This window comes from Xanthobacter oligotrophicus, from assembly GCF_008364685.1.
Classification (GTDB): domain Bacteria; phylum Pseudomonadota; class Alphaproteobacteria; order Rhizobiales; family Xanthobacteraceae; genus Xanthobacter; species Xanthobacter oligotrophicus.
Map to the genome: position 1 here is coordinate 1 of NZ_VTTL01000003.1, position 56117 is coordinate 56117.

Annotated in this window: 55 protein-coding genes (1 of these 55 running past the window's edge); 18 read left to right on the forward strand and 37 right to left on the reverse strand. The window is 68.7% G+C overall.

Annotated features, from left to right (window positions below; all coding sequences use genetic code 11):
• Positions 1–343: 343 nt before the first annotated feature.
• Positions 344–1363, forward strand: a complete 1020-nt coding sequence (locus FZ033_RS05050) for a TRAP transporter substrate-binding protein (RefSeq protein WP_149575077.1) — start codon at positions 344–346, stop codon at positions 1361–1363.
• 33 nt (positions 1364–1396) lie between these two features.
• Here FZ033_RS05050 and FZ033_RS05055 read toward each other — a convergent pair whose 3' ends face one another.
• The 8 genes from FZ033_RS05055 to FZ033_RS05090 all read right to left on the reverse strand — a co-directional run bounded on the left by FZ033_RS05055 (position 1397) and on the right by FZ033_RS05090 (position 7314).
• Positions 1397–2599 (reverse strand): MFS transporter, encoded by a 1203-nt coding sequence (locus FZ033_RS05055; protein WP_232847336.1) that lies wholly within the window; start codon positions 2597–2599, stop codon positions 1397–1399.
• Positions 2596–3318, reverse strand: a complete 723-nt coding sequence (gene arsH / locus FZ033_RS05060; protein WP_149575078.1) for an arsenical resistance protein ArsH — start codon at positions 3316–3318, stop codon at positions 2596–2598. The genes FZ033_RS05055 and arsH overlap by 4 nt, the downstream gene beginning before the upstream one ends.
• An 11-nt stretch (positions 3319–3329) precedes the next feature.
• Positions 3330–4385: an ACR3 family arsenite efflux transporter gene (arsB, locus tag FZ033_RS05065; RefSeq protein ID WP_149575079.1), complete on the reverse strand. Its 1056-nt coding sequence runs from the start codon at positions 4383–4385 to the stop codon at positions 3330–3332.
• A gap of 23 nt (positions 4386–4408) precedes the next feature.
• A complete protein-coding gene (gene arsC, locus FZ033_RS05070; protein ID WP_149575080.1) occupies positions 4409–4834 on the reverse strand; it encodes an arsenate reductase (glutaredoxin) in 426 nt (141 codons plus the stop codon).
• Positions 4835–4842: 8 nt separating this feature from the next.
• On the reverse strand, positions 4843–5412 hold the full coding sequence (locus FZ033_RS05075; protein ID WP_149575081.1) for an arsenate reductase ArsC: 570 nt from the start codon (positions 5410–5412) through the stop codon (positions 4843–4845).
• Positions 5405–5764, reverse strand: coding sequence for an ArsR/SmtB family transcription factor (locus FZ033_RS05080; protein ID WP_149575082.1), 360 nt, complete (start codon positions 5762–5764; stop codon positions 5405–5407). The genes FZ033_RS05075 and FZ033_RS05080 overlap by 8 nt, the downstream gene beginning before the upstream one ends.
• Positions 5765–5935: 171 nt before the next feature.
• Positions 5936–6259: a putative quinol monooxygenase gene (locus FZ033_RS05085; protein ID WP_149575083.1), complete on the reverse strand. Its 324-nt coding sequence runs from the start codon at positions 6257–6259 to the stop codon at positions 5936–5938.
• A gap of 38 nt (positions 6260–6297) precedes the next feature.
• Positions 6298–7314, reverse strand: a complete 1017-nt coding sequence (locus tag FZ033_RS05090; protein WP_269149851.1) for a GlxA family transcriptional regulator — start codon at positions 7312–7314, stop codon at positions 6298–6300.
• A 265-nt stretch (positions 7315–7579) separates the two neighbouring features.
• Between FZ033_RS05090 and FZ033_RS05095 the strand changes: the two genes are divergently transcribed.
• From FZ033_RS05095 to FZ033_RS05120, 6 genes are all read left to right on the forward strand, one after another.
• A complete protein-coding gene (locus FZ033_RS05095) occupies positions 7580–8926 on the forward strand; it encodes an L-serine ammonia-lyase (protein ID WP_149575085.1) in 1347 nt (448 codons plus the stop codon).
• 229 nt (positions 8927–9155) lie between these two features.
• On the forward strand, positions 9156–10430 hold the full coding sequence (glyA, locus tag FZ033_RS05100; RefSeq protein WP_149575086.1) for a serine hydroxymethyltransferase: 1275 nt from the start codon (positions 9156–9158) through the stop codon (positions 10428–10430).
• A gap of 395 nt (positions 10431–10825) precedes the next feature.
• Complete coding sequence (locus tag FZ033_RS05105; protein ID WP_149575087.1) at positions 10826–12079, forward strand: sarcosine oxidase subunit beta family protein; 1254 nt, start codon at positions 10826–10828, stop codon at positions 12077–12079.
• A gap of 96 nt (positions 12080–12175) precedes the next feature.
• A complete protein-coding gene (locus tag FZ033_RS05110) occupies positions 12176–12469 on the forward strand; it encodes a sarcosine oxidase subunit delta (RefSeq protein WP_149575088.1) in 294 nt (97 codons plus the stop codon).
• A gap of 1 nt (position 12470) precedes the next feature.
• The gene (locus tag FZ033_RS05115) at positions 12471–15479 is read left to right on the forward strand and encodes a sarcosine oxidase subunit alpha family protein (protein WP_149575089.1); all 3009 of its coding nucleotides are present in this window, start codon (positions 12471–12473) and stop codon (positions 15477–15479) included.
• The gene (locus FZ033_RS05120; RefSeq protein WP_149575090.1) at positions 15472–16011 is read left to right on the forward strand and encodes a sarcosine oxidase subunit gamma; all 540 of its coding nucleotides are present in this window, start codon (positions 15472–15474) and stop codon (positions 16009–16011) included. The genes FZ033_RS05115 and FZ033_RS05120 overlap by 8 nt, the downstream gene beginning before the upstream one ends.
• Positions 16012–16326: 315 nt before the next feature.
• On the opposite strand, the gene FZ033_RS05125 is transcribed toward FZ033_RS05120, so the two are convergent.
• The 10 genes from FZ033_RS05125 to FZ033_RS05170 all read right to left on the reverse strand — a co-directional run bounded on the left by FZ033_RS05125 (position 16327) and on the right by FZ033_RS05170 (position 25629).
• The gene (locus FZ033_RS05125) at positions 16327–17121 is read right to left on the reverse strand and encodes an ABC transporter permease (protein WP_149575091.1); all 795 of its coding nucleotides are present in this window, start codon (positions 17119–17121) and stop codon (positions 16327–16329) included.
• Positions 17121–17990, reverse strand: a complete 870-nt coding sequence (locus FZ033_RS05130; RefSeq protein WP_188079316.1) for an ABC transporter permease — start codon at positions 17988–17990, stop codon at positions 17121–17123. The genes FZ033_RS05125 and FZ033_RS05130 overlap by 1 nt, the downstream gene beginning before the upstream one ends.
• 81 nt (positions 17991–18071) lie before the next feature.
• Entirely contained in the window at positions 18072–19139 is a 1068-nt protein-coding gene (locus FZ033_RS05135; protein WP_149575093.1) for an ABC transporter substrate-binding protein, read from the reverse strand.
• Between the two features lie 82 nt (positions 19140–19221).
• Complete coding sequence (locus tag FZ033_RS05140; RefSeq protein ID WP_149575094.1) at positions 19222–19749, reverse strand: 4-vinyl reductase; 528 nt, start codon at positions 19747–19749, stop codon at positions 19222–19224.
• Between the two features lie 40 nt (positions 19750–19789).
• On the reverse strand, positions 19790–20803 hold the full coding sequence (locus tag FZ033_RS05145) for a dipeptidase (RefSeq protein WP_331251167.1): 1014 nt from the start codon (positions 20801–20803) through the stop codon (positions 19790–19792).
• Positions 20804–20901: 98 nt separating this feature from the next.
• A complete protein-coding gene (locus tag FZ033_RS05150) occupies positions 20902–21963 on the reverse strand; it encodes an ABC transporter ATP-binding protein (protein ID WP_149575095.1) in 1062 nt (353 codons plus the stop codon).
• A 25-nt stretch (positions 21964–21988) separates the two neighbouring features.
• The gene (locus tag FZ033_RS05155) at positions 21989–22795 is read right to left on the reverse strand and encodes an ABC transporter permease (RefSeq protein WP_149575096.1); all 807 of its coding nucleotides are present in this window, start codon (positions 22793–22795) and stop codon (positions 21989–21991) included.
• 8 nt (positions 22796–22803) lie between these two features.
• Positions 22804–23730: an ABC transporter permease gene (locus FZ033_RS05160; RefSeq protein ID WP_149575097.1), complete on the reverse strand. Its 927-nt coding sequence runs from the start codon at positions 23728–23730 to the stop codon at positions 22804–22806.
• 26 nt (positions 23731–23756) lie between these two features.
• Complete coding sequence (locus FZ033_RS05165) at positions 23757–24824, reverse strand: ABC transporter substrate-binding protein (RefSeq protein WP_149575098.1); 1068 nt, start codon at positions 24822–24824, stop codon at positions 23757–23759.
• A 94-nt stretch (positions 24825–24918) separates the two neighbouring features.
• Positions 24919–25629 carry an isochorismatase family protein gene (locus FZ033_RS05170; protein WP_138401623.1) on the reverse strand — a complete coding sequence of 237 codons (711 nt, stop codon included), beginning with the start codon at positions 25627–25629 and terminating at the stop codon, positions 24919–24921.
• Positions 25630–25757: 128 nt separating this feature from the next.
• On the opposite strand from FZ033_RS05170, the gene FZ033_RS05175 reads away from it, so the two are divergent.
• Positions 25758–26651, forward strand: coding sequence for a LysR family transcriptional regulator (locus FZ033_RS05175; RefSeq protein ID WP_232847337.1), 894 nt, complete (start codon positions 25758–25760; stop codon positions 26649–26651).
• Positions 26652–26695: 44 nt separating this feature from the next.
• Here the strand turns inward: FZ033_RS05175 and FZ033_RS05180 are convergent, their stop codons facing one another.
• Genes FZ033_RS05180 through FZ033_RS05205 form a run of 6 tightly spaced genes read right to left on the reverse strand, consistent with a single transcriptional unit; the run spans position 26696 to position 34028 of the window.
• Complete coding sequence (locus FZ033_RS05180; protein WP_149575100.1) at positions 26696–28459, reverse strand: BatD family protein; 1764 nt, start codon at positions 28457–28459, stop codon at positions 26696–26698.
• A complete protein-coding gene (locus FZ033_RS05185) occupies positions 28456–30531 on the reverse strand; it encodes a VWA domain-containing protein (RefSeq protein ID WP_149575101.1) in 2076 nt (691 codons plus the stop codon). The genes FZ033_RS05180 and FZ033_RS05185 overlap by 4 nt, the downstream gene beginning before the upstream one ends.
• A complete protein-coding gene (locus FZ033_RS05190; protein WP_149575102.1) occupies positions 30531–31562 on the reverse strand; it encodes a vWA domain-containing protein in 1032 nt (343 codons plus the stop codon). The genes FZ033_RS05185 and FZ033_RS05190 overlap by 1 nt, the downstream gene beginning before the upstream one ends.
• Complete coding sequence (locus FZ033_RS05195) at positions 31559–32137, reverse strand: DUF4381 domain-containing protein (RefSeq protein ID WP_149575103.1); 579 nt, start codon at positions 32135–32137, stop codon at positions 31559–31561. The genes FZ033_RS05190 and FZ033_RS05195 overlap by 4 nt, the downstream gene beginning before the upstream one ends.
• A complete protein-coding gene (locus FZ033_RS05200; RefSeq protein ID WP_149575104.1) occupies positions 32134–33093 on the reverse strand; it encodes a DUF58 domain-containing protein in 960 nt (319 codons plus the stop codon). The genes FZ033_RS05195 and FZ033_RS05200 overlap by 4 nt, the downstream gene beginning before the upstream one ends.
• A 14-nt stretch (positions 33094–33107) precedes the next feature.
• A complete protein-coding gene (locus FZ033_RS05205; protein WP_149575411.1) occupies positions 33108–34028 on the reverse strand; it encodes an AAA family ATPase in 921 nt (306 codons plus the stop codon).
• Between the two features lie 411 nt (positions 34029–34439).
• Between FZ033_RS05205 and FZ033_RS05210 the strand changes: the two genes are divergently transcribed.
• From FZ033_RS05210 to FZ033_RS05235, 6 genes are all read left to right on the forward strand, one after another.
• A complete protein-coding gene (locus FZ033_RS05210; protein WP_149575105.1) occupies positions 34440–35087 on the forward strand; it encodes a DUF938 domain-containing protein in 648 nt (215 codons plus the stop codon).
• 127 nt (positions 35088–35214) lie between these two features.
• Positions 35215–36294: a flagellar motor protein MotA gene (locus tag FZ033_RS05215; protein WP_149575106.1), complete on the forward strand. Its 1080-nt coding sequence runs from the start codon at positions 35215–35217 to the stop codon at positions 36292–36294.
• Between the two features lie 38 nt (positions 36295–36332).
• Positions 36333–37355 (forward strand): peptidoglycan -binding protein, encoded by a 1023-nt coding sequence (locus FZ033_RS05220; protein ID WP_149575107.1) that lies wholly within the window; start codon positions 36333–36335, stop codon positions 37353–37355.
• Positions 37356–37378: 23 nt separating this feature from the next.
• A complete protein-coding gene (locus tag FZ033_RS05225; RefSeq protein WP_149575108.1) occupies positions 37379–37606 on the forward strand; it encodes a hypothetical protein in 228 nt (75 codons plus the stop codon).
• Positions 37596–37877 carry a type II toxin-antitoxin system RelE/ParE family toxin gene (locus FZ033_RS05230; RefSeq protein ID WP_149575109.1) on the forward strand — a complete coding sequence of 94 codons (282 nt, stop codon included), beginning with the start codon at positions 37596–37598 and terminating at the stop codon, positions 37875–37877. The genes FZ033_RS05225 and FZ033_RS05230 overlap by 11 nt, the downstream gene beginning before the upstream one ends.
• 5 nt (positions 37878–37882) lie before the next feature.
• On the forward strand, positions 37883–38362 hold the full coding sequence (locus tag FZ033_RS05235) for a GNAT family N-acetyltransferase (RefSeq protein WP_149575110.1): 480 nt from the start codon (positions 37883–37885) through the stop codon (positions 38360–38362).
• A 101-nt stretch (positions 38363–38463) separates the two neighbouring features.
• Here FZ033_RS05235 and FZ033_RS05240 read toward each other — a convergent pair whose 3' ends face one another.
• Positions 38464–40248: an ABC transporter transmembrane domain-containing protein gene (locus tag FZ033_RS05240; RefSeq protein WP_188079317.1), complete on the reverse strand. Its 1785-nt coding sequence runs from the start codon at positions 40246–40248 to the stop codon at positions 38464–38466.
• Positions 40249–40404: 156 nt separating this feature from the next.
• On the opposite strand from FZ033_RS05240, the gene rpmE reads away from it, so the two are divergent.
• On the forward strand, positions 40405–40629 hold the full coding sequence (gene rpmE, locus FZ033_RS05245) for a 50S ribosomal protein L31 (protein ID WP_012112862.1): 225 nt from the start codon (positions 40405–40407) through the stop codon (positions 40627–40629).
• 109 nt (positions 40630–40738) lie between these two features.
• Here the strand turns inward: rpmE and FZ033_RS05250 are convergent, their stop codons facing one another.
• Together FZ033_RS05250 and FZ033_RS05255 are read right to left on the reverse strand one after the other, a co-directional pair.
• Positions 40739–41152: a hypothetical protein gene (locus FZ033_RS05250; protein WP_149575112.1), complete on the reverse strand. Its 414-nt coding sequence runs from the start codon at positions 41150–41152 to the stop codon at positions 40739–40741.
• A 304-nt stretch (positions 41153–41456) separates the two neighbouring features.
• Positions 41457–41645: a DUF1192 domain-containing protein gene (locus FZ033_RS05255; RefSeq protein ID WP_149575113.1), complete on the reverse strand. Its 189-nt coding sequence runs from the start codon at positions 41643–41645 to the stop codon at positions 41457–41459.
• A gap of 244 nt (positions 41646–41889) precedes the next feature.
• Between FZ033_RS05255 and FZ033_RS05260 the strand changes: the two genes are divergently transcribed.
• Positions 41890–42900 (forward strand): NAD(P)H-quinone oxidoreductase, encoded by a 1011-nt coding sequence (locus FZ033_RS05260; protein ID WP_149575114.1) that lies wholly within the window; start codon positions 41890–41892, stop codon positions 42898–42900.
• Between the two features lie 69 nt (positions 42901–42969).
• On the opposite strand, the gene FZ033_RS05265 is transcribed toward FZ033_RS05260, so the two are convergent.
• Entirely contained in the window at positions 42970–43221 is a 252-nt protein-coding gene (locus tag FZ033_RS05265; RefSeq protein WP_149575115.1) for a hypothetical protein, read from the reverse strand.
• Positions 43222–43400: 179 nt separating this feature from the next.
• On the opposite strand from FZ033_RS05265, the gene FZ033_RS05270 reads away from it, so the two are divergent.
• On the forward strand, positions 43401–44840 hold the full coding sequence (locus FZ033_RS05270; RefSeq protein WP_188079318.1) for an MFS transporter: 1440 nt from the start codon (positions 43401–43403) through the stop codon (positions 44838–44840).
• Here FZ033_RS05270 and FZ033_RS05275 read toward each other — a convergent pair.
• The 3 genes from FZ033_RS05275 to FZ033_RS05285 form a co-directional block, all read right to left on the reverse strand.
• Positions 44834–45598 carry an RlmE family RNA methyltransferase gene (locus FZ033_RS05275; RefSeq protein WP_149575116.1) on the reverse strand — a complete coding sequence of 255 codons (765 nt, stop codon included), beginning with the start codon at positions 45596–45598 and terminating at the stop codon, positions 44834–44836. The genes FZ033_RS05270 and FZ033_RS05275 overlap by 7 nt on opposite strands.
• Positions 45595–46902, reverse strand: coding sequence for a Ppx/GppA phosphatase family protein (locus tag FZ033_RS05280; protein WP_149575117.1), 1308 nt, complete (start codon positions 46900–46902; stop codon positions 45595–45597). The genes FZ033_RS05275 and FZ033_RS05280 overlap by 4 nt, the downstream gene beginning before the upstream one ends.
• Positions 46903–47049: 147 nt before the next feature.
• Entirely contained in the window at positions 47050–47799 is a 750-nt protein-coding gene (locus tag FZ033_RS05285) for a transaldolase family protein (RefSeq protein ID WP_149575118.1), read from the reverse strand.
• A gap of 260 nt (positions 47800–48059) precedes the next feature.
• On the opposite strand from FZ033_RS05285, the gene FZ033_RS05290 reads away from it, so the two are divergent.
• Positions 48060–48425, forward strand: coding sequence for a hypothetical protein (locus tag FZ033_RS05290; protein WP_149575119.1), 366 nt, complete (start codon positions 48060–48062; stop codon positions 48423–48425).
• Between the two features lie 7 nt (positions 48426–48432).
• Here FZ033_RS05290 and FZ033_RS05295 read toward each other — a convergent pair whose 3' ends face one another.
• From FZ033_RS05295 to FZ033_RS05320, 6 genes are all read right to left on the reverse strand, one after another.
• Positions 48433–48906 (reverse strand): DUF2023 family protein, encoded by a 474-nt coding sequence (locus FZ033_RS05295; protein ID WP_232847338.1) that lies wholly within the window; start codon positions 48904–48906, stop codon positions 48433–48435.
• Complete coding sequence (gene fldA, locus FZ033_RS05300) at positions 48885–49367, reverse strand: flavodoxin FldA (RefSeq protein ID WP_149575120.1); 483 nt, start codon at positions 49365–49367, stop codon at positions 48885–48887. The genes FZ033_RS05295 and fldA overlap by 22 nt, the downstream gene beginning before the upstream one ends.
• A gap of 394 nt (positions 49368–49761) precedes the next feature.
• Complete coding sequence (gene gltS / locus FZ033_RS05305; protein ID WP_149575121.1) at positions 49762–50970, reverse strand: sodium/glutamate symporter; 1209 nt, start codon at positions 50968–50970, stop codon at positions 49762–49764.
• A gap of 166 nt (positions 50971–51136) precedes the next feature.
• Positions 51137–52600: a GntP family permease gene (locus FZ033_RS05310; protein WP_149575122.1), complete on the reverse strand. Its 1464-nt coding sequence runs from the start codon at positions 52598–52600 to the stop codon at positions 51137–51139.
• 3 nt (positions 52601–52603) lie between these two features.
• Positions 52604–53629: a patatin-like phospholipase family protein gene (locus tag FZ033_RS05315; protein WP_149575123.1), complete on the reverse strand. Its 1026-nt coding sequence runs from the start codon at positions 53627–53629 to the stop codon at positions 52604–52606.
• A gap of 199 nt (positions 53630–53828) precedes the next feature.
• Positions 53829–56117, reverse strand: the 3' portion of a protein-coding gene (locus tag FZ033_RS05320) for an efflux RND transporter permease subunit (RefSeq protein WP_149575124.1). Its footprint extends 807 nt past the window's final position; the window shows 2289 of its 3096 coding nt (coding positions 808–3096); its start codon lies beyond the right edge, outside the window — the gene reads right to left on this strand; it ends in the stop codon at positions 53829–53831.

The following is a 56117-nucleotide window of genomic DNA, read 5'->3' on the forward strand; positions in this document are numbered from 1 at the left end:
CTTTTGCGGGCCCTTTTTCTATTCGGCGGCGCGGCCCGACCCCACCGCACGCCGGGAGCGGTGGCGGGCCTGCCCCCCCCCCCCCCCATCTTATCCCAACGGCCCGTGAGCTTCGCCCACGGGCCGTTGGCCAAGCCCGCGCGGCGCTTGGGCGAACCCACCTTGAGCGAACCCACTTGGCATCGGTCAAGGACCGAGGCCGACGGTATGAGGATTTCGGCCGCGCCAACGGCCGGGATCCTCTTGTTCAAAGGAGAAGAACATCCCGGGTAGATCGCGATGCGGTCTGCCAACGCCCCGTCATGTCTGAACAACCAAAACAAAAGACATCCAAGGAGGAAGCATGTCCCACCTTACTCGTCGTACGATCCTGAAAGGCGCGGCGGCTGGACTTGCCGCCGCAGGCGCCTTCAGCCTCGCCACCCCGTCCCGCGCCGCCGAATTCAGCTTCAAGCTGGGTGCGGACTGGCCCTCGGACCATCCCTCCTCGGTGCAGGCGCGCATCGCCTGCGATCGCGTGCGCACCGAATCCGGCGGGCGGCTCGACATCCAGTTCTTCCCCAACAACCAGCTGGGCGGCGACACCGACATGCTCTCCCAGGTGCGCCAGGGCGCGCTGGAGATGATGCTCATTCCCACCGGCGTGCTCTCCACCCTCTCGCCGGTGGCCGCCATCAACAATGTGGGCATGGCCTTCGACAATTATGATCAGGTCTGGAACGCCATGGACGGCGCGCTCGGCGCCATGGTGCGCAACGAGCTGACCAAGTTCGGCCTCGTCACCATGGACCGGATCTGGGACAACGGCTTCCGCCAGCTCACCACCGGCAGCAAGCAGGTCAACGATTTCAAGGATGTGCAGGGGCTGAAGATCCGGGTGCCGGTCTCCCCCATCTTCATCTCCCTGTGGAAGGCGTTCGGGGCCTCGCCCGCCAGCGCCAACATCAACGAGCTGTATACGGCGCTGCAGACCAAGGTGTTCGACGGCCAGGAGAATGCCATCCCCCACCTGCAATTCTACCGCTTCTACGAGGTCCAGAAATATTGCGCCCTCACCTCGCACATGTGGGAAGGCTTCTGGATGATCTCCGGCCGCAAAGTGTGGGGGCGGCTTCCCGCCGACCTGCAGGACATGGTCCAGCACATCTTCAATGAGGAGGCCATCACCCAGCGCCGGCTGCTGGCGCAGTTCTCCTCCGGCATCAAGGAGAAGCTCATCTCCGAGGGCATGATCTTCAGCTCGCCCGACCGGGCGCCATTCCAGGAAGCCCTGACCCGGGGCGGGTTCTACGCGGAATGGCGCAAGACCTTCGGCGACGAGGCCTGGAGCCTTTTGGAATCCTCCACCCGCAAGCTGGTGTAACCTCAGGCGACCCCGGCGCCCGGGCGGGCCTGTTCAGCGCGACAGCCAGAGCAGGCCCAGCAGCACGCCGGCGCCGAGAGCCAGCATCACCAGCAGGCCGAGCACGGCTCCCGCCCCGGCGAAGGTGAGCACATAGGCCGCCCCGAGCGGCGCCAAAGCCTGGGCCAGCAGCGCCGGCCGCGCTAGCCGTCCCGCCAGCACCGGATAGCGCTCCGCCCCCAAAAGCGCGAGGGGAACCGCCCCCTTGGCGATGGAGAACAGGCCGTTGCCGGCGCCATAGGCGACCAGCGCCGCCGCGATGAGGGGGAAGCCGGCGGCGAGAAGCGCCAGCCCCACCGCCATCAGCCCCACCGCCCACGTCATGGTCCACAGCGGATGGTGGCGGCCGCCGCTCGCCTGTTCGATGGCGCGGGCGGCGACCTGGGATGGCCCAAGTACCGCGCCCGCCGCCACCGCCTCGGCCAGGCTGAAGCCCTTGGCATTCAGCAGGGCCAGAACCTGCACCGACATGGTGGAGGCGATGATGCCCGCGAGGGTGACGATGCCGCCCAGCAGCAGGAAGGTGGTCAGCTCCGCACCGCGCAGGATGACGGGCGGCCGTCCCGCGCCGGCGCCGCGCGGGCCACTGGTGCGGCCTTGGGTCGGGAGCGCGACGGCCAGCAGGGGAACGCACACCGCCGCCTGCACCGCCGCATAGGTGAGGCAGGCGCCGCGCCAGCCGAGATGGGCGGCGAGGAAAGCGGAGATCGGCCAGCACACGGTGCTGGCGAAGCCGCCCCACAGGGTGAGCGAGGTGATCGGGCGACGGGCCGATGCGCCGTAGAGATGGCCCAGCGTGGCGAAGGCCGCGTCATAGAGGCTTGCCGCCATGCCGGCGCCGATGATGCACCAGCCGAGGGCGAACAGCGTGAGGCTCGGCGCCAGCGCGATGACGAGCAGCCCAAGGGACAGCAGGCCGCAGCCGGCCATCAGCACCGGCCGCCCGCCATGGGCCCCGATCAGCGCGCCGACCCGAGGCGATGCGAACCCCGCCACCAACAGCCCGAGGGAGAGGCTGCCCACCACCCATTGCAGCGGCCAGCCGGTGTCCCCGGCGATGGGAGCGGCGAGCACCGCCAGCAGGTAATAGGACGAGCCCCAGGTGAGGATCTGCACCACGCCCAGCGCAACGATGATGCCCCGCGCCGCCCCCGGCGCGGCGGCGACAGATGCCGTGCCGCCGCCCGGCGCCGTCACCGCACGGCCGCGTCGAGGGCGAGGCGGGCGTCCAGCGCCGCGGCGGCTTCCCTGCGCTCGCTGTAGCGGTCGGTGAGATAAGGCGCCACGTCCCGGGTCAGCAGCGTGAACTTCACCAGTTCCTCCATCACGTCCACCACGCGGTCGTAATAGGGGGAGGGGTTCATGCGGCCGGCGGCGTCGAACTCCGCATAGGCTTTCGCCACCGAGGACTGGTTGGGGATGGTCAGCATGCGCATCCAGCGCCCCAGAATGCGCATCTGGTTGACGGCATTGAAGGACTGGGAGCCGCCGCACACCTGCATCAGCGCCAGGGTGCGGCCCTGGGTGGGGCGGATGGCACCGATGGCGAGCGGGATCCAGTCGATCTGCGCCTTCATCACCGCGCTCATGGCGCCGTGCCGCTCCGGGCTGCACCACACCTGCCCCTCGGACCACAGGGCCAGCTCGCGCAATTCCTGCACCTTGGGATGATCCACCGGCGCCCCGTCCGGCAGCGGCAGATCGTGGGGATCGAAGATGCGGGTTTCGGCGCCGAAATGCTGCAGCAGCCGCTCGGCCTCCCGCGTCAGCAGGCGGCTGTAGGAGCGCTCCCGCAGCGAGCCGTAGAGCAGCAGGATGCGCGGCGGATGCCGGGAGGGGGCGGCCGGCAGCAGGGCATCCATAGTCGGGAGGGGGAGGACGCGGGCGTCCAGGTTGGGCAGGGTGTTGTCGCTCATGGTGTCCTGCGTCATGGCGTCTGGCGTGCCGGCTTTGCGGCCTGCCCCCCGCGCTCGTACCAGCCCTTGGAGCGGTTCACGATCCACACCACGGAGAGCATCACCGGCACCTCGATGAGCACGCCCACCACGGTGGCCAGCGCCGCCCCGGACTGGAAGCCGAACAGGGAGATGGCCGCCGCCACCGCCAGCTCGAAGAAGTTGGATGCGCCGATGAGGGCGGACGGCCCCGCCACGCAATGCTCCTCCCCGGCAATGCGGTTGAGGATGTAGGCGAGGCCCGAGTTGAAATAGACCTGGATCAGGATCGGCACCGCCAGCAGTGCGATCACCAGCGGCTGGGCGATGATCTGTTCGCCCTGGAAGCCGAACAGCAGCACCAGCGTGGCGAGCAGCGCCACCAGCGAGACCGGACCGAGCCGCGCGAGCACACTATCGAGGGCTTGCGCCCCGCCCTGCGCCAGCAGCCGCCGGCGCACCAGTTGCGACACGATCACCGGAACCACGATGTAGAGCACCACCGACAGCACCAGCGTGCCCCACGGCACGGTGATGGCCGAGAGCCCCAGCAGCAGCGCCACGATGGGGGCGAAGGCCACCACCATGATGGCATCGTTGAGCGCCACCTGGGACAGGGTGAAATGGGGCTCGCCACGGGTCAGGTTCGACCACACGAACACCATGGCGGTGCAGGGCGCGGCGGCGAGGATGATGAGGCCGGCGATATAGCTGTCGATCTGGTCCGCCGGCAGCAGCGGGCGGAACAGCCAGCCGATGAACAGCCAGCCCAAAAGCGCCATGGAGAACGGCTTCACCGCCCAGTTCACCAGCAGCGTCACGCCGATGCCGCGCCAGTGGCGCCCGACCTCGCCCAGAGCGGCGAAGTCGATCTTCAGCAGCATGGGCACGATCATCAGCCAGATGAGCACCGCCACCGGAATATTGACCTTCGCCACCTCAACGACGGCAATGGCCTGGAACGCGGCCGGCGCCAGATGGCCGAGCGCGATGCCGACGATGATGCACAGGCCGACCCAGACGGTGAGGAACCGTTCAAAAATGGACATGATGGAAATCTCTCTGCCGTGCTTCAGCCGGCGGCGACGGGCTGGCCGGCGGCATCCACCACACGCTCGCCGTCTTCCTTGGCGAAGGCGCCCTGCTGGGGCGGCAGCAGGTCCAGCACCAGCTCGGACGGGCGGCACAGGCGCACGCCCTTGGGCGACACCACCAGCGGCCGGTTGATGAGGATGGGATGGGCCATCATGGCGTCGAGCAGGGCGTCGTCGGTGAGCGCCGGATCGGCAAGGCCAAGCTCGCCATAGGGCGTGCCCTTCTCCCGCAGCGCGCCGCGCACCGTGAGGCCGGCGCGGGCGATAAGCTCAGCCAGCAGCGGGCGCGACGGCGGGGTTTTCAGATATTCGATCACATGCGGCTCGATGCCCGCATTGCGGATCATGGCCAGGGTGTTGCGCGAGGTGCCGCAGGCGGGGTTGTGGTAGATGATCACGTCCATGGCGGGCCTCACGCAACGTTCGGGCGGGGGTGGGTGGTGCCGTCGAGCCGGCCGATCTCCCGCAGTTGCGCGCCCAGCGCGAGCCGGTCGAGCCTGGCGATGGGCAGGGCGGTGAACACCGAGATGCGATTGCGCAGATAACGGAAGGCGGCGACGAAGGCGGCCTCCTTCTGGATGTCGGTGCCCTCCACCGCCGCGGGGTCCTCGATGCCCCAATGGGCGGTCATGGGCTGGCCCGGCCAGAGCGGACAGATTTCGCCGGCGGCGTTGTCGCAGACGGTGAAGACGAAATCCATCACCGGCGCGTCGGGGGCCGCGAACTCCGCCCAATTCTTGGAGCGGAAGCCTTCGGCGGGATAGTCGAGGGCGGCCAGCACCTTGAGAGCATAGGGGTTCACCTCGCCCTTCGGCTGGCTGCCGGCCGAAAAGGCCCTGAAGCGGCCGGCGCCGTCCTTGTTCAGGATGCTCTCGGCGAGGATCGAGCGCGCGGAATTGCCGGTGCACAGGAACAGCACGTTGAAGACGTGCCCCGTGGTGGCGTCGGGCAGACTTGAATCAGGCGTCGTTGCGTCAGACATGGGTGGCCTCGGTCGGTTCGCAGGCGCAGGACAAAGCGGCGACGGCGGGGGCGCACACCTCGGGGTGGCCCTGGCAGCAGTCGCGCATGAGGAAGGCGATCAGGCCCGACAGGGTCGGATAGACCGCGCTGTAGAGGATGGAGCGCCCCTCGCGTCGCGACGCCACCAGCCCCGCCTGCTCCAGGTGGCTCAGGTGAAACGACATGCGCGAGGACGAGGCCCCATCCATGGCCGCGCCGATGGCGCCGGCGGCGAGGCCTTCCGGGCCGGCCTCCACCAGCAACCGCAAGATGCGCAGCCGCGTCTCCTGCGAGAGCGCAGCGAAGGCGGCAAGGGCGTGGGCTTCATCCATTTCAATACCTCAATATATATTGAGATATTGATCAAAGCGGATGGCGTTGGCAAGCGATTTGGTGGGGGAGGTCGTGCCTCAAATTGAAAGGGAGCACCGCTGCCGCTCCCTCTCCCGCACCGAAGCCGGATGTTTCCGGCCTCGGACGGGAATGGACAACGGCGACGCGCCCTATGCGCTGCGCAGGGCGCCGAAGCGCACCGTCGGTTCGGCACGGATCAGGGCCGGGAAGGTGGCGCGGAAGCGGGCGAGGTGGGGCGTCTCCAGATGGGCGTCGAATGCGGCGCGGTCGTCATAGATCTCAAAGAATACCACGGTGGACGACCCCTCCAGCACGGTCACCTCGAACTGCTGGCAACCCGGCTCGTCGACCACCGAATGGGCGGCGTCATCGCGCGCGACGGCGAGGAAATCGGCGAGGCGGGCGGGCTCCACATCGAACTCCGCGATCACCACGAAAGGCGCCGGGGTGGCGTTCAACTCGGTCGTGCTCATGGGGTCTCCTCGTGTTGCACCCGGTGTGGCCGGGGTCTCTAATCGAACACCCGCGTCTCCTCCGCCGGGGCGGAGCGGCGGGCGGGACGGACGGTGGCGCGGCGGAAGGCGGCGGGCGTCTCGCCGAAGCGGGCCTTGAACGCCCGCCCGAAATGGGAGCCGTCGGCAAAGCCCAGATCGGCGGCGATACGGGCGGCGGAAAACGGGGTGTTGGCCAGCATCCAGCGGGCATGGCGCAGGCGCAGCGCCAGGTAGCTCTCCTGCGGGCTTTCCCCCAGGCGCTCGGCAAACAGCCGCTCCAGCTGGCGCGGGCTCACCGCCAGCGCATCGGCCAGCGCCGCGATGGGCAAAGGCTCGGCGAGGTTCTGCTCCATCAGCAGCAGCGCGCGGGAGACGCGTGCATCCTCGATGCCGCCGTCCCCCCGCCCTTCACCCGCACCGCCTTGCCCGCCCAGACTTGGTGCCGGCTGGGCGCTATCGGCCGTGCGCGGGCGGTCGATGAGCAGGATGTTGAGCGCCTTCTGCGCCACCGCCGATCCCAGATGCTGGGTGACCAGCTGCGCCGCAAGGTCCGCCACCCCGGCCCCGCCGGAGCAGGTGATGCGATCGCCATCCACCACGAACAGCTGGTCGGCCACCGGCACGAGGGTGGGGAATTCCTCCAGGAAATCGCGGTAGTGGTACCAGCTGACACAGCATTTGCGCTGCGCCATCAGCCCCAGCCGGCACAGCACGAACGAGCCGGTGCACACCCCCACCAGCGGCACATTCTCCCGCGCCGCGCGCTGGAGCCAGGTGGCCACCATGGGTGGCAGCGGCGGCATGCCGTGCAGCAGGCCGCCCACCACCACGATGTAGTCGAAATCGCCGGGATCGCCGAAATCGGCGGTGGGCTGGATGTCGATGCCGCAGGACGAACGCGCCGGGCGCCGGCCGGGGCTCATCACCTGCCACGAACAGCCGATGGGACGCGAGCGGTCGCCCTCGTCGGCGGCGAGGCGCAGCACGTCCACGAAGCTCGAAAACGCGGTGAGGGTGAAATTGTGCATGAGCACGAAGCCCACCCGCAGCTTAGCGCTCGGGTGCCGGGCACCCGGCGGCGTTCGGGAGGGCAGTGAATGTCGCATCTGTTCCAGACAAGGGTCGCACCACGCCGAGATCAATGCGCTTTCGGCAGGCAGTATCGCAGCATCGGCCCCGTCCGGGGGCAGGTCAAGACCGGGCGAAATCCTCTCCCCCAGGCGGGAAAGAGGAGCGGTCGGCGCGCGCCGAAACGGCGTTGCCCAACACAGCGGCACACCCCCAAGGCAGAGGCAACCGATGATCAGCGTGTTCGACCTCTTCAAGATCGGCATCGGCCCGTCCTCGTCGCACACGGTGGGGCCCATGGTGGCGGCGCGGCGGTTTCGCGATGGGCTGCCGCAGGACACGCGGCGCGTGACGGCGGAGCTGTTCGGCTCGCTGGCCTGGACCGGCAAGGGCCACGGCTCCGACACCGCCATCTGCGTCGGCCTCATGGGCGCCGCGCCCGACACGCTGGACCCGGACGAGGTGCCGGTGCTCACCGCGCGCCTCGCCATCCAGAAATTCATCGAGGTGGACGGCGCCCGCATCGCCTTCGATGCCGAGCGTGACCTGATCTTCGATTTCGCCACCCTGCTGCCGCTCCACTCCAACGGCATGCGCTTTCGTGCGTTTGGAGAGGACGGCGCGATCCTCGAAGAACGCGTGTTCTATTCCATCGGCGGCGGCTTCGTGGTGGAGGAGGGCGAGGCGCGCGAAGCGACGGCGCAGGACGTGCCCCACCCCTTCGCCACGGCGGCGGAGCTGCTCTCCGCCTGCGCCCGCGCGCAGCTCTCCATCGCCGATTTGCAACTGGCCAACGAGTGCGCCCTGCGCCCCTGCGAGGATGTGGAACGGGGCCTTGATGCCATCCTGGACGCCATGTTCGCCTCCATCGACCGGGGGCTCGCCCGCGAGGGCGCCCTGCCCGGCCGGCTCAGGGTGAAACGGCGGGCCAAGGCCATCCACGCCCAGCTTCAGGCCGATCGTCTCGCCAACCAGCGCCCGCCCCACGAGATCATGGACTGGGTCTCGGTGTTCGCCATGGCGGTGAACGAGGAGAATGCCGCCGGCGGGCGCATCGTCACCGCCCCCACCAACGGGGCGGCGGGCATCGTGCCGGCGGTGCTGCGCTATGTGCGCGACATCTGCCCCGATACCAGCCACGCCCAGCTGCGGGACTTCCTTCTGACGGCGGCGGCGGTGGGCGCGCTCATCAAGCGCAACGCCTCCATTTCCGGTGCCGAAGTGGGCTGCCAGGGCGAGGTGGGCTCGGCTGCCTCCATGGCGGCGGCGGGGCTCGCGGCGGTGCTGGGGGCAAGCCCGGCGCAGATCGAGAACGCCGCCGAGATCGCCATGGAACATCACCTCGGCATGACCTGCGACCCCATCGGCGGGCTGGTGCAGATCCCCTGCATCGAGCGCAACGCCTTCGGCGCCAACAAGGCCATCGCCGCCGCCTCGCTGGCGCTTCGGGGCGACGGCATCCACCACGTCTCCCTCGACCAGGTGATCGAGACCATGCGCCAGACCGGCGCCGACATGCAGTCCAAATACAAGGAAACCTCCCAGGGCGGCCTCGCGGTCAACGTGCCGGAATGCTGAGAGGTCACGTGCGAACTCCGGCTTCAAAACCGCCGTCATGGCCGGGCTTGTCCCGGCCATCCACGCCGAGCCGCTGGAGCATTGCTCGACAAGCCGTACCCGGCCGGACCGCGTGGATGCCCGGCACAAGGCCGGGCATGACGGCGGGGATAAGACGGGGCATCCCGACAAGCACCGCCCGCTTCGCCACCCCAAGAACACCCTATCCCTTCCAGAAGGACCAACGCCCATGACCCTTCACGTTCCCCCCAGCCACGCCGCCGACCCCGCCGTGTTCGACGCCATCCGCGCCGAGCTGAAGCGCCAGCAGGACCAGATCGAGCTGATCGCCTCGGAGAACATCGTGTCCGAGGCGGTGCTCGCCGCGCAGGGCTCGGTGCTCACCAACAAGTATGCCGAGGGCCTGCCGGGCAAGCGCTATTACGGCGGCTGCGAGCATGTGGACGTGGTGGAGGAGATCGCCATCGATCGTGCGAAGCAGCTGTTCGGCGCCGGCTTCGCCAATGTGCAGCCGCACTCGGGCGCGCAGGCCAATGCGGCAGTGCTGATGGCCCTGCTCCAGCCCGGCGATACCCTGCTCGGCATGTCGCTGGCGGCCGGCGGCCATCTCACCCATGGCGCGCCGCCGACCCTGTCGGGCAAGTGGTTCAAGGCCATCGGCTATGGCGTCACCCGCGACACCGCCCTCATCGACTATGACGAGGTGGAGCGCCTCGCTCATGAGCATAAGCCCAAGCTCATCATCGCCGGCGGCTCGTCCTATCCGCGCATCATCGATTTCGCCCGCTTCCGCGCCATCGCCGATGCGGTGGGCGCGCATCTCATGGTGGATGCGGCGCATTATGCCGGGCTCATCGTGGCGGGGGCCTATCCCTCCCCCTTCCCCCATGCCCATGTGGTGACCACCACCACCCACAAGACCCTGCGCGGCCCGCGCGGCGGGATGATCCTCACCAATGACGAGGCGCTGGCGAAGAAGCTGAATTCGGCTGTGTTCCCGGGCCTGCAGGGCGGCCCGCTGATGCATGTGATCGCCGCCAAGGCGGTGGCCTTCGGCGAGGCCCTCACCGACGATTTCCGCACCTATGCGCTCAAGGTGGTCTCCAACGCCCGCGCGCTCGCCGGCCGGCTTTCGGCGCGGGGCGCGGCCATCGTCTCGGGAGGCACCGACAGCCACATGGTGCTGGTGGACCTGCGGCCCTTCGGCGTCACCGGCAAGGCGGCCGAAGCGGCGCTGGAGCGGGCCGGCCTCACCTGCAACAAGAACGGCATCCCGTTCGACCCCGAGAAGCCGTTCGTGACCTCTGGCATTCGCCTCGGCACCCCGGCGGGCACCACGCGCGGCTTCGGCATCGCCGAGTTCGAAGAGGTGGGCGACCTGATCGCCGACGTGCTCACCGGCCTTGCCGCCAACGGCGCCGAGGCCAACGGCAAGGCCGAGGTGGCAACGCGCGCCAAGGTGGCCGAGCTGTGCGCCCACTTCCCGCTCTATGCGGGGGTGTGAGGGGATGTGAGGGACCTCGTGTCCCGGCCGACTGAAGCGTGAGCGGAAGGAGAGCCGGAGCACCCCCGCCCCATTGAACCGCCGTCATGCCCGGCCTTGTGCCGGGCATCCACGCGGCACGGCCGGGCGCTCAATGACGAACGGCGCGCAAACGGCTCGGCGTGGATGGCCGGACCCCGCATGTTTGCGGGTTCCGTTCGTAAAAGCGGAAGTCGGCAACAGCCGACTTCCGGGACGAGCCCGGCCATGACGGGTGGTTGAGGTGTTCGCCGTGAGCCTCGGCCCCAGCCGCCATCCTACCCCCCGTCGCATCCATTCCAGAATCCGGTCGCATTTCGACGAGAACGCCGCCCCGGCCAGGCGCATCCTGAATGCAGAACAAGGACGTGAGGCCCATGCGCCGCTTTTCCATTTCCTCGCTGCTTACCGAAGCCCTCAACGGCCACCAGGGCTGGGAGCGCCAGTGGCGCAACCCCACCCCCAAGGCCGCCTATGACGCCATCATCATCGGCGGCGGCGGCCATGGCCTGGGCGCCGCCTATTATCTCGCCAAGGAGCACGGCCTCACCAACATCGCGGTGCTGGAAAAGGGCTGGATCGGCGGCGGCAATGCCGGGCGCAACACCACCATCATCCGCTCCAATTATCTGTATGACGAAAGCGCCGCTTTGTTCGAGCACGCGGTGAAGCTGTGGGAAGGCCTGTCCCAGGAGCTGAACTACAACGTCATGTTCTCCCAGCGCGGCGTGCTGATGCTGGCGCACAATGTGCACGACGTGCAGAGCTTCAAGCGCCACGTCTATTCCAACCGCCTCAACGGCATCGACAACGAGTGGATGACGCCGGAACAGGCCAAGGAATTCTGCCCGCCGCTGAACATCTCGCCCGATATCCGCTATCCGGTGATGGGCGCGGCGCTGCAGCGGCGCGGCGGCACGGCGCGCCATGACGCGGTGGTGTGGGGCTATGCCCGCGGCGCCGATGCGCTGGGCGTGGACATCATCCAGAATTGCGAGGTCACCGCCATCACCCGCGGCCCGGATGGCGCGGTGACGGGCGTGGAAACCTCGCGCGGTACAATAAAGACCAAGAAGATCGGCGTCTCCGTGGCCGGCCACACCTCCATGGTGATGGGCATGGCCGGGGTGCGCATGCCGCTGGAGAGCTTCCCGCTGCAGGCGCTGGTGTCGGAGCCGGTGAAGCCGTGCTTTCCCTGCGTGCTCATGTCCAACGCCGTGCACGCCTACATCTCCCAGTCCGACAAGGGCGAACTGGTGATCGGCGCGGGCACGGACCAATATGTGTCCTACAGCCAGCAGGGCGGCCTGCACATCACCACCCACACGCTGGACGCCATCTGCGAGCTGTTCCCGCAGTTCACCCGCATGAAGATGCTGCGCTCCTGGGGCGGCATCGTGGACGTGACGCCGGACCGCTCGCCCATCGTCGGCAAGACGCCGGTGAAGGGGCTCTATGTGAACTGCGGCTGGGGCACCGGCGGCTTCAAGGCGACGCCGGGCTCGGCCCATGTGTTCGCCCACACCATCGCCCGCGACGAGCCCCACCCCATCAACGCCCCCTTCACCCTCGACCGCTTCCGCACCGGCCGCCTCATCGACGAGGCAGCGGCGGCGGCCGTTGCCCACTAGGGCGCTTGCTGCGCCCTAGTTGTTTGTCCTTGCCGCGTTTTCTTCACGCAAAACCGGTGCCCACTTTCGCTGAAAACGCTCCGGAGGATCTGCACCATGCTCCTCGTCCCCTGCCCCTATTGCGGACTGCGCCCCGAGGTGGAATTCCACTGCGGCGGCGAGGCCCATATCGCCCGCCCGGCCGACCCCAGCGCCCTCGATGACGCCCAGTGGGCCGAATATCTCTTCGTGCGCACCAGCAACAAGGGCGTGCACGCCGAGCGCTGGCTGCATTCCCACGGCTGCGGCCGCTGGTTCAACGCCTTGCGCAACACCGTGAGCGACAGCTTCCTCGCGAGCTACGAGATGGGCCAGCCGCGCCCTGCCCTTCCCGCCGAAGGAGGCAAGTGAGATGGCCCAATCCAATCGCCTCCCCACCGGCGGCCGCGTGGACCGCGCGAAGCCCCTCGCCTTCACCTTCAATGGCAAGACCGTGCAAGGCTTTGCCGGCGACACGGTGGCCTCGGCGCTGCTCGCCAACGGCATTCGGCTGGTGGGCCGCTCGTTCAAGTATCACCGCCCGCGCGGCATCCTCACCCACGGCTCCGACGAGCCCAATGCGCTGCTGAAGGTGGATCGCGGCCCCGGTCGCGCCGACCCCAACAACCGCGCCACGGTGATCGAGGCGGTGGGCGGCCTGAAGCTGTCCTCGCAGAACCACTGGCCCTCGCTGGAGCACGATATCGGCGCGGTGAACGACCGCCTGTCGCCTGTGCTGGTGGCGGGCTTCTACTACAAGACCTTCATGTGGCCGCGCTCGTTCTGGGACAAGCTCTACGAGCCAAAGATCCGCGCCGCCGCCGGCCTCGGCGTGGCCCCCGACGTGGCCGATGCCGACCGCTACGTGCACCGCAACGCCCATTGCGACGTGCTGGTGGTGGGCGCGGGACCGGCCGGTCTTGCCGCCGCTCTCGCCGCCTCCGAGGCGGGCAAGCGCGTGATCCTCGCCGACGAGCAGGCGGAGATGGGCGGCAGCCTTCTGGCGGAGCGCACCGCCACCATCGACGGCGTGTCCGCCGCGCAATGGGTGGCGCAGGCGCTGGCGACGCTGGCGGGCCGCGCCAACGTAACCCTGCTGCCGCGCACCACCGCCTTCGGCTACTACAACCACAACCATGTGGTGCTCACCGAGCGCGTCACCGACCATCTGGAAAAACCCGACCCCAAGCTGCCGCGCGAGCGGCTGTGGCAGGTGCGGCCGGCCGAGGTGGTGATCGCCACCGGCGCCCACGAACGCCCGCTCTCCTTCGCCGACAACGACCGCCCCGGCATCATGCTGGCGGAGAGCGTGCGCACCTACATCAACCGCTACGGCGTGGCGCCGGGCCGGCGCATCGTGTTCGCCACCAACGGCGCCTCGGCCTATGCCGCGGCGGCGGACGCCAAGGCCGCCGGCCTCGACGTGACCATCGTGGATACGCGGCCCCTGAGCGCCATCGGGCCGGAGAAGGCGCTGGCCGCGGGCATCGAGATCCTCGCCGGCCACACCGTGGTGGGCTCCACCGGCGGCAAGGGGCTCACCGGCCTCATCGTGGCGCCGGTGAACGCCGGCAAGGTCGGCGCCCGCCGCACCCTGCCGTGCGATTGCGCCGGCGTCTGCGGCGGCTGGACGCCGTCCGTGCATCTCTATTCCCAGTCGCGCGGCAAGCTGGTGTTCCGCGACGATATCGACGCCTTCGTGCCCGGCACATCGGTGCAGAAGGAGCGGTCCGCCGGCGCCTGCAAGGGCACCTACGACCTCGGCGCCATCCTCGCCGAAGGCTGGGCCGCCGGCAGCACCGCCGCAGGAGCGAGCGGCTCCCGCCTTTTCGCCGCCGCTCCCGCCACCCCCACGGGCTTTGCCCCGGCGCGGGTGCTGCCCACCGACGACGACCCGAAGAAGGTGCGCGCCTTCCTCGACTTCCAGAACGACGTGACGGCCAAGGACATCCGCCTTGCCGTGCGCGAGGGCTTCGAGAGCGTGGAGCATGTGAAGCGCTACACCACCAACGGCATGGCCAGCGACCAGGGCAAGACCTCCAACATGGCGGCGCTGGGCCTGCTGTCTGAGATCCTGGAAAAGCCCATTCCGCAGGTGGGCACCACCACCTTCCGCCCGCCTTACACGCCGGTGACCTTCGGCGCCATCATCGGCTCGGCGCGGGGGCAGTTGTTCGACCCCATCCGCACCGCCCCGCTGCATGAGTGGGCGGCCGAGCATGGCGCCAAGTTCGAGAACGTCTCGCTGTGGCGCCGCGCCTGGTATTTCCCCAAGGCGGGGGAGGACATGCACGCGGCGGTGGCGCGCGAATGCCGGGCAGTGCGCGAGGGCGTCGGCATCTTCGATGCCTCGACGCTCGGCAAGATCGAGGTGAAGGGGCCGGATGCGGCGGAATTCCTCAACCGCATCTATCCCAATGCCTGGCTGAAGCTGGAACCCGGCAAGTGCCGCTATGGGCTGATGCTGAAGGAAGACGGCTTCATCTTCGACGACGGCGTGGTCGCGCGCCTCGCCACCGACCTGTTCCATGTGACCACCACCACCGGCGGCGCGCCGCGCGTGCTTGCCCACATGGAGGATTATCTCCAGACCGAGTGGCCGGACCTCAACGTCTTTGCCACCTCCACCACCGAGGAGTGGGCGGTGATCGCCCTTCAGGGGCCCCGCGCCCGCGACGTGCTTCAGCCCTTCGTCACCGGCATCGACCTCGCTCCGGAGGCCTTCCCCCACATGGCGGTGCGTGTCGGCGAAATCTGCGGCGTGCCGACCCGGCTCATGCGCGTGTCCTTCACCGGCGAGATGGGCTTTGAGATCAACGTGCCGGCGGACAACGCCCGCGCGGTGTGGGAAGCGCTGTTCGATTACGGCCAGCGCTTCGGCATCACCCCCTACGGCACGGAGGCCATGCACGTGCTGCGCGCCGAGCGCGGCTTCATCATCGTCGGCCAGGAGACCGACGGCACGGTGACGCCGGACGACCTCGGCCTCGGCGGCATGGTCTCCAAGCTCAAGCGCGACTTCGTGGGCAAGCGCTCGCTGGCGCGCCCGGACATGGTCCTTGCCGACCGCAAGCAGCTGGTGGGCCTCGCCTCGCTCGACGGCCGCACGGTGCTGGACGAGGGGGCGCAGATCGTCGCAGATCCAGCCCAGGCGCTGCCCATGACCATGCTGGGGCACGTCACCTCGTCCTATCTCAGCCCCAGCCTTGGCCATCCCATCGCGCTGGCGCTGGTTGCCGGCGGCCGGGCGCGCATGGGAGAGACCCTGCACGTCACCACCCCCACCGGCTTCACCGCGGTGAAGGTGACCGCACCGGTGTTCGTCGATCCCGAAGGCAAAAGGGTGAACGGCGTCCAGACGGAAGGAGCGCTCCATGCTTGATACCCCGACCCCGGCCCGCCGCACCCCCGTCCTGCCCGCAGGCACCGGCGGCATCGTCTCCCCCCTGCCCCCAGCCGACCGCTTCGTGCTGCGGCTGAGGGGCTTTTCGGGCACCGCCGGCGGCTTCGACCTCTCCGGCACCCTCAACACCGCGCGCGGCACCCCCGAGCGCTTCGCCGCCCGGCTCGGCCCCGACGAATGGCTGCTGGTGATGCCCGAGGGCGAAGGCGCTGCCGCCCAGGCGGCGCTGGAGGCCGAGCTTGCCGGCCGCTTCTTCTCGCTGGTGGCTGTGGGGCATCGCAACGTGGGCATCGCCGTCACCGGCCCGAACGCGGCGGACGTGCTGAACGCCGGCATCGCGCTGGATCTGTCCGACGCCGCCTTCCCGCAAGGCTCCGCCACCCGCACGCTTCTCGGCAAGGCCGACGTGGTCGTGGTGCGGCTTGGGGATGGCTTCCGGGTGGAATGCTGGCGCTCGTTCGCGCCCTACGTGTTCGGCTTCCTCACCGAGGTGGCGCAGGAATTCGCCTGATCGCGGGGGTCGGGTGAAAGAAAAGCGCGGGACGGAGGCCATCCGTCCCGCGCTTTTTGTTTGGGCTTCACCGCCGTCATGCCTGGGCTCGTCCCGGAAGTCGGCTGTTGCCGACTTCAGCTTCTGAGAACGGAACCCGCAAACATGCGGGTTCCGGGCATCCACGCCGTGCCGCTGGCACTGGATTCCGAAAGGGGTTCCCGGCCGAACCGCGTGGATGCCCGGCACAAGGCCGGGCATGACGGTGATGGAGCGGCAACGGCGAGGGATCTGAGCGTGAAACGGCGGACGCGCAGCGCAGCAGTCTTGCCCCCCTCACGCCACCTGGGTTGTCCCCGCCATGCTCCCGCGCAGGATGAGCAGGCCGCACAGGGCTGCCGTCACCACCAGCGTCAGGCCTGACACCGCCGCGATGGAGGGTTCCAGCTGATACGACAGGCTGGAGAAGATCTGGATGGGCGCGGTGGTCTGCCGGCTCGCCAGGAAGTAGGTGACGATGAATTCGTCGAACGAGGTGATGAAGGCGAACACCGCCCCCGCGATCACCCCCGGCCGGACCAGCGGCAGCACCACCCGCCACAGGGCCACCGGAAGCGAGGCGCCAAGGCTCATGGCGGCCTGCTCCAGCGAGCGATCCATGGCCTGAAGGCTCGCGCCCACGGTGACGATCACATAGGGCACGCACAAGACCAGATGCGCCACCAGGAAGCCCGCGAGCGTATCGTCGAAGCGCAGGGGCAGGAACACCCGGTAGATGGCCATGCCCAGCACCACATGGGGCAGCACCATGGGCGACACCAGGGCGGTGCGCATGGCCTTGCGCAGGCGCATGGGGCCCCGATCGAGCCCGATGGCCGCCGCCGTGCCGAGGATGACCGCAAGCGGCGTCACCAGCACGGCGATGAGCATGCTGGTGGACAGCGCCCGCCGCCAGGTCTCGTCGCCGAAGATGAAGGCGTACCACCGAAGCCCGAAGTGCTTCGGCGGGAACGACAAATAGTCCTCCGCCGTGAACGACTGCACCAGCAGGATGAGCTGGGGCAGGATGAGGAACACCATCACCGTCACGGCAATGGTGCCCACGAGGAGGCCGATCCGGTTTTCGCTCATCACAGCTCCCCGCGCATGCGCTCGATGCGCCGCTCGGCGCGGCTGGATGCCACCATCACGATGGCGATGAAGGCGAGGAGCACGATGGCGAAGGCCGCCGCCCGGCTCCAGTCGAACTGGGTGCGCACCAAATCCGTCATCACCATGGGAAGCGTGGTGACGAAGCTGCCGCCCATGATCACCGGGGTCAGGTACACCCCCATGGTGAGCACGAACACGAGGGTGGATCCCGCAATCACCCCCGGCAGGGAGAGCGGCACCGTCACCTTGCGAAACACGGTGAAGCGCGAGGCGCCAAGGCTCGACGCCGCCTGTTCCACGCTGGGGTCGATGGCGAGCAGCGAGGAGAACACCGGCAGCACCAGGAAGGCGAGGTAGACATGGGTGACGCCCACCACCACGCCGAAGGTGTTGTAGAGCAGCGGCAGCGGCGCATCGATGAGGCCGGCCTGCCGCAGCAGCGTGTTCACCATGCCCTCGCGCCCCAGCACCAGGAGCCACGCCACGTTGCGCACGATGACCGAGGTGAGAAGCGGCGACACCACGATGGTGAGGGCCACCAGCCGCAGCACCGGCCCCGCCCGCCGCATGAACAATGCGAGCGGATAACCGAAGACGAGGCAGGTGAGCGTGACGAAGAACGCCAACCGCACCGTGCGCGCGAAGATGGAGAAGGTGACGCCATCATTGAAGAAGGCGGTATAATTGGCGAGCGACAGCTGCGGCGCGCCGGAGGGATGCACGCTCTCGCCCACCAGCACGCCGAGCGGCATGAAGAAGACGAGGGCGTAAAGTCCCATGGCGGGGGCCAGAAGCCCCCACCATCCGAGCCGGCCGAAACCCTGGCGACCGAGGTTTTTCAATGACATCCGCTTGCCCCGAGGGTCCGCGAGGGAGGATGGAAGAGAGGCATCGCTCGCCATGACGAGGGCTCCGCGACCGGCTTTCGCTCAGCTCTGCTTCCAGGCGTCCCAGCGCCGGCGCCAATCGGGCAGATTGTCCACGATCACCTCGAAATCCTCCGGCACGGCGCGCGCCAGCTCCTCGCGGGTGGAGACCACCACGCGCTTGGCGATCTCCGGCGGATAGACCACCTTCTGGTTGGGCGAGGCATAGAACAGCCCCTGTGCCAGCGCCTGCTGCGGGGCGACCGTGCAGGAGAAATTGATGAAGGCCTTGGCGAGATCCGGGTTCTTCGCGCCGCGCGGAATGCAGAACGGGTCGGCCCGGGTGAAGAAGCCTTCCTTCGGCGAGACGAAATCGATCGGCACGCCCTGATCCTTCAGCGGATACACGCGGCCGTTCCATACCGGCATGATCCACACCTCTCCGGTGCGCAGCAATTGCTCGGCCTGGGCGCCGGTGGTCCACAGCGTCGCAAGATTCGGGCGCAGCTTGGTGAGGGCGGCGAAGGTGGCATCGTCCACCGGCAGGGGCTTGCCCTTGGCGACGAGGTTGGCCATCTGCAGCGCCTGGTCGAACAGCGCCTCGTTCAGCGCCGCCTTGCCCTTGTACTGCGGGTCCCACAGGTCCGCCCAGGCGGTGGGCGCGGTCTTGATCTTGTCGGTGTTGTAGGCGAGGCCGTAGCTCCACAGCACCAGCTTCGGCCCGTGGGGCGTGATGTAGTCGGGATAGAGATTGGCGTATTCGGGCATGTCCTTGGCGTCGATGGTCTGGAACAGATTGTTCCGCACGCCGAAGACGTAATCGGGCATCTGCATGGGAATCACGTCCGCGTCGGGACGGCCGGCATCCACCTGGGCCTTGATCTTCGCCATGGGCGGGGACGAGCCCTGCATGGTCAGCACTTCCACCTTCACGCCGGTCTTCTGGCTGAAGGGGTCGATCCAGTGATCCTTGATCACCTTGCCCAGCAGGCCGTCGAAATTATAGACCACCAGCGTCTCGCCGGCCGCCAGCGAACGGGTGATGACGGACGGCGCCGCCAGCGCTCCGGCGGCGGCCACACCGAACGTCTTCAGCGCGGTGCGGCGAGACATGTTCATCTTGTCGCTCATGTTCCTCAAGTCCTCTGGTCGGATGGAAGGTGCGCCCGTTTTCGGATCGCTTATTTGTGTATTGTTGAAGAATAATCCCGCCTCAGGCGGCGGGCTTGACCTCGTAGAGACAGAAGTCGTGGCCCTCGGCCGCGCACTGCACCTCGCGGGCGTCGAGCTTCTTCGGTGCGCCGGCCTGCTCGCAGACGAATTCCAGCGCACCGGCGAGCCAGGGCGCGAACATGTAGCAGAGCTTGCGGCCCGCGTTACGCGTCTCGTCGGTCACGAAGGAGGAGTTGTCGAGGCGGATGGTGGCGGTGCCGGCGGCCGGATCGATGGCGAGGATGGAGAACAAGCCCCAGCCGCGCTGCGACAGCCGCTTCATGTAGTGCGCGAACACGTCCACGCCGTCGAGGCCGTAAACCTCGCTCTGCTTCTTGCACCACACATAGGCGGAAAGATGCCCCGCCGGGGCCAGCGCGGCGTCGAACGCCTCCGCCCCCAGCGCGCCCTCGATGGCGAAGTGGTTGTTGTTGTAGAAGTGCTGGGGCACCAGGATCATGGGCATCTTGTCCACGAACCAGCGCCCCGTTGCCGGGTCCACGTCGATCTCGATCTCGGGCTTGGCCATTTTTCAGTATTCCCGCATTGGATGGAAGACGAAATGGGGCTCAACGGCCCCACACGTCCTTGAGCAGCTGGAGCCAGTTCTGCCCCATCACCTTCTCGATGCGGGCGGTGGACCAGCCGCGCTGCTCCATGGCGGCGGTGAGGTTCGGGAAGTCGCCGATCTCGCGGAAGCCTTCCGGATTGATGACGGCGCCGAAATCCGTGAGCTTGCGGCCGAGGCCCTTGTCGTGGGTGATCCAATCGAAGAAGGGCTGGCCGAAGCCCTGCGTGAAGTCGGTACCCACGCCCACCATGTCCTCGCCGGCGATGTTGATGATGTATTCCATCGCCTCCACATAGTCGGCGACGGTGGCCTCAGGCCCCTTCGCCAGGAAGGGCGGGAACATGGTGACGCCGATGAAGCCGCCCTTGTCCGCGATGAAGCGCAGCTGCGCGTCGCTCTTGTTGCGCGGATGGGCCTTGAGCCCCGCCGGCAGGCAGTGGGAATAGGCCACGCGCTGCTTGGATGCCTTGATAGTGTCTTCCGAAGTCTTCGGCCCCACATGGGACAGGTCGCACAGGATGCCGAGGCGGTTCATCTCCGCCACCACGTCGTGGCCGAAGTCGGAGAGGCCGCTGTCGGTGCTCTCGTAGCAGCCGGAGCCGACCCAGTTCTGCGTGTTGTAGGTCATCTGGATGATGCGCACCCCCAGCTCATGGAACAGCTGGAGATATTCGATGTGGTCCTCGATGCCGGAGGTGTTCTGCCAGCCGAGGATGATGCCGGTCTTGCCCTCGGCCTTGGCCTTGAGGATGTCCTCGGTGGTGTAGACCTGGGAGATGATGTCGGCGTTCGCCGCGAAGTCCTTCTTCCACTTCGCGATGTTGCGCATGGTCTCGGTGAAGTTGTCCCAGATGGAGCAGGTGCAGTTGGCCGCGGTGAGGCCGCCCTTGCGCATGTCCTCGAACACGGGGCGCGAGAAGTCGGAGATGATGAGGCCGTCGATGACGACAAGCTGTTCGTGCAGGCTGGACACGGCTTGATCTTCCTTCTTGGGCGAAACGTGCAGGTTCACGGCGAAATGCCTTCTTCAGGTGCCGGCCGGACGCCGGCAGATATTGGAAACAGAAGTGGCGTGCCGGCTCACACCGGCAGAATTCCAAACGTGCCGGCTCACACCGGCACGAGGGTCCCGGCCTCCGGCTGCCAGGACACGCGCACCGCGCGGCCGGGGCTGAGCGGGGCCGGTCCGCCCACCGCCGGCGAGGGCCGGCGGGCGATCAGCGTCACGCCCGAGGGCAGGCGCACGCGATAATCGATGACGAGGCCGCGATAGGTGGCGAACTCCACCTCGGCGGACAGGGTGTTGGCGAGTAGCGCCTCGTCGGTGCCGTCGAGGATCACCCGCTCCGGCCGCAGGGCCAGCGCCAGGTCGCCGGACAGCCCGGCCACCGGCACCGCCAGCACCTCACCGCTCTTGAGGCGGAAGCGGCCGACGCCTTCGAGCGTGCCGGCCAGCAGGTTGGTGACGCCCATGAATTCGGCGACGAAGTGCGACGCCGGCCGCTCGAACAAATCGTCCGGCGCGCCCATCTGCTCGATGCGCCCGGCGCGCATCAGCACCACCCGGTCGGCCACCGAGAGCGCCTCGTCCTGGTCGTGGGTGACGAAGATGGTGGTGATGCCGAGCTGCTGCTGGATGTTGCGGATCTCCAGCTTCATCTCGTTGCGCAGCTGGGCGTCGAGGTTGGAGAGCGGCTCGTCGAGCAGCAATACGTCCGGCTCGATCACCAGCGCGCGGGCGAGCGCCACGCGCTGCTGCTGGCCGCCGGAAAGCTGCTTGGGCAGGCGATCGGCCAGGTGGGAGAGCTTCACCCGGTCCAGCGCCGTCTTCACCTTCCGGGCGATGTCGGCCTTGGGCAGCTTGCGCATCTGGAGGCCGAAGGCCACGTTCTCGCCCACGCTCATGTGCGGGAACAGCGCGTAGTTCTGGAAGCCGAAGCCCATGTTGCGCTTGTTGGGCGGCAGGGACGTGAGATCGCGCCCGCCCACCAGGATGCGCCCCTCGGTGACGGGGATGAAGCCGCCCACCATGCGCAGGGTCGTGGTCTTGCCGCAGCCGGAGGGGCCGAGCAGCGCCACCAGTTCGCCCTGGCGGATGTTGAGCGAGACATTGTCCACGGCGGTGGTGGCGTCGTAGCGCTTGACGATGGACTGGAGGACGACGTCGGACATTCAGGTCACTCCGAAAGCAGGCGTTTCAGAACGCCCGCGCGAGGCGGGCATAGCGGTCGCTGGCGATCAGCAGCGCGCCGATGATGAGGATCTGCACGGTGGCGACCGCCGCCACCGTGGAATCAAGGTTCCATTCCAGATACGAGACCAGCGCGATCTGGAGCGTGGTGCGGCCGGGGCCCACCAGGAAGATCGACTTTTCAAGGTCGATGAAGGACACCACGAAGGAGAACAGCGCCGCCGCCACGATGCCGGGCTTGATGATGGGCAGCGTGACCCGGAAGAAGGTGGTGAACACCCCCGCGCCCAGCGAGCGCGCTGCCTCCTCGTAGGACGGGCTCATGCCCACGAGGGAGGCCGTCACCAGCCGCACCGTCCACGGAAGCGCGATGAGGCCGTGGGCGATGAGCAGGCCCGGCAATGTGCCGGCGATCTCCACGTCCAGCAGCACTTCCAGCTCGATGAAGGCCATGAACAGCGCCGCGCCGCCGACGATGCCCGGCACCACCATGGGCGAGAGCAGCACGGTCTGGATGGCGTCCCGCCCCGGAAAGCGATAGCGCACCAAGGCGAGGCTCGCGGGCACGCCCAGCACCAGCGAGATGGCCACCGCCACCAGCGCGGTCTCCACGCTGGTGATGAAGCCGTTGCGGAACGCTTCCTGCTCCCAGGCACGGACATACCAGCTGAAGGTATATCCGGTGGCCGGGAAGGACAGGATGCGGTTGGCGAAGAAGCTCACCCACACGATGGCCACCAGCGGCAGCAGCACGAAGGCGAGCACCAGCGCCGAGAGCGCGGCATAGATGCGATTGATGGCGAGAATGCCCATGGCGCCCCTCACTCGCTCCAGCGGCGATAGCGCCGCTGCACCAGGATGTTGGCTGTGGTGGTGAGCACCAAAGTCACCGCCATGAGCACGAAGGCGAGCGCCGCGCCGAAGGGCCAGTTCATGGCTTTCGCCACCTGCTGGTAGACGGCGGGCGCCATCATCTGGAAGCTCGGGCCGCCGATGAGCACGGGCGTCGCATAGGCGTTCATGGAGAGGATGAAGCACAGCATGGTGCCGGCGAGGATGCCGGGCAGTGCCAAGGGCAGCACCACCCGCCACAGGGTGGTGAGGTGGGAGGCACCAAGGCTGGAGGCTGCGGCTTCGAGATTGGCGTCGATGCCCTCGATGACGCTCTGCAGCGTCACGATCATGAACGGCAGCAGCACCGAGACAAGGCCGATGACCACGGCGGTGGGCGTGTACATCAGCTTCACCGGCGACAGGCCGAGGGTGCTGACAAATGCGTTGAACAAGCCCTTGTCACCCAAAATCACCATCCACGCCGCCGTGCGCACCGCATTGCCCATGAGCAGCGGCAGGATGACGAGGAGGAGCAAGCGCCCCTTCCATTTGTCGCTGGCCTGCCGCACCAGAAAGTACGCCACCGGAAAGCCGGCAAGGAGGCACAGGAGTGTGGAGAGGCCGGAGACCCACAAGGTGGTCGCCAGCACCTCCTGGTAGTAGCTGTCGGCGAAGAATTTCTGGTAGTTGGCGAGGGTGAACGCCTCCACCATCATCTGCCCCGGCACGAACCGGTTCAGCGAATAGCGGAACATGAGGGCGAGCGGCCCCATCAGCGCCAGCACCACGAACAGGGTGCCGGGCGCGGCGAGGCCGAAGGCCGGCGACAGCCGCCGGCGATCCCGCGCACCCGGCGCGGGAAGAGGCAAGGGCGGAGCGGTGGCGCCGCCGGGGCTGGTCGTTGCCGTGGACATGGCCGAACCCGACATGCCGGCCGCGCTCAGCGGGCGATGTTCTTGTTCCACCACTCGAGCCATTCCGCCGTATTCTTCGCCACATGGGCGTAATCGGGGAATTTCAGGGCCGCCGCCTGCTCTGGCGTGAAGTCCACCTTGGCGCGCAGCTCGTCGGTCAGCTCCGCCTTGGCGTTGGCCGGGGCGTAGAAGCTGGCGCCGGCAAGGCCGGCCATGGCTTTGCGGTCCAGCATGGCGTTGAAATAGATATAGGCGAGGTCGGGGCTCGGCGCGCGCTTGGGCAGGGCCGCGCCGAACATCACCGCGATGGCGCCTTCTGACGGATACTGGATGGCGAGCGGCGCCCCGTCATTGGCCCATTGCAGGCCGCGCGCCTTGTAGTTCACCGCGATGTCCACCTCGCCATTGACGAGGCCGGCGCCGAGCTGCTGGTGGGCGGCATAGATGCGCGGCTGGGTCAGCTCCTTCAGCTGGATCAGCCGTTCCTTGCCCTGCTCGGTATTGGTGACGTTGCCGCCTTTGATCAGGCCAGCCATCATGATGTAATTGAAGTAAAGCTGGTTGGTGAGGCCGATCTTTCCGGCCCACTTCTTGTCCCACAGCTCCTCGTAGGACTTGGGCGGGTTCGGCACCTTGTCCTTGTTGTAGATGATGGTGACGCCGCTGTAGAGCCAGGGCACGAAGAAGGGCTTGGATTTCAGCGCCGGCACCACGTCGGCGTAGTTGGGCACCTTGGAGAAGTCGATGTCGCTCAGCACCTCCTGGGCGTTCAGCTCCACGCTGTCACCCTCGTTGATGTGGATGACGTCGATGGTGCCGCGCTTCAGCCGCTTCTCGGCGATCAGCTTGGCCTTGCGCTCGGGCTCCATGCCGAGGTCGCGGACGATCTTGATGCCCCGGCTTTCCACCAGCGGCGCTTCCACGAAGCGGATGGTCCGCTCGTTCCAGTCGCCGCCCCAGTTGGAGACGACGAGGGTCCCCTCCTGCGCGCGGGCAAGGCGCGGGGCGGCGAGCACCGCCGCCCCCGCTCCGAGCGCTCCGAGGACGGCACGCCGGGAGGGCGCACCCGAAAGTGTGAGATCAGTCTTCGTCATGTCCGCCTCTGGATTTTATTTTTTGATGTCGAAGTCGAAGTCATCGATGTCGGAGAACGTCTTGAAGTCGCCGCGCCGGGGCGCGGCGACAAGATCAGGCCGCGGCGCGAGATTTGGCGCCGACTTCGTCGAGGTAGGAGATGCAGCGCTCCAGGGGCTCCACATCGGCGAACTTCGCGTCGATGTCGAAGAGGTTCCACGCCACCGCGCCGGGCACCCGGTCGCCGATGCATTCCTTCACCGCGATGGTGCGGAACCCTTCCGCCAGACCGTCGCAAAGCGTTGTGCGCACACAGGCGGAGGCGGTGACGCCGGTCACCAGGATGGTGTCCACGTTGTTGGCCCGCAGGAAGCCGGCCAGATAGGTACCGTGGAAGGCGGAAGCCCGCTTCTTGATGAGCACCTGCTCACCCTTCACCGGCTCGATGCGGCTGTCGATGGCCCACAATTCGGGCTTGGACTGGTCCACCACCTCGATGGGAATCTTGTGGTGCCACAAGCCCATATCGGTGGCGGCCTGGGTCTCGTCGGTGACCTGGTAGCAGGTGGTCACATGCACCACGGGGTGGCCGTTGCGCCGGCAGGCGGCGAGCAAAGCCTGCACCCCGGGGATGATCTGGTCGTCGATCTTCTCGCAGGTGAACGGGTTGCCGGGACGGGTCCAGGCGTTGGCCAGATCCACGTTGATCAGCGCCGGACGGCTGCCGAATCCCACCCGCCGCTGGAAGCCGCGCCCCTGATAGAGGGAGGTTGCCTGTTCGAAGGCGCGCGTCAGCGCCGCATCGAGATCTTCCTCGAACGCCATAGTCGTTGTCCCTGCTGGTTTTCCGCCCGTCTGCGCCGGACTTGCGAGGACAAGATTGCTCAATCTTCTATGACAGGAGAAATTCCAAATTCAGCACGATTTATGCTGCTTATGATATGAATGGACCCATGCGCTTCGACCTCCGCCACGTCCGTGCCTTCGTCCTCCTGTCGGAGGAACTGCACTTCAGCCGCGCCGCCCAGCGCGCCCACATGACCCAGCCGGCCATGAGCCGCCTCATCCGCGACCTGGAAGAGGACGTGGGCGTGCCCCTCATCGCCCGCACCACCCGGTCGGTGGAATTGACTGAGGCCGGCAAGGCCTTCCTCGCCGACGGCCGCGCCGCCCTGGAGCGGCTGGAGCGCGCTGTCACCAATGCCCGCCGCACCGCCAGCGGCGAGGTGGGCCTGCTGCGCATCGGCTACATGGACTTCGCCATCAACGGTCGGCTGCCGGAATTCCTGAGCGCCTTCAGTCGCTACCGGCCGGAGATCCGGCTGGAGATCTCGTTCATCCCCACCTTCAAGCAGCAGGAGGCGCTGCTGGCGGAGCGCATCGACATCGGCTTCATGATCGGCCCGTTCGAGGAGCCGAGCATGGAGAGCTACACCTTCGACGACAACCGCTACGTGGCGCTGCTGCCCATCACCCACCCGCTCTCGAACGTGCGCACCCTGCGCCTCTCGGACCTTGCGGACCAACCCTTCGTGCTCGGCTCGGGCGAGAACTGGGGCGCCTTCCGCAATGCCTTCTTCTCCATCTGCCACCGCGCCGGCTTCACCCCGCGGATCGCGCAGGAGGCCTCGTCCTCGGAAGGCATTTTCGGGCTGGTGGCGGCGGGGGCCGGGGTCTCGGTCTATGCCAGCTGCGTGCGCAACCTGCAGCGGCGCGGCATCGTCATCCGCGATCTCGATGACGTGTCGGAAAAAATCGTCACCGTCGCCGCCTGGGCGACGCCGGTGCATTCGCCAGCGGTCTCCATCTTCACCAATTTCCTGCTGCGGGTATGGGGCAGCATGTAGCCGCCGCTCCGCCCCGAACCCGGCCATTCCAGCCGGATACCGGATCAACCGGACGTGGGATAGAGCGGCTGGAGGCCGCGGGCCTTGCGCCCGTTACGCGTCTTCGCGGCGCGCCGTTCGGCGGCAAGGGCCTTGCACAAGGCGCGCCCATCCCACTCCGCTGCACCACCCGCATACAGGTGCTGGTTCAGTTCCGCCACCGCCTGCCCCATCTCATGGGTACGCGGCGTCTCACCGCCCGTCCCGCCCATGGCGCGGGCGAAGACGAGCCAGGCGCGGTGGGCGGCGGCGGCATCGTTGCTGCGACAGGCAGCATCGAGCGCCCGCGCCGCCGCCTCCACATCCAGGAGCGCCAACGCCGGCCGTCCGGCCATTCGGCCGCGACCGACCGGCCGGACAGCTCCGGGATAGGTCGGGTCCGGCGCACGCTCGGCCACCACCGGGCGCCGCCGGCGCCCGCTGTAAAACACGGTTCCGGCCACCAGCACGGTCACGGCCAGCACGGCCAGCACGTCGCGCACGCTCCAGCCGCCCTGCGGTGCATCGGCGGCCGGCGACGGCGCCGGCACGGCAACGGGAGAGGCGGGCGCCCGCGGCGCGCTGCCGTCGGCGGACGCCGCCACCGTGAGGGTCACGGCCGGCAGGGTGGCGGTCTCGGCGCGGTTTGCCACCACGTTCCACCAGGGCACGGAGATGGCCGGCAACGTCACCGTTCCGGCGCGCGTGGGCACCACGGAGACGCGCGTCTCCACCACGGCGCCGATGCCGCCGTCCACCGACGTGGCCTCAGGCTTGTCCTCGTCGGCATATTGGCGGACCCCGTCCACCTCCGGCGCCGCGAGCGGCGGCAACTGGCCGGGGCTCGCGCCCTTCACCTCCAGGCGCAGGGTGCGCACCAGCGCGCCGCCGACCTTGGCTTCGCCCGGCGGACGCGACCAGCTTTCCCGCAAGGTCACGGAGCGGGCCGGCAGGAACCAGCCGGTGACGCCGGCGGGGCGCGGGCGCACCTCCACCTCCACCGGGTTGGAATAGACCGTGACCTTGCGTCCGGCATTGAAGCCGCCGCCGAGCCACGGCATGGCCGGCCGCCCCAGCGTGCGGGCCTGCTCCTGCGCGCCCGGCGGCGAGGTGGGGAGGGAGGCCTTGAGCGCCACCGAGGGGATCTGGATCGTCCCTGTGCGCTGGGGCCGCATGGTGTAGCGCAGTTCCACGACGCGGAAGCGCTGGCGGCCGAACACGCGGGAATAGGTCTTCAGCCCGCCTTCTGGGGTGAAGGAGGCGCCATCGGCCTCCGGCTGTCCCGCCGTCGCCTCCAGCGCGCCGACGCGGTCGAACATCCGCACTACCACCGGGATCTCGCTCTGGAGGAAGAACGGCGGGGTGCCCTGCACGTCCACCGCCAGCGAGAGCGGCTCGTCGTCGGGCGGCGCGATGGCCGCACCGGGAGCAATGGTGAGATCGATGGGCGCGCTCGCCTCCCCTCCGACGGAGAGGGCGGGAATGGTGAGACGGCCCGGGTGCTTCGCCACCAGGGTCAGCACCCATTCGTTCACCTCGACCCGTTGTCCCGCCACGGTGTCCATGCGGCTGCGCTTGCGCCGGTCGAGGATCTCGAAATCCTTCGACAGGGGGGTGACGTTCGGAGGTTCCAGGCTGTCGCGACCGGCCAGGCTCAGGACCAGCTCGAAGGGCTCGCCCTGGTCGGTGGGCAGCCGCTCGATGCTCGCCTTGAAGGCGCCGGCGAAAAGCGGCGTCGCCGCGACAAGCGCAACCAGCAGGAGGGCGAGGCGCAGCACGGCGTGGATCATGGCTCGCCCTCCACCTGGACGTTCACGGGACCGCCCATGTAGCGCGCGCGGATGCGGGCGCGCAGCAGGCCGCCGGGATCGTCCGGCACCTGGCGCAGCGCCTGCTCGCGGCTCTGCTCGTCATCGGACAGCGACTGCGCGGGCATCTTGCCCTCCTTGCCGCCCGGCGGCGGGGGCGCAGCGGCGGTCGGCACCACCTGGGTGGGGCCGGGCGGCGGAGGCTCGAACGCCTTGTTTGCGTCCCGGCTGTCGTGCGGCACATCGGGCGCGCCCTGCGGCAAAGGCGGGGGCGGCGCGGCGGCAGCCGGCGGGGCGGGCGGGTTCGCCTGTGGCGCCGGCTGGGGCTGGGGCGGCTCGGCCGGCGGCTGCGGGGCAGCGGCGATCTCGGGCGGCCGGCGCGGCGGCAGCGGCGCAGGTGCAGGAGGCGGCCCGAATGGCTGCGACGCGCCTCCCGCCGACTGCGGATCGCCCTTGTCGGGCTCGCCGGGCTTGTCCTTCTGCGGGTCCGCGCCGGCCTTGCCTGCATCCGGCTTCGTATTGTCCGGCTTGGCCGGATCGGGCTTTGCAGGATCAGGTTTGGCGGGATCGGGTTTCGCCGGATCAGACTTGGAAGGGTCGGACTTGGAAGGGTCGGACTTGTTCGGATCCGGCTTACTGGGATCGGATTTCCCCGAATCAGACTTGCCGCCGCCTCCCCCGCCGCCGCCGGAGTTGCCCTTGTCCTTCTTCTGGTCGTTCTTCTTCTTGCGGGCGTCGAGAATGCCTTGCACCAGATCCCGGTTGAACTTGGCATCGGCGTCGGCGGGGTCGACCTTGAGGGCGGCGTCGTAGGCGGCGACGGCCTCCTCCAGCCGGTCGGAACGGGCCAGCGCGTTGCCCCGGTTGTAGTCGGCGCCCGGAATGCCCGCATAGGCCGCGGCGGCGGCCGCATGGTCGCCAGCCTTGTAGCGGGCGGCCGCCTGCCAGGCCGGGTCCTCGAAGCGCTGGGCGGCGGCCCCGTAGTCGCCGGCGCTGAAGGCCGAGGCGCCCTGCTGGTCGGGCCGCGCCCACAAATCATCCCACGTCCCCGCCGCCGCCGGAGGAGGCGCGAACACGGCCGGCAGGGCGGCGAGAAGCAGCACCGCGATCCACCCCCGGCGGAAGGCGAAGGGCGCCAGCAGCACGGCGATGAGGAGCACGAACGGCCCCATGTCCGCCCAAACATCCGCCGTGAAGCCATCCTGGTCGGCCGGCGGCGCCGTGGCGGAGGCGCTCGTCAGCGGCAGGGTGCTCTCCAGGTCGCTGTCGTCCGCGGTGAGGCGGGAGAAGCTGCCGCGCCCGGCAACCGCGAGGGCGGAGAGGCCCGCCGCATCCAGAGGCGCAGCCCCGTCCGCACCGGACGCGCCGACGCCGATCACATTGACCTTGAAGCCCGCCGCCGCAGCCGCCCTGGCCGCCGCCTGCGCCTTCTGCGGGTCATCCCCCGCACTGTCCGCCAGAATGAGGATGCGCCCGCTGGAAGCGCCCGCGCCCTTCAGAAGCTCCACCCCCTTCTCGATGGCGAGGTCGGTGCGCGCCGGGCCGCCGCGCATCAGGTTGGTGGCGAGGTCCGGCAGCATCTGGCCCACCACGCGGGCGTCCTGCGTGAGCGGTGCGGCGGTGAAGGGAATGTCGGCATAGACCACCAGCGCCACCTCGCCGCCGCGCATGCGCGCGAGCACGTCCGCCACCTTGTAGCGGGCGGCGGCAAGACGGGTGGGGCTGGCATCGCTGGCGCCCATGGAGCGGGTGAGGCTGAGCGCCACCACCACGGGTTCAAGCCGCCCGCCCGCCGGCTGCGGCAGCTTCTCCCATGTGGGCCCGGCCATGGCGAGGATGGCCGCGACCCAACCCACCAGCAGGAGCGCGATCGGCCAGTGGCCCGTCTGTCGGCCCCCCGACGCGGCGAGATGGACGAGCAGATGGGGATCCACCACCCGCGACCAGTCATTCGCGCCCTGGTTCAGCCTGCGCCACAGCAGCGCTGCCAGTACAGCCGCCGGCAGCAGGGCCAGCAGCCATTCGGGCCGCAGGAGATGGAAGCTCGCCGGCATCAGGCGGAGCCCTCCACGCGGGTCGGCTCGCCCCCACCCGCCGGGCGGCGCAGGGGCAGATGCGTCAGCAGCAGGGTCGAGAGGAGGAAGCTCAACAGCAGAGCCGCCCCGAGCGGCCAGTAGAACAAGGCGATGGTAGGACGCACATATTGCGGGTCCCCGGCCACCGGCTCGAGACGGTCGATGTCGGCATAGATGGCGGCGAGGCCCTTGTCGTTCCGGGCGCGGAAATACTGGCCGCCGGTGAGGCCCGCGATCTTCTTCAGCGCCTCCTCGTCGAGGTCGCCGGACGGGTTCATGGGCGCGCCGGGCATGAAATCCATCGCGTCGGCGCCGACACCGATGGTGTGGATGCGCACATTCTCCTTCGCCGCGATGGCCGCCGCCTCCATGGGGTCGAGTACGCCGGAGGTGTTGGCACCGTCGGTGAGCAGGATCAGCACCCGATCCTTCGCCGGCCGGTCGCGCAGGGTCTTCACCGCAAGGCCGATGGCATCGCCGATGGAGGTGTTGCGGCCGGTCATGCCGATCGAGGCCTCGGCGAGGAGCTGGCGCACCACGGTGCGGTCGAGCGTCAGCGGCGCCTGCACATAGGCCCGCGTGCTGAACAGGATGAGGCCGATGCGGTCGCCGGTGCGGCGGGCGATGAAGTCGTCCGCCACGCGCTTGACCACCTGCAGCCGGTTCGCCGGCACGCCGGACTGGACCAGGTCCGGCGACGACATGGAGGCGGAAAGGTCCACCGCCAGCATCATCTCGCGCCCCTCCACGGGAATGGCGACGGGCGTGCCCACATAGACCGGCCGCGCGGCGGCGATGACCAGCAGAGTCCAGATGAAGGCGAGCGTCGCCAGCCGCAGCCGGCTGAAGCGGGGGCGGCCAGCGGCGACGAGGCCGGCGCGGGCGAGCTCGGCAAAGAACGGCAGGCGCAGGGCACCGGCCCGCCGCTCCGGCGCGCGCGGCAGCAGCAGCCGGATGAGGAACGGCAGCGGAAGCAGCGCCAGCACGAAGGGCCATTGCAGGGTGATCATGCGCGCGCCCTGATCCAGCGCCGCACGGCGGTGACAAAGGCCTTTGGCGCGATCCCGGCATCGGGGGCGGCGGCCGGCGGGTAATAGGGCGCGCGGGCGAGGAAGGCGGCCTCGGCAACGCCGAAGCCGGCCTTGCCGGCCACGAGCACCCGCGTCCACGCCTCCCCGGTGAGAGCCGTGGCCTCATCCCCGGACTGGGCGCGCACGAGCCGGCGCAGCACGCCGGAGGCCGCCACGGCGATGGTCTGGGCATCGGGAAGGCCATCGCGGCCGCCAGCCCCCGCGAGCGTCGCCTCGAACTCCTTCAAAGCCTTGTAGGCGAGGGTCTGCCGCCAGCGCCATTCGCGAATGGCGAGCACCACCCCCACCAGCAGGACCAGGCCCGCCAGCGCGTACCAGCCGGGCGCGGGTGGCCAGAACGGCACGTCCGGCGGCAGGTGGATATCGCGCAGGGTGGCAAGCTGTTCCTCAAGCGAGGGAGCGGCCGGGGCGTCGGGGATCTTTCCCCCCGGCGTCAGGAAATCCGGGGTCGAGAAATCCGGCGCGGAGGGAGCGGTCGTGGTGGGAGACGTCATGCCGACGCACGCCCCATTGCCCGCCGACCCGCCGATTGCAGCGGCCGCAGCCGCTCGGGATGCAGCACGTCCGCCGGATCGCTGCCGGTCTCAAGGTCGAGGAAGGTCATACCGCGCTCGCGGCAGATCCGCTCGACCCCATCGTGTCGCGCGGCGAAGCGCTGGGCGTAGGCGGCCCGCAGCGCTGCCCGCTCCGCATCGAGCCGCGCCACCGCCACCCCGTCGGTGACCGGATAGAGACCGGGGTCCGGCATCTGCGCCTCCAGCCGATCGAACACGAACAGGCAGGTGACGTGGTTGTCCACCGCGAGCCGCTCCACCTCGCGCACCGCATGGGCGTCGAAATCGGCAAAGTCGGTGACGAGGAAAACGAGGGTGCCGGGCCGCGCCAGCGCACGGGTTCGCGCCAAGGCTTCCGCCAGCGTGGGGCCCGCGCCCTCCGGTCCCACCCGCTCGGCGGTGGCGTCGGCCACGGCGCGCACGAAATTCAGGATCCGCCTGCGGCTGCGCTCCGGCCGGAAGGCACTGACGCCGGACGGCGCCAGTACCACGCCGCCCACCCGGTCGCCGCCGGCGATGCCGACCCAGGTGAGGATGGCCGCCGCCTGCGCCGCCAGCACCGACTTGAAACTGCCCCGCGTGCCGAAGCGCATGGGCGCGCGGGCGTCGGCGAGGATCAGGACCGGGCGCTCGCGCTCCTCCTGGAACAGCTTGGTGTGGGTCCGACCGGTGCGGGCGGTGACGCGCCAGTCGATGGTGCGCACATCATCGCCGGGATGGTAGGCACGCACCTCGTCGAATTCCATGCCGCGGCCGCGGAAGGACGAGCGGTGGCCGCCGAACTGGTGGGTCCGCACCTTGCCGCCGGGCGCAAAGCCGCCGCCGCCACGCGGGCGCGCGGCCACCAGCTCCGGCAGGCGGGCGACGATGCCCTTCAACGGATCCTTTTCCGACATGGCGGTCCGCGACCTCAGCCCACCGGCACCCGGGCGATGAGGAGGTCGATGAAATCGTCGCTCGTCACCCCGTCCGCCTCGGCCTCGAAGGTCATGAGCACGCGGTGGCGCAGCACCGGCTTCAGCACGGCCTGCAAGTCCTCCGGCACCACATAGTCGCGCTTGCGCCGCCAGGCATGGGCGCGGGCGCAGCGGTCGAGGGCGATGGTGCCGCGCGGACTGGCGCCGAAGCTCACCAGCCCCTCGAGGTCGGCACCGTAAATCTCGGGATGGCGGGTCGCCTGCACCATCTGGAGCAGATATTCCTCCACCGGCTCGGCCATATGCACGGCCGCCACCGCGCGCCGGGCGGCGAACACCACCTCCTGCGGCAGGGGCGGGCCGAAGTCCGGCGCCACGCCCCGCGCCTCTCCGCGCACCAAGCGCAGGATCTCGCGCTCGGCGGCGATATCGGGGAAATCGATGCGCACGTGCAGCAGGAAGCGGTCGAGCTGGGCCTCGGGCAGGGGGTAGGTGCCCTCCTGCTCGATGGGATTCTGCGTGGCCATCACCATGAACAGGTCGTCGAGGCGGTAGGTTTTGCCGCCCACCGTCACCTGCCGCTCTGCCATGGCCTCCAGCAGGGCCGACTGGACCTTGGCCGGGGCGCGATTGATCTCGTCGGCGAGGATGAAATTGTGGAATACCGGCCCCTTCTGGAACCGGAAGGTGCCATCCTCGGGCCGGTAGATGTCGGTGCCGGTAAGATCGGAGGGCAGAAGGTCCGGCGTGAACTGGATGCGCTGGTCGCTCAGGTCGATGGCGCGGGCCAACGCCTTGATGGCCTTGGTCTTGGCAAGGCCGGGCGCGCCCTCCACCAGAAGGTGGCCGTCGGCCAGCACGGCGATGAGCAGCAATTCCACGAAGGCCGGCTGGCCAAGGATGCAGGCGTTCATATAAGCGGCGAGATCGTCGAACGCCCGATCGAGCCCGGCACTGTCATGAGCCCCACGCTCATGAACGGCACGATCCGCCACGGGGGGCCGCGCCCGGGCAAAGGCACCTTCCAGGAAACTGGCGTCACGGCTTGTCGTCATGAAAGAAGGGTTCCGGTCTCGCGCTGGCTTTGGTTCCTTATATCGCCGCGGATGCGTGATCGCACATTATCTCGCATTCATTTTTCAACCCGCGGGGGGCGCCAGGCCATGTCCCGGCCGGGCTGGGCACCAAAAATGCGCCCTGCCCCGCTGCGGCGGATGGAGGCATGGGCGACGGTTGAGCCCTAGAGCCCCACCGGCCAAGATGGCGCCCGCCAGCCCCCTGCCCCATCGGCCCCGGGCGCCCTGACGCAGCGGAGAACTAGCCCCTTGCCCGATCCGTCCCCCGACGCGCGCCGCTCCGCCCCGGCGGTCGCGCGCAACCGCGAGCCCATCGCCGCCCAGTTGCTCCAGCTTCTGCCCGCGAGCGGGCTGGTGCTGGAGATCGCCAGCGGCACCGGCGAGCACGCGGTGTATTTCGCCCGAAAGATGCCGCATATCATCTGGCAACCCTCCGACCCTTCCCCCGAGGCGCGGGCCTCCATCGCCGCCTGGACCGCCGCGGAACGCCTTGCCAACGTGCGCCCGCCCCTCGCCCTGGATGCCGCCGCCGCGGACTGGCCGGTGGGGAAGGTGGATGCGGTGGTATGCGTCAACATGATCCACATCAGCCCGTGGGAGGCGACCGAAGGGCTCATGCGCGGCGCCGGTGCCCGCCTGCCGCCGGACGGCGTGCTGTTCGCCTATGGCGCGTTCCTGCAGGACGGCGTGCCCACTGCCCCCAGCAACGTGGCCTTCGACGCCGACCTGAAGCGGCAGGACCCGCGCTTCGGCCTGCGCCACCTTCACGACGTGGCCGCCTGCGCCGCGAAGAACGGCCTCGCCCTCGCGCGGGTGGTCGAGATGCCGTCCAACAACCTGTCACTTGTATTCCGTAAGGTCATGGCGGTTTCGCCCGGCACCGGCGCTGTGCCATAGTCGGGCACCGCACGGCCGGAACCGGATTGGGGTGAGCCAGACTCACCGCAATCTGCTATCAGGACCGGGCCGGATCTTCCGCTCGATGCCCCTTCCGCTGGATGCCCCTTCCGCTCGAGGACCCTTCATGGCGCGCGTCGTCGATCCCTACATCAAGGTATCGTCCCCCCAAATCTTCCTGGTGCGGATGATCGTGTTCCTGGCCCTGTGCGCGGCGCTCGCCGCCGTGCTGCACCGGCAGATCGTCGCCGCCTTCCTCAACAATCCGGGCCTCAACGGCGTCATCTTCGGGGTGCTGGCCGTGGGCATCATCCTCGCCATCCGGCAGGTGGCGCGGCTGTTCCCGGAGGTGGAATGGGTGAATTCCTTTCGCCTTTCCGATCCGGGGCTCGCGGTGGCGCGCCCGCCCACCCTGCTGGCGCCCATGGCGGCGCTGCTGGGCGACCGGGTGGGGCGCATGTCCATTTCCCAGGCTACCATGCGCTCGATCCTGGATTCCATCGGCACCCGCCTCGACGAGAGCCGGGACATGGGGCGCTATCTCACCGGCCTGCTGGTGTTCCTCGGCCTGCTCGGCACCTTCTGGGGCCTTCTGGAAACCGTCTCCTCCATCGGCACGGTCATCAATTCGCTGCAGGTGGGACCGGATGCCGGCTCCATCTTCGAGGACATGAAGACCGGCCTTGCCGCCCCCCTCGGCGGCATGGGCACAGCGTTCTCGTCCTCCTTGTTCGGCCTTGCCGGCTCGCTGGTGCTCGGCTTCCTCGATCTTCAGGCGGGGCAGGCGCAGGCCCGCTTCTATACCGATCTGGAGGACTGGCTCTCCACCACCGTGCGCGACCTCGACGAGGCCCCCCGCGAGCGCGGCTTCGGCGCCGAGCGGGAGCCGGCGCGCCTGTCCACGGCGGCGCAGCCCGTTCCGTCAAGCCCGCCCCTCGCCCTGCCGCCGCCACAGCCGGCCTTCGACACCGCCCCGCTGGTCTCGGCCATGGGCCGGCTGGAGAAGACCATGACGGAAGCCGGGTCACAGCGGGTCACCACCGCCATGGCCCAGCTCGCTGAAAGCCTCCAGGCCCTCGTCACCCACATGCGCTCGGAGCAGGCCCTGCTGAAGCAGATGATCGAGGCGCAGGGCTCCCAGCAGGAAGAACTGAAGCGCCTCGTCCGGCGGCTGGAGGACGAGACCTCGGGCCGGGGCAAGCCATGAGCGTGAGCGGGGACCAACCCTTGAGCGGGAGCTGAGCCATGGCTTTGGGCAGACGCGGCCGCGACCGCCAGATCGACTACTGGCCCGGCTTCGTGGACGCCTTGTCCACGCTGCTGCTGGTGTTCATCTTCCTGCTGTCCGTCTTCATGCTCACCCAGTTCTTCCTGACCCAGGAGATGTCGGGCAAGGACAATGTGATGCAGCGGCTGCAGGCGCAGATCCGCCAGCTCACCGAGCTGCTCTCGCTGGAGCGCGCCACCGGCCAGACCGCGGACGGCGAGCTCGCCACCCTGCGCGCCTCGCTGGAGGCCACCGAAACCGAGCGCGACCGCCTCAAGGGCCAGCTTTCCACAGCTCCAGCCCCCACCTCCGACGACGGCCGCACCCGCTCGCTCGCCCGCGAGGTGGACTTGCAGAAGGACGTGGCGGCCCGCGCCGTTGCCCAGATCGAGCTGCTCAACCAGCAGATTTCCGCCCTGCGCCGGCAGATGGCGGCGCTGGAAGAGGCCCTCAACGTCGCCGAGAAGCGCGACGCCGAAAGCCAGACCAAGATCACCGACCTCGGCCGCCGGCTCAACGTGGCGCTGGCCCAAAGGGTGCAGGAGCTGACGCGCTTCCGCTCGGAATTCTTCGGCCGCCTGCGCGAGATCCTTGGCAACCGGCCGGACGTGCGGGTGGTGGGCGATCGCTTCGTGTTCCAGTCGGAGGTGTTCTTCGACCGAGGCTCCGCCACCCCCCGCCCCGAGGCGCTGGCGGAGCTGGACAAGCTGGCGGGCGCCATCCTCGAGCTGGAGAAGAGCATCCCACCAGACATCTCCTGGGCCCTACGCATCGACGGGCACACCGACAACCGGCCCATCGCCACGCCGCAGTTCCCCTCCAACTGGGAGCTGTCGGCGGCTCGGGCCATCGCGGTGGTTCAATACCTCATCTCCAAGGGGGTGAGCCCGCAGCACCTGATCGCCGCCGGCTTCGGCGAATACCAGCCCATCGACGCCGCCGCCTCCGAGGACGCCCGCGCCCGCAACCGCCGCATTGAGCTGAAGCTGACGGAGCGGTGAGGGATTGTGTTAGGATTTGAGGCATGAACAAGCAGCTTGAGCTTCTGATGCAGCGGCTGGGCAAATGGCCGGAGGAGGCCCAGGCGGAAGCCGTGCGCCAGCTCCAACGCATCGAGCAGGAGCGGGTCGTCCCGGCTGATCTGTCCCCGGAGGAAGCGGCTGCGATCGATGCCGCCCTGGAAGACGTGGATGCAGGCCGGCTAGCCACGGATGCTGAAGTGAAAGCCCTGTTCCGCTGCCATGGCGCATGAGCTGCGCTATTCCCGTCGCGCGCTCGACGATCTCGATGCCATCTTTACCCACATCACCCGCGACAGCCCCAACGGCGCCGCGACCGTCGTTCGCAGGATCCAGAACGCGGTCGATGCCTTGCGCGACTTCCCGTCGAGCGGAAGACCAACGGCGCGCAAGGACATTCGCCTGCTGACCGTTTCCGGCCTGCCGTTTCGGATCTTTTATCTTCTGCGGCCCAAAATGGTCATCGTCCTCCACGTGCGCCACACGGCGCGCCGGCCCCTCTGATCGCCATGCCCTATACCCTCGCGCCCGCACTGCCCGCCCATCGCCCCGCCATGGCGCAGCTGTGGGTGGAGAGCTGGATGAAGACCCTGCCGGAGATCGATTTCGAGGCCCGCCGGCCGTGGCTCGAAAGCCATCTCGATACCCTCACCGCAGGCGGTGCGCTGATTCGGGTGGCGCTCGATGGGAAGAGTGCCGTGGCCGGGTTCGTGGTCATCCACCCCGGCACCGGATATCTCGACCAATTGGCCGTCGCCCCGCGCGTCTGGGGACAAGGCGCGGCCGAGGCGCTGATGGACGAGGCGCGGCGGATCTCCCCGGCCCTCGTCGCCCTCGACGTGAACCAGGACAATCCCCGCGCGGTGCGCTTCTACGAGAAGATGGGGCTCGCCATCGTCGCCGAGGGCGAGAACCCCATGTCCGGCCGCCGCACCTTCCGCATGGAATGGCGCGGTGGCGATGCCGCTCAGGCGCCGCGCGAGCCTTAGACCAACGGCCTCGGTCTTTGACCAATGCCGAGAGTGTGACGCTCAAACGCCGCGCGGGCTTCAACCAACGGCCATTGAGCCAAGCTCAACGGCCGTTGGAATCAAGCCGCCGCGTTGAACTGGAGCTGGGCGAGGCGGGCGTAGAGGCCGCCCTTGGCCACCAGCTCGGCGTGTGTGCCCTCGTCCACCACGCGGCCGGCCTCCATCACGAGGATGCGGTCGGCTTCCAGCACGGTGGCAAGCCGGTGGGCGATGACCAAGGTGGTGCGCCCCTCCATGGAGCGCTCCAGCGCGGTCTGCACCAGAGTCTCGCTTTCCGCGTCCAGCGCGCTTGTCGCCTCGTCGAGCAAGAGGATGGGGGCGGCGCGCAGGATGGCGCGGGCGATGACGATGCGCTGGCGCTGGCCGCCGGAGAGCGTCACCCCCCGTTCGCCCACCAGGGTGTCCCAGCCTTGCGGCAGGCGCGCCACGAACTCGTCCACCGCAGCGGCCTGGCCAGCGGCCTCCACCTCGGCATCGGTGGCGTCGGGCCGGCCCAGGCGGATGTTGGCGCGCACGGTGTCGGCGAAGATGGCAACCTCCTGCGGCACCAGCGCGATCTGCCGGCGCACGTCCACCGGATCGGCAGTGCCGATGTCGATCTCGTCCAGCAGGATGCGACCCGCCTGCGGATCGTAGAAACGCTCCAGCAGCTGGAACACCGTGCTCTTGCCTGCTCCGGACGGCCCCACCAGCGCCACCCGCTCGCCGGGCCGCACGGTGAAGGAGACGGCATGCAGGGCGTTGTCGTCAGCCCGCGTGGGATAGGCGAAGGACACCTCGTCGAACCGGATCGCGCCGGACAGGCGCGCGGGCAGCGCCACCGGGCGGGCCGGGGTGCGCACCTGGGGCTCCACCCGCAGCAGTTCGCCGATGCGCTCGGCGGCGCCGGCGGCGGCGGAGACCTCGCCCCAGGTCTCGGACAGATTGCCCAGCGAGGCAGCGGCCAACACCGCATAGAGCACGAACTGGCTGAGCGCCCCCGAGCTCATGGTGCCTCCGAGCACCGACTGGGCGCCCGCCCACAGCACCGCGACGATGCTGGCGGTGATGAGGAAGATGGCGACGCCGGTGAGCCAGGCCCGCGCCCGCGTCGCATCCTGCGCGGCGGTGAAGGCCTCTTCCACCGCCCCGTCGAAGCGCGCCCGCGCGGCGCCTTCCGCGCTGGAGGATTGCAGCGCCCGCATGCCATTGAGCGCCTCGGCGGCATAGGCCGAGGCATCGGCCAGCGTGTCCTGGGCATGGCGGGTGCGCCGGCGCACCTTACGGCCGGAGGCCACCAGCGGCAGCACGATGACGGGGATGGCCACCAGCACGAGGGCCGACAGGCGCGGGCTGGTCACCACCATCATGGCAATGCCGCCGACGCACAGCACGAGGTTGCGCAGGGCGGTGGAGGCGGAGGCGCCCACCGCCGATTTCAGCTGCGTGGTATCCGCCGTGAGGCGGGAGGTGAGCTCACCGGACCGGGCGGTGTCGTAGAAGGCGCCGTCCAGCGTCACCAGACGGGCGAAGACCGCCGTGCGCAGGTCCGACACCACTCGCTCGCCGAGCGTGGTCACGAGGTAATAGCGGGCGGCGGAGGCGGCGGCGAGCACCGCCGCGACCGCCACCAGCACCGCGAAATAGCGATCCACCAGGGCGGCATGGTCGGCGGCGAAGCCGAAATCGATCATGCGCCGCACCGCCAGCGGCAGCGCCAGCGTCGCCAACGCCGCCACCAGGATGGCGACCAGCGCCGCCGCCACCCGGCCGCGATAGCGCGACAGGTAGGGAGCAAGGCCCCGGAGCGGCTTCAGATTGGCCTTGCGGCGCCGGGAGGCTTCGCCTTCGGACACGTCATTCACGGACGCGGTGTTGGCCGCGTCGTTTTTGGGGGCAGTTGAGGTGTCGGCTTGTGTCAAAGCATGCACTCGGTTATAGACCCGCCACTTCCGTCAGGAACCGAAATTGACGCTGCCGGTCCCGGGAGGGCGTCGGCGTGGCGATAAAGGATTGAACCAATGAAGAGCGACATCCACCCCGATTACCACTTCATCAAGGTGGTGATGACGGACGGTTCCGAGTACACGACCCGGTCGACCTACGGCAAGGAGGGTGACACCCTTCAGCTCGACATCGACCCGCGCACCCATCCCGCGTGGACCGGCGGCACCCAGCAGCTGATGGACCGCGGTGGCCGCGTTTCCCGCTTCAAGAGCAAGTTCGGCGCCCTGCTCAAGGGCTGATCGGCACCGGCCGCGGCATCCGGCCCTGCGTATCTGCGTCGCAGGGCCTGACGTTGCGGCTTCGCCCTTCTGGCGTGGGGGAAGCCCTTCGCCGTTCAGCTTAAGCGCATCACCAGCTGAAGCCGCGGGCGGTCGTGCCGCCGTCGCGGTTTTTTGCGTGGCGCGATGCACCGGCAGTCGTCACGGCCGCAGCTGACTGAAGGCGCGCGGTGAGCGTGCTGCAGAGCGTCGCGAGTTCCAGCGCCCCGATCCGGGCCGCCGCCGGCAGCCGTTCGACGAGCCCGGGCGGCAGGGCCAGATGAAGCCGCGCGGTTTCGCGACCGAAGGCCTCGGGCGCCATGTCGCCGTCGCCCAGCATGTCGAGCATCAGCAGCGCTGAAGACGCATCCAGGACGAGGCGGCGCAGGGCGTCAGCGGCAGATGGGTCGAGCGGGGTCGAGGACAGGCGCTCCTGTGCGGAGGCCAGCGTCTCCATACCGCCGCTGAAGCTGGCGGCAGATGCCGCCCCGTCCCGATCCCGCACGCCAGCGCTCCTCACACAAGGGCGTGCATCAAGCGGAATGGGGATGCGCCCGTAAAGGGGCCGAACACCAAAAGCGCTGGGGATATCGGGCACCCCACGCAAAGAAGAGCCGCCTTGCGGCGGCTCCGAAGTCTGACAGGGAGAGTTGCCAGGTACTCGGTCCAGGTACTTGGTCCAGGTACTCGCTCACATGTCCGGTCAGGTGTAGGGAGGAACGCTGCGGACAAGTGGAGTTTGGCAGGCAGGGATTAAGACCGCCTTAACGCGTCGCCGCTAAAAACCCTGCCCCCTCCGGTCAGCGTCCCTACAATTTGAACGCGGCATCGGCCGCGGCGCGGGAGGCAAGCTTGGCGCTGAGCGCCGTCTCCAGGCGCGCGATCTCCGACTTGAGGTCGGCGATGCGCTGCTCGATCTCGTCCACCGACAAGCGCGAGATGTCCGCCGCAATCAGCGGCGCGCGCGGCGGGGGCAAAGCTTCGTCATCCATTGGCATCTTGCGCGCCCCTCCTTATTGTCGCCTCGCGTGGCGGTGCGGACTTCAGGTCCGAACCGCCCTCTCCTATTTTGCCCGTCCCCGCTTCGGTTAAAAAGGGGTGCTCGCAAGAGCTGCCAACTCTTTGACGAACGGCGGATTTCACCGGCCGGATTGAGTCGGGCCGGCCGGTTTCCACTCTCGCGCCGTCGCCTCAAGACACTGCGCCTCAGGCGCCGCGCCGCAAGTCCTTCCGGAGCCGTTCATGTCGTCCGCTGCCTCTTTGCCTGAAACCATGACCGCCATACTCATCTCCGCGCCCGGCGGGCCGGAGGTGCTGGTGCCCGGCACCCGCCCGGTGCCCGCTCCCGCCCCCGGCGAACTGCTGGTGAAGGTGGAGGCCGCCGGCATCAACCGCCCAGACGTAATGCAGCGCAAGGGCCTCTATCCGCCGCCCCCCGGCGCCTCGGACATTCCGGGCCTGGAGATCGCCGGCACGGTGGTGGCCCTCGGCGAAGGGGCGAGCCGCTTCAAGGTGGGCGACCGGGTGTGCGCCCTCGTCACCGGCGGCGGCTATGCGCAATATTGCACCACCCACGAGGCCACCGCCCTGCCCATCCCCGAGGGCCTGAGCGCCGCCGAGGCGGCGGCCCTGCCGGAAACCGCCTTCACCGTATGGAGCAACATCTTCGAGCGCGGCCAGCTGAAGGCGGGCGAGACCCTGCTGCTGCACGGCGGGTCCAGCGGCATCGGCACCACCGCCATCCAGCTCGCCAAGGCCTTCGGCGCGCGGGTGGTGGTGACTGCGGGATCGGACGAGAAGTGCACCGCCTGTGTGACGCTGGGCGCGGACCTGGCGGTGAACTACCGCACCCAGGATTTCGTCGCTGAGGTGAAGAGCTTCACCGCCGGCAAGGGCGCCAACGTGATCCTGGACATGATCGGTGGCCCCTACATCCAGAAGAATTACGAGGCCGCCGCGCAGGACGGCCGCATTGTGCAGATCGCCTTCCAGCAGGGTGCCAAGGCCGAGGTGGACTTCATGCGCCTCATGCTGAAGCGCCTCACCCACACCGGCTCCACCCTGCGCTCGCGCCCGGTGGCGGAGAAGGCGGCGCTGGCCGCCGCCATCGTGGAGAAGGTGTTTCCGCTGATCGCGGCCGGCAAGTACCGCCCGGTGATGGACGAGACCTTCCCGCTGGCCAACGCGGCCGCAGCCCATGCCCGCATGGATGCAAGCGCCCATGTGGGCAAGATCGTCCTCACGGTGGACTGAAGGGAAGCCGCCCTCGCAGGGCACGCGCGTCGCCCTCCGGCTGAGCCGGAGGGGACACCGTTGCGCCCCTCAGGGCCGCCAATCGGCGGGCGGGACGCCGCTGCGCTGGATGGCCTCGATCACCTGGCGCTGGCGGCGATCCGTGCGCTTCATGTGCACGGCGATGACCGCGTGGGCCGAAGGCACCAGGAACAAAAGCGGGAAGATCAGGCCGAGCAGGATGCACGGCACGATCATGATCAGATTGATGAGGGCCGAAATCGGCTGTCCGTTCACCAGCAGGCCGAGCGGCGGAAGCAGAGCGGCGAGAATGTAGATCATGGTCGCGTCAGGCCCTCCTTAAAGGCCTCGGCATCCATATGGTGCGGCTCGGCGCGCCCGCAAGGCATCGTGACCCGGCCGGCCCCGGAGGTGGTTGATCGCGGCCGGCGAAGCCCCTATTCGGAACGCCGGGTGCGACGTGCCGCCCGGCCCCGAGGCGCGACCCGACGGAAATACTCATGCCGCGCCACGCGCTGCCGCCGCAGGTTCTCATTCCCCTCATCGTCGCCTGCGCCCTCTTCATGGAGCAGGTGGACGCGACCGTCATCGCCACCTCCCTGCCCGCCATCGCCGCCTCCCTGAAGGAAGACCCGGTGGCGCTCAAGCTGGCGCTCACCTCCTATCTGCTCTCGCTCGCCGTCTTCATTCCGGCCAGCGGATGGGCGGCGGACCGTTATGGCGCGCGCACCGTGTTCCGCTCCGCCATCGTCATCTTCACCATCGGCTCGATCCTGTGCGGGCTCTCCACCTCGCTCACCGATTTCGTGCTCTACCGCATCGTCCAGGGCATGGGCGGGGCCATGATGGTGCCGGTGGGGCGGCTCGTCATCCTGCGGTCGGTGCCGAAGACGGAGCTGGTGTCGGCGCTGGCCTGGCTCACCATTCCCGCCCTGCTGGGGCCGGTGTTCGGCCCGCCGCTGGGCGGCTTCATCACCACCTATTTCGACTGGCGGCTGATCTTCTTCATCAACGTGCCCATCGGGGTGCTGGGCGTGTTCCTCGCCACCCGCTTCATCGAGAACGTGCGCGAGGAGGACGTACCGCCGCTGGACCTGAAAGGCCTTGTCCTGTCCGGTATCGGGCTCGCCGGCCTGGTCTTCGGCTTTGCCGTGCTGGGGCAGGAGCTGGTGCCGGTGTGGGCCGCCCTCACGGTCGCCGCCATCGGCGCCGGCGCCCTGTGGCTCTATGTGCGCCACGCGCGGGTCACGCCCCACGCGGTGCTCGACCTGAACCTGCTGCGGCATTCGTCCTTCCGCGCCGGCGTGGTGGGCGGCTCGCTGTTCCGGGTGGGCATTGGCGCCCTGCCCTTCCTGCTGCCGCTGATGCTGCAGCTGTCGTTCGGCCTGTCGCCCTTCGCCTCAGGCATGCTCACCTTCGCCGCCTCGGCGGGGGCCCTCATCATGAAATTCACCGCCGCGCCTTTGCTGCGGCGGCTCGGCTACAAGCGGGTGCTGCTCGCCAATGCCGTGCTTTCGGCCGGCTTCATCGCGGTGAACGCGGCCTTCACGCCGCTCACGCCCCATTGGATCATCGTGATGGTGCTGCTGGTGGGCGGCTTCCTGCGCTCGCTCCAGTTCACCGCGCTCAATGCGTTGAGCTACGCGGAAGTGGAGCCGCAGGAGATGAGCCGGGCCACCTCCTTCGCCAGCGTGGCGCAGCAGGTGTCACTGTCCTGCGGCGTGGCGCTGGCCGGCTTCGTGCTGGAGACCCTGCGCGCCGACCGGGGCGAGATGGCGGTGACCCAAGGCGACTTCGCCGTCGCCTTCCTGGTGGTGGCGGTGGTGAGCCTTGCGAGCCTCGCCTATTTCGTCGGCCTGCCCCGGAATGCCGGTGCGGAACTCACCGGCCGCAAGCCGGACCTCGCCGACCCGCGCAGCGAGGTCAGTCCCGATCACTGATCCCGCGGCGCCTGCGCCTCGGGCGAGTCCGCGTCATCCGTCTCGGCGTCATCCATCTCGGCCCGGTCCGCCTCGCCCCGGAAGCCGGTGGCGAGCACATACAATTCGGCCGAATCGGCCCGGCTGGCTGCCGGCTTAATATGCTTCACTAGAGCGAAATCGCGCTTCAGGTCGGACAGAAGGGTCGCTTCCATGCCGCCCTGGATCACCTTGGCGAGGAAGGTCCCGCCCGGCGCCAACACCTGGCGGGCGAATTCCACGGCAAGCTCCACCAGCCCGACGATGCGCAGATGGTCGGTCTTCTTGTGGCCAGTGGCGTTGGCCGCCATGTCGGACATGACGAGGTCGGCCTGTCCGCCCAGCATGGCGATCAAGCGTTCCGGCGCATCGGGGGTCAGAAAATCCATCTGGGCGAATTCGACGCCGGGGATGGGCTCGATCTCCAGGAGGTCGATGGCGACGATCTTGCCGAGGCCTTCCTCAAGGCCGATCTTCTTGGCCGCCACCTGGCTCCAGCCGCCGGGGGCGGCGCCCAGGTCCACGATGCGCATGCCGCGCTTCAGCAGCCGGGCCTTTTCGTCCATCTCGATGAGCTTGAACGCGGCGCGCGAGCGCCAGCCCTCGCGCTTGGCGCGGGCGACGTAAGGGTCGTTGAGCTGGCGCTGCAGCCATTTCTGGGAGGAGGTGGTGCGGCCGCGCGATTTTTTCACGCGCACTTTCAAAGGCCGGCCGTCCGGCCCGCGGGGTGGGGTGGTCACGCGCGTGCGTCTCCGGAGGGGGTGCCGGCGGGGCGGTTGCACCGCCAGGCGCCATCAGCCCGCATCAACTGCACCAGCATGCCCTCGCGCAAGCCCCGGTCCGCCACCCGCAGGCGATCGGCGGGGAAAACCCGGCGCACCGCCTCCATGATGGCGCAGCCGGCCAGCACCAGGTCGGCCCGCTGGGCACCGATGCAGGGATTGGCCACCCGCTCCTCGAAGGACATGCACATGAGGCGCTCCACCACCTCCTCGATGTGGCTGGCGCCGAGCCACGCGCCGTCCACACGGGTGCGATCGTAGCGGTCGAGGCCGAGATGGATGCCGGCCACGGTGGTCACGGTGCCGGAGGTGCCGAGCAGGTGCAGCCGGCCGGGGGCGCGCACGCCCCAGCTCTGGCGCACGCCATCCAGCATGCCGCAGACCTCGTTGACCATGGCATGGAACACATCGGGCGAGACGCGGACACCCCCATGCCGCTCGGACAGGGAGACCACGCCCACCGGCAGCGACACCCAGGAGCGGATGCGGGCACGCGGCGGCCCGTCATCCCCCGCCGAGCGCCGGCCCAGCCACACCACCTCGGTGGAGCCGCCGCCGATGTCGAACAGCACGGCACCGTCGCAGGTGGGATCCACCAGCGGCGCGCAGCCGGTGGCGGCGAGCCCCGCCTCGGTACGGCGGTCCACCACTTCCAGCTGGAGGCCGGTGCGCTCTTCCACCCGCGCGCAGAACTCCTCGCCGTTGTCGGCGGCGCGGCAGGCCTCGGTGGCGACGATGCGGGCGCGGGTGACGCCGCGCAGGTCCATCTTCGCGGCGCAGATCTCCAGCGCCGCCACCGCCCGGGTCATGGCCTCGTCGCACAGGCGGCCGGAGGCGGTCAGCCCCTCGCCGAGGCGGACGATGCGCGAAAACGCATCCACCACCCGGAAGCTGCGCGCCGTGGGGCGCGCCACCAGCAGGCGGCAATTGTTGGTGCCAAGATCGATGGCGGCATAGACCGCGCTGGAATTGCCGGACGGGTAGGACGGCGCGGGATACCCGCTGGCCGACGCGGGATTGGCGGCAACCGGATTTGCCGGGGCCGGCCGCGTCGGGGGTGCGCAGGGGGAGGTCTGGGAGGAGGAGGGAACCTTGTCTGGGGAGGGAGAATGGTCGGGGGAATCAAGGCCGGCAGCCGGCTCTGTGCCCGCAATAGCAGGCCCCGTCGTCCCGCGGCGTGCATCCGTTACGCTTTCCGTAACGGCACGTTCGCGGCAAGACTGCCCCGGACCCGCCGCGGGTCCGTGCGTCTCGTCCCTCATGTCCATCCCCTCGCCGCAAGGCGGAAACATGCGCTCAGGCCTGCCGCTGGGTCAGCGACCGGCTGCGCCTTGCGGCCAGTGTAACAGCGCGCGCGATGTGTGCAATGCCGGGGCCTGCCTCCAACGAAGGCAGTGCCCCGGAAAAGGTCACTCGGCGGCGGCGCGGCCCTTCAGGTCCAGGGTGAGGCCGGCGGCCAGCGCATCGGCGCGGAACGCCTTCACCGCGTCGAGGGACAGTTCGGCGGCGGTGCGCGAGCCCAGCGCCGGCAGCTTCTTCAGCACGTCGGCGGGGGCGGTGATGATGTGGCAGCCCAGTTCGTCCGCCTCGATCACGTTCCACACCTCGCGGGTGGAGGCCCAGATGACCTCCACGTTGTTGGTCGCGTTGGCCAGCGCCACCGCCCGCGAGATGGCGGGCTTGTAGTCGATGCCGAGGTCGGCGAGGCGACCGGCGAACACCGAGATGATGGAGGGGGCGCCGCCGGCCAGCGCCTTCACGCCCTCTTCCACCTGCGGCACGTCGAAGATGGCGGTGAGGTTCACCTTCACGCCGTCGTTCACCAGGTCCCGCACCAGGTCGTAGAGCGTCTCGCCGCGGGTGGTGGTGACCGGGAGCTTGACGTGCACATGCTCGCCCCAGGTGGCGATGACGCGGGCCTGGGCGCGGATTTCCGGGATGTCGTCGGAGAACACCTCGAACGAGATGTGCCGGTCCGGCACGGCTGCCACGAGATCGCGGGCATAGGCCTCGTAATCGGTGACGCCGGCCTTGCGCAGCAGGGACGGATTGGTGGTGAAGCCGGCGATGTGGGGCTGCTTGGCCATTTCCACGATCTGCGCCTTGTCGGCCCCGTCGGTGAACAGCTTCACCTTCAGGTCGCTGAGCTTCACGGACATGCTTTTACTCCCTTGATCCCGTTTCGGCCCGCATCCTAGTGCAGCGGCCGACGCCGCCGCAATGCAAGGCGGGCGGATAATCGCCCGCCCGTGCGGCAGCGCGATGACGCAGGCGCCGCCCCGCCGGCCATCGGCATTAACCTTCCATTGACCATGTCGGAAGGTCGGCCCGCCTGGCAACTTCCGGGAAAGGGGCGTCTGGCATGCTGCCTTCCATCCGGGGTCCCGGGCTTCAATTTGTCAGGCGTTGAGAGGCGGGGATGGTGGCAACCGACATGGTGGAGCGCATGGCGCGCGCGATGCACGCCTTCTCCCGGCAGCGCTATCCCCTGCTGGAGCCGTGGGACGAGCTTTCGCCCGAGCGGCGCGCCTACCAGCGCCAGCTTGCGACCCACGCCCTCCAGGCCCTCACCCCCCACGACGTGATCGAGATCACCTCGCGCGCCGCGCCCGAGATCGTCGCCATCCCGGTGGAGCCGACCCCCTGGGCGCTCGCGGAACTGCAGGAAGCCGCCATCGCCGACAACGGCACCGCCATGGATGCACGGCGCCGCTACCGCTCCTTCCTCGCCACCGCTTCCCTGCCGCTGGCCACCCGCTACGCCGAGGGCGAAGGCGCACGCTGAGCCCGCACTATTCCGCCGCGAGGGCAACCACCTCCGGCTGGCCGCGCCCAGACCGGCAGAGGTAGCGCCGGCACTGCTGCTCCTTGTCGTAGCCGAGCAGGGTGCCGAGCATGAAATCCTCTTCCGCCGTCAGCGTGTTGAGCGGCCGCGTGACCACCGCCCGCGCCACCGCCACGAAGGCCGGACGGCCGAAGAAGAGGTTCACCTTCACCGGGCTCACCTCCTGCACGAAATGGTCGATGCCGTGGCGCCCGAGCCGCGCCAGCACCAGCGGCAACTCGGCGCGGCACAGGGTCATGAGGAACAGGGCGCGCACGCCCCGCCCATATTCATAGACATGGTGCTGGAACAGCCGCATCACCGGCGCCGCGCACCCCTCCGCAACGGCGGCAGCCGGGGACGGAGGCCACAGGGCCTCCTCCGCGAGGGACGCATCCTCCGGCGCGTCCATGCCGGGGCCTAGAGCAGCTTGCTGAGCCATGCCGTCACCCGCTTGTCCGTCAGGCCGGATTGCGTGTCGAGGTCGAGGGCGAGGCCGACGAACTGGCCGTCCCGCTCGGCGGTGGAGCCCACATAGTCGTAGCCGGCGGTCTCGGTGAACCCGACCACCACCGCGCCGAGGTCCGTCACCTCGTCGTAGAGGATGCCGATGGCATCGACGAAGGAGGTGGGATAGCTCTCCTGGTCCCCGGTGCCGAACAGCGCCACTTTCCTGCCCTTCAGGTTGGCGGCGCGCAGCTTGTCGATGTTCTCTTCCCAGTCGGTCTGCAATGTTCCGTCGCCATAGGTGGGCGAGCCGAGGATGAGGAGATCGCTATTCTCGAAATCGGCCTTGGTCGCGGTCTTGATGTCCACCGAACGGCCCTGGCATTTCTTTGAAATCTTGGACGCGACCCCTTTCGTGGCTCCGCCATCGGAGCCGAAGATCACCGTGACAATCATGGACCAGTCTCTTTATGGAGTGATTCAAATCTAGAACGGAATGCCCACCAACGCAGGCATCCCAACTTGCAAACAAATGCTAGCCACACGAATTTAGCTCAACAATACGGGATATTCACGGATTGAATAACAACAAAATTCATCGTACCCATATGCTGTATTGCAAACGAGAGATCGAGAATTATTACAAATCGATATTCAGTTTCGATCTGTTCTGATGTGAATGAGGTACAGGCTGCCTCGCGGGACCTTGGCCCCTGCGCATGACTGCGCCATGGCGCGCCGCAACGGCGCTCCCCACCTTCACGAATGTAAATGGCTCTGGCGTCGGGCCGGTTTCGCCCAGCGATCCGCCCGGGGCGCCCGGCGCTCGTACGTCGGCCGGGGCCCGCCCTCAGCGCAGCATGAAGCCGATGGCGAGGGCGTTGGCGATGTCGATGAAGAAGGCCGACACCAGCGGCAGGATGATGAAGGCGATGGGCGCCGGCCCGTGGGTGCGCGTCACCGCCGTCATGTTGGCGATGGCGGTGGGCGTCGCCCCCAGGCTGATGCCGGTAAATCCCGCCGACAGCACCGCCGCCTGGTAGTCGCGCCCCATGGCCGGGAACACCACGAACAGGATGTAGAGCACCGCCACCAGCGTCTGCAGGCCGAGCACCACGGCCAGCGCGGGCCCGAGGCCCCCCAGCGTCCACAGCTGCATGCTCATGAGCGACATGGCGAGGAAGATCTTCAGCGACAGGTCGGAGATCAGCGCCAGCGCCGGGGTGCGCGCCGGCCACGCCATGCGCGGCATGGCGTGGGGCAGCGTGTTGGTGAGGACGATGGCCACCAGCAGGCACACCACGAACAGGGGCAGCTTGATGCCGGTCTTCTCCACCAGCCCTTCCAGCGAATAGGCGGTGAGGATCACCACGTTCAGCACCAGCAGGGCGCGCAGGATGCTGACGTAAGTCACCTTGCCGGCGTCCGGGCCCACATCGTCATCGGGCAGGCCCACCATGGGGGCCAGGATCTCGTCGCTGCGCAGCTTGAACCGGTTGATGAGGATGCCCGCCACCGGCCCGCCCACCAGGCTGGCGATGACGAGGCCCAGGGTGGCGCTGGCGATGCCCACTTCCAGGGCATTGGGCAGGCCGAAGCGCTCGGAGATCAGCGGCGCCCAGGCGATGGTGGTGCCGTGCCCGCCGATGAGCGACACCGAGCCGAGCAGCGGCGCGATGCCGTCCGGCAGCCCCAGCGCCTTGGCCCCGCCGATGGCCACCACATTCTGCAGCCCCAGATAGACCACGGTCAGAAGCAGCAGGATGAGCAGCGGCCGCCCGCCCAGGGCGAGATCGGACAGCCGCGCATTGAGGCCGATGCCGGTGAAGAAATACAGCAGCAGCATGTCACGCGCGGCGAGATCAAACGAGATGGCAAGGCCGAGCACGCGATAGCACACCAGCGTCGCCACCGCCGCGAGCAGGCCGCCGGTCACCGCCTCGGGGATGTTCCAGCGGCGCAGCGGCGCGATCACGCCGTTGAGGCCGGCGCCGATGAAATACACCACGATGGCGAGGGTGAAGGTGAGAAAGCCCGAGACCTCGAAGGTGGCTGGCATGTCTTCCCCCGCAGTTCCGGCTGGTGTGATGGTTTCATTGCACGGCGGCCCACCGGCCGCCGGTATGCTCTAGCCGCGCCGGGCGGAAGACACAAAGCCTTCCGCCCCAGATGGAGCGCTGGTGAGAACGGCACCGCTGCCCTTGGCCAGCAGCCGCACCGTCGCCTCAGAAGCTGCCGACCAGGGTGCCAAGCCCGATCACCACCACGAGGGCGATGAGCGCGCCCACCACCGCCGCCATGACGATGTCGAGATAGCCTTCCTTGTGGGTCACCCCGCACACGGACAGCAGCGTCACCACCGCGCCGTTGTGGGGCAGGCTGTCGAGGGTGCCGGAGCCGATGACGGCGACGCGGTGCATCAGCGCCGGGTCCATGCCGATCTCGGCGGCGAGCTTCATGTAGGTGGGGCCGAGCGCATCAAGGGCGATGGTGAGGCCGCCGGAGGCCGAGCCGGTGAGCGCCGCGAGGATGTTGGTGGCCACCGCCAGCGACACCAGCGGCCCGCCCTGGATCGACAGCACCCAGTTGCGCACCTCCATGAAGGCCGGCAGCGAGGCGACGATGGCGCCGAAGCCGACGAGGCTCGCCACCGAAAGGATGGGCAACACCGACGCGTTGGCGCCCGCCGTCATGGTGGCGCGCAGCTCCGGCACGCTGCGGAAGTTGATGGCGATCACCGTGATGATGGCGGCCGTCAATGCCACGATCACCGACCACACCCCGCCCACCGCCGAGAGGCTGCTGTTGCCCCACTGGTCTGTGGCGAGGAAGGCGGTGTCCATGCGCGGCAGGATGGCGAAGGACATCAGCAAATTGACCACGATCACCACGATGATCGGCAGGGCCGCCAGCAGGATGGGCGGCTGCCGGGTGGCCTCGTTGCTCGAATGGATCTCGGAGGGATCGAAAGCGCCGGCCGTGGTGGCCCGCTCGCGCACCAGCGGGTCGTCGGCGGCAAGCTCGGCGGATTCGTCGGGTGCCGCGATCAGCGCGCCAAAGCCCTCGCCCTTGGCCCGCGCCGCGTTCTCCCGCAGCTTCAGCCACCACATGCCGAAGCCCAGCATGACCACCGAGGCGATGATGCCGAGGCCCGGCGCCGCGAACGGCGTGGTGCCGAAGAACGGCATGGGGATGGCGTTCTGGATGGAGGGCGTGCCGGGCATGGCCGACATGGTGAAGGTGGAGGTGCCGAGCGCGATGGCCGCCGGCATCAGCCGCCGCGGCACGCCGGACGAGCGGAACAAAGCGACGCCCATGGGCGCGAGCACGAAGAAGGCCACGAACAGGCTGACGCCGCCATAGGTGACGATGGCGCCCGCCAGCACCACGGCGAGGATGGCCCGCTGCGACCCCAGCTTCTGCGTCATGGTGTTGGCGATGGAGGTGACCGAGCCGGAATCCTCCATCAGCTTGCCGAACAAGGCCCCGAGCAGGAACAGGGGGAAGAACTGCGCGACGAAGTCCGCCGCGTTGCGCATGAAGGTCTGGGTCCAGCTCGCCAGCAGCGGCTCGCCGGAGAAGGCGGCCGCGATCAGCCCGGCGATGGGCGCGAGGATGAGGATGCTGGAGCCCCGGAAGGCCAGGAAGATGAGGACGGCAAGGCCGACCAGGATGCCGATGAGACCCATGCGTCACAGCTCCTGCAGCAGTTCTTCGAAGCGGACGGTGGACGCCTTGCCGATGTCGTGGCCATGGTCGTCGAGGAAGATCTGAGCCGCCTTGCGCCCCTCCTCCTTGAGCATGGTCAGGAAGTCCCACTCGGCATTGAGCTTGGAGGAGAAGCCCAGCTCCGCCATGATCGGGTTCCGCACGATGTGCACGCGCATGCGCGCCCAGTTGCAGGCTTCCGTGTCGCCCGAAAGCTCGCTGGCGTGCCGCTGCAGCATCGCCATCATGTACAGCTCCTTCACCGCCACCGAATTGAAGGACACTTCATTGAGGCGGTTGAGGATCTCCGACGGCGTCTTGGGCGTGCCCGGACGTTCCAGCGGGTTGATGGGGACGAGGATGGTGTCGTCCGACGTCAGCTCGCTCACCAGCGGCGCCAGGGTGGGATTGCCCGAATAGCCGCCGTCCCAATAGGCCTCGCCGTCGATCTCCACCGCCTGGAACAGGGTGGGCAGGCAGGCCGAGGCCATCAGCACTTCGGGGGTGATGTCGGCGTTGCGGAACACCCGCGGGCGCCCGGTGCGCACATTGGTGGCGGTGATGAACACCTTGATGGGCGAAGCGCGCAGGCGCTCGAAGTTGATCTCCTTGGCCAGGATCGGCGCCAGCGCGTTCCCGCCCATGGGATTGTACTGATAGGGCGAGAACATGCGGGTCATGATGTCCATGAACAGGAAGCCCGGCGCGCTGTCGAGCGACCAGCGGCCGAACATCTTGTCGAGGGGCGAGCGCTTGAACGGGCTGAAGCGCGCCGCCTCGGACACGTGGCGCCAGTAGCTTTCCAGCGCCTGCTGCGCGCCCTGCCGGCCGCCGGCGGCATAGCCGTCCGCGAGCACCGCCGCATTCATGGCGCCGGCGGAGGTGCCGGACACGCCCTCGATGTCGAGCCAGGTTTCCTCCAGCAGGCGGTCGAGGACCCCCCAGGTGAAGGCGCCGTGGGAGCCACCGCCCTGAAGCGCGAAATCAACAAGTACCGGTTCCCGTTCCATCTTCGACACCTCTGTGAACGCGCTGCGTCGCCGTCGTCGCCGCTTATTGCGGCACCCGGTCGTGCCCTCCCCGAGGTCATGGAGCAGGTGCCGACCGGGCGGAAGGACGCCAGGACGGCAACGCACCTTCTTGTCTTGGGGGCCCGGCCTTGCGACCCGGCCCCGGTTGATTGCGGCCCCGAACGGGGCCCCTGTCGCCTCAGGCCGCCTGCGTCCGCTCCGCCTTGGGCGCGGCCACCGGCTCAGGGCCCGTATCAGGGCCGAACCAGGCCACGTAGAGCGCCGGCAGGAAGATGAGGGTGAGCAGCGTGCCCACCAGCAGGCCGCCCATGATGGCGAAGGCCATGGGTCCCCAGAACACGGTGGGCGCGATGGGGATCATGCCCAGCACCGTGGACACGGCGGTGAGCATGATGGGCCGGAAGCGGCTGGAGGAGGCGTGCACCACCGCATCCCACACAGTCTTGCCCGCCGCCCGGTCGGCCTCGATCTGGCCGATGAGGATGACCGCGTTCTTGGTGATCATGCCGATCAGCGCCAGCACGCCGAGGATAGCCACGAAGCCCAAAGGACGCCCCGAGGCCAAGAGCGCCGCCACCACGCCGATGAGGCCGAGCGGCGCCACCGACAGCACGATGACGAGGCGCTGGAAGCTCTTCAGCTCGAACATGAGCACCGTGAACATGAGCAGCAGCATCACCGGCACCACCGCCACCACCGAGGCGAGCGAGGCCGCGCTCTCTTCCACGGTGCCGCCCACGGTGATGGCGTAGCCCGGCGGCAGGGTCTTGCGCAGGGCGTCGATCTTGGGATCGAGCTGCGTCACCACGCCTTCCGGCAGGATGCCGCGCCGCACGTCCGCCTGCACCGTCAGGGTGGGCACCCGGTCGCGGCGCCAGATGGCGGGATAGTCCTGGGTGTAGTCGAAGGTGGCGATCTGGCTCAGCGGCACGGTCCGCCCGCTGGGCAGCGGCACCTGGAGGGTGCCGAGGGTGGCCAGCGAGACCCGCTCCTCGTCGGTGGCGCGGGCCACCACGTTGACGAGATAGATGTCGTCGCGCACCTGCGTCACCGCCTGTCCCGACAGCACGGTGTTCAGCACGCCGGCGAGCTGGGCCGTGGACAGGCCGAGCAGGCGCGCCTCGTCCTGGTCCACCTTGATGCGCACCTGCCGGGCCGGCTCGATCCAGTTGTAGTTGACCGTCTCGATTTTCGGGTTGGAGGCCATCACGGCGGCAAGGTCGAAGGCGATGGCGCGCACCTTCTCGATGTCCGGCCCCGAGACGCGATACTGCACCGGCCAGCCCACGGGCGGACCCAGCTCCAGCGGCGAGACGCGGGCGACCAGCTGGGGGAAGTCCTCCGCCAGCACCTTCTCCAGCTTGGCCCGCAGGCGATCGCGCCCGGCCACGTCCTTGGCCACGATCACGGTCTGGGCGAAGAAGTCATTGGGCAGCTGCACGTCGAGGGGCAGGTAGAAGCGGATGGCGCCACGGCCCACATAGGTGGACCAGCGGGCCACGTCCGGGTCCTTGGCCAGCACCGCGTCGAACGCCTGCGCCACCTTCTCGCTCTGGTAGATGGACGCGTTCTGCGGCGAGGCGAGGTCCACCAGCAGCTCGGGCCGGTCCGACGAGGGGAAGAACTGCGAGGGAATGAGCGGCAGCGCCAGCACCGACAGCGCGAACAGGCCGAGGGTGACGGCGATGGTGGCCCAGCGCAGCCGCAGGCAGAAAATGAGGAAGGAGCGGTAGAGCCCCATGACGCCCGTGGGTGGGGCGTTCGGATCGGGGATCTTGTCCTTGGCCGGGGCCTTCAGGATCAGCACCTGCATCAGCGGGGCGAACAGCACCGCCACGATCCACGACACCAGCAGCGCGATGGCCACCACGGCGAACAGGGTGAAGGTGTATTCGCCTGCCGACGAGGCCGCGAAGCCCACCGGCACGAAGCCCGCCACCGTCACCAGCGTTCCCGCCAGCATGGCCGCCGCATAGGCCTTGAAGGCGTAGGCCGCCGCCGTCACCTTGTCGTCGCCGGCGGCGAGACGAGTCAGTGTGGCGTCGGTGGTGGTCATGGCGTCGTCCACCATGAGCGCCAGCGCGATGATGAGCGCGCCCAACGAGATGCGCTGCATGTCGATGTGCACCAGCTGCATCAGCGCGAACACGATGGCCAGCGTCAGCGGGATGGCGAGCGCCACGATGGCACCGGCCCGCACCCCCAGCGCGATGAACGACACCACGAGGATGATGGCCACCGCCTGCCACAGGCTTTCCATGAACTCGGCGATGGCGCTGTTCACCGTCACCGCCTGGTCCGCCACCAGATGCGCCTCGATGCCCACGGGCAGGTTGGCGATGAGGCCGTTCATAGTCTTGTCGATGGACTTGCCCATGGCGAGGATGTCGCCGCCGTCGCGCATGGCGATGGCGAGGCCGATGGCCGGCTTGCCGTTGACCCGGAACATGGGCTGGGGCGGATCGGC

Bases quoted from the DNA above. Each gene is read 5' to 3' on its own strand.
- FZ033_RS05155 (WP_149575096.1), bottom strand. From the start codon at position 22,795: ATGGGCATTCTCGCCATCAATCGCATCTATGCCGCGCTCTCGGCGCTG.
- FZ033_RS05125 (WP_149575091.1), bottom strand. From the start codon at position 17,121: ATGAGCGAAAACCGGATCGGCCTCCTCGTGGGCACCATTGCCGTGACG.
- FZ033_RS05315 (WP_149575123.1), bottom strand. From the start codon at position 53,629: ATGGAACGGGAACCGGTACTTGTTGATTTCGCGCTTCAGGGCGGTGGC.
- FZ033_RS05140 (WP_149575094.1), bottom strand. From the start codon at position 19,749: ATGGCCAAGCCCGAGATCGAGATCGACGTGGACCCGGCAACGGGGCGC.
- FZ033_RS05235 (WP_149575110.1), top strand. From the start codon at position 37,883: ATGCCCTATACCCTCGCGCCCGCACTGCCCGCCCATCGCCCCGCCATG.
- FZ033_RS05115 (WP_149575089.1), top strand. From the start codon at position 12,471: ATGGCCCAATCCAATCGCCTCCCCACCGGCGGCCGCGTGGACCGCGCG.
- FZ033_RS05075 (WP_149575081.1), bottom strand. From the start codon at position 5,412: ATGTCTGACGCAACGACGCCTGATTCAAGTCTGCCCGACGCCACCACG.
- FZ033_RS05175 (WP_232847337.1), top strand. From the start codon at position 25,758: ATGCGCTTCGACCTCCGCCACGTCCGTGCCTTCGTCCTCCTGTCGGAG.
- FZ033_RS05195 (WP_149575103.1), bottom strand. From the start codon at position 32,137: ATGACGTCTCCCACCACGACCGCTCCCTCCGCGCCGGATTTCTCGACC.
- gltS (WP_149575121.1), bottom strand. From the start codon at position 50,970: ATGCCAGCCACCTTCGAGGTCTCGGGCTTTCTCACCTTCACCCTCGCC.
- FZ033_RS05180 (WP_149575100.1), bottom strand. From the start codon at position 28,459: ATGATCCACGCCGTGCTGCGCCTCGCCCTCCTGCTGGTTGCGCTTGTC.
- FZ033_RS05185 (WP_149575101.1), bottom strand. From the start codon at position 30,531: ATGCCGGCGAGCTTCCATCTCCTGCGGCCCGAATGGCTGCTGGCCCTG.
- FZ033_RS05310 (WP_149575122.1), bottom strand. From the start codon at position 52,600: ATGGGTCTCATCGGCATCCTGGTCGGCCTTGCCGTCCTCATCTTCCTG.
- FZ033_RS05220 (WP_149575107.1), top strand. From the start codon at position 36,333: ATGGCTTTGGGCAGACGCGGCCGCGACCGCCAGATCGACTACTGGCCC.
- FZ033_RS05285 (WP_149575118.1), bottom strand. From the start codon at position 47,799: ATGTCCGTGAAGCTCAGCGACCTGAAGGTGAAGCTGTTCACCGACGGG.
- FZ033_RS05160 (WP_149575097.1), bottom strand. From the start codon at position 23,730: ATGTCCACGGCAACGACCAGCCCCGGCGGCGCCACCGCTCCGCCCTTG.
- arsC (WP_149575080.1), bottom strand. From the start codon at position 4,834: ATGGACGTGATCATCTACCACAACCCCGCCTGCGGCACCTCGCGCAAC.
- FZ033_RS05215 (WP_149575106.1), top strand. From the start codon at position 35,215: ATGGCGCGCGTCGTCGATCCCTACATCAAGGTATCGTCCCCCCAAATC.
- FZ033_RS05295 (WP_232847338.1), bottom strand. From the start codon at position 48,906: ATGGCTCAGCAAGCTGCTCTAGGCCCCGGCATGGACGCGCCGGAGGAT.
- FZ033_RS05050 (WP_149575077.1), top strand. From the start codon at position 344: ATGTCCCACCTTACTCGTCGTACGATCCTGAAAGGCGCGGCGGCTGGA.
- FZ033_RS05080 (WP_149575082.1), bottom strand. From the start codon at position 5,764: ATGGATGAAGCCCACGCCCTTGCCGCCTTCGCTGCGCTCTCGCAGGAG.
- glyA (WP_149575086.1), top strand. From the start codon at position 9,156: ATGACCCTTCACGTTCCCCCCAGCCACGCCGCCGACCCCGCCGTGTTC.
- FZ033_RS05230 (WP_149575109.1), top strand. From the start codon at position 37,596: ATGGCGCATGAGCTGCGCTATTCCCGTCGCGCGCTCGACGATCTCGAT.
- FZ033_RS05085 (WP_149575083.1), bottom strand. From the start codon at position 6,259: ATGAGCACGACCGAGTTGAACGCCACCCCGGCGCCTTTCGTGGTGATC.
- FZ033_RS05165 (WP_149575098.1), bottom strand. From the start codon at position 24,824: ATGACGAAGACTGATCTCACACTTTCGGGTGCGCCCTCCCGGCGTGCC.
- FZ033_RS05120 (WP_149575090.1), top strand. From the start codon at position 15,472: ATGCTTGATACCCCGACCCCGGCCCGCCGCACCCCCGTCCTGCCCGCA.
- FZ033_RS05135 (WP_149575093.1), bottom strand. From the start codon at position 19,139: ATGAGCGACAAGATGAACATGTCTCGCCGCACCGCGCTGAAGACGTTC.
- FZ033_RS05270 (WP_188079318.1), top strand. From the start codon at position 43,401: ATGCCGCGCCACGCGCTGCCGCCGCAGGTTCTCATTCCCCTCATCGTC.
- arsH (WP_149575078.1), bottom strand. From the start codon at position 3,318: ATGAGCGACAACACCCTGCCCAACCTGGACGCCCGCGTCCTCCCCCTC.
- FZ033_RS05170 (WP_138401623.1), bottom strand. From the start codon at position 25,629: ATGGCGTTCGAGGAAGATCTCGATGCGGCGCTGACGCGCGCCTTCGAA.
- FZ033_RS05130 (WP_188079316.1), bottom strand. From the start codon at position 17,990: ATGTCATTGAAAAACCTCGGTCGCCAGGGTTTCGGCCGGCTCGGATGG.
- fldA (WP_149575120.1), bottom strand. From the start codon at position 49,367: ATGATTGTCACGGTGATCTTCGGCTCCGATGGCGGAGCCACGAAAGGG.
- FZ033_RS05205 (WP_149575411.1), bottom strand. From the start codon at position 34,028: ATGAACGCCTGCATCCTTGGCCAGCCGGCCTTCGTGGAATTGCTGCTC.
- FZ033_RS05225 (WP_149575108.1), top strand. From the start codon at position 37,379: ATGAACAAGCAGCTTGAGCTTCTGATGCAGCGGCTGGGCAAATGGCCG.
- FZ033_RS05150 (WP_149575095.1), bottom strand. From the start codon at position 21,963: ATGTCCGACGTCGTCCTCCAGTCCATCGTCAAGCGCTACGACGCCACC.
- FZ033_RS05260 (WP_149575114.1), top strand. From the start codon at position 41,890: ATGTCGTCCGCTGCCTCTTTGCCTGAAACCATGACCGCCATACTCATC.
- FZ033_RS05280 (WP_149575117.1), bottom strand. From the start codon at position 46,902: ATGAGGGACGAGACGCACGGACCCGCGGCGGGTCCGGGGCAGTCTTGC.
- FZ033_RS05200 (WP_149575104.1), bottom strand. From the start codon at position 33,093: ATGTCGGAAAAGGATCCGTTGAAGGGCATCGTCGCCCGCCTGCCGGAG.
- FZ033_RS05290 (WP_149575119.1), top strand. From the start codon at position 48,060: ATGGTGGCAACCGACATGGTGGAGCGCATGGCGCGCGCGATGCACGCC.
- rpmE (WP_012112862.1), top strand. From the start codon at position 40,405: ATGAAGAGCGACATCCACCCCGATTACCACTTCATCAAGGTGGTGATG.
- FZ033_RS05110 (WP_149575088.1), top strand. From the start codon at position 12,176: ATGCTCCTCGTCCCCTGCCCCTATTGCGGACTGCGCCCCGAGGTGGAA.
- arsB (WP_149575079.1), bottom strand. From the start codon at position 4,385: ATGTCCATTTTTGAACGGTTCCTCACCGTCTGGGTCGGCCTGTGCATC.
- FZ033_RS05265 (WP_149575115.1), bottom strand. From the start codon at position 43,221: ATGATCTACATTCTCGCCGCTCTGCTTCCGCCGCTCGGCCTGCTGGTG.
- FZ033_RS05255 (WP_149575113.1), bottom strand. From the start codon at position 41,645: ATGCCAATGGATGACGAAGCTTTGCCCCCGCCGCGCGCGCCGCTGATT.
- FZ033_RS05095 (WP_149575085.1), top strand. From the start codon at position 7,580: ATGATCAGCGTGTTCGACCTCTTCAAGATCGGCATCGGCCCGTCCTCG.
- FZ033_RS05105 (WP_149575087.1), top strand. From the start codon at position 10,826: ATGCGCCGCTTTTCCATTTCCTCGCTGCTTACCGAAGCCCTCAACGGC.
- FZ033_RS05190 (WP_149575102.1), bottom strand. From the start codon at position 31,562: ATGATCACCCTGCAATGGCCCTTCGTGCTGGCGCTGCTTCCGCTGCCG.